At 60.3% G+C, this 53,585-nt stretch carries 61 protein-coding genes, 1 tRNA gene and 1 pseudogene (2 of these 63 running past the window's edge); 29 read left to right on the top strand and 34 right to left on the bottom strand.

The window, feature by feature from the left end; all coding sequences use genetic code 11:
- Both RGR602_RS09565 and RGR602_RS09570 read left to right on the top strand, forming a co-directional pair.
- Positions 1 to 298, top strand: the 3' end of a protein-coding gene (locus RGR602_RS09565; protein ID WP_039844899.1) for an XRE family transcriptional regulator. It extends 890 nt beyond the left edge of the window; 298 of the gene's 1,188 nt are visible here — the last part of the coding sequence; the start codon falls outside the window, past its left edge; the stop codon is at positions 296 to 298.
- On the top strand, positions 295 to 762 hold the full coding sequence (locus tag RGR602_RS09570) for a PIN domain-containing protein (protein ID WP_039844900.1): 468 nt from the start codon (positions 295 to 297) through the stop codon (positions 760 to 762). Before RGR602_RS09565 ends, RGR602_RS09570 begins: the two co-directional genes overlap by 4 nt.
- 569 nt (positions 763 to 1,331) lie before the next feature.
- On the opposite strand, the gene RGR602_RS09580 is transcribed toward RGR602_RS09570, so the two are convergent.
- A complete protein-coding gene (locus tag RGR602_RS09580) occupies positions 1,332 to 1,781 on the bottom strand; it encodes a hypothetical protein (protein ID WP_039844902.1) in 450 nt (149 codons plus the stop codon).
- 94 nt (positions 1,782 to 1,875) lie between these two features.
- The gene (locus tag RGR602_RS09585; RefSeq protein ID WP_039844903.1) at positions 1,876 to 2,139 is read right to left on the bottom strand and encodes a hypothetical protein; all 264 of its coding nucleotides are present in this window, start codon (positions 2,137 to 2,139) and stop codon (positions 1,876 to 1,878) included.
- A gap of 210 nt (positions 2,140 to 2,349) precedes the next feature.
- Here RGR602_RS09585 and RGR602_RS09590 point away from each other — a divergent pair, with 210 nt between their 5' ends.
- Entirely contained in the window at positions 2,350 to 2,562 is a 213-nt protein-coding gene (locus tag RGR602_RS09590; RefSeq protein WP_039844904.1) for a hypothetical protein, read from the top strand.
- A 100-nt stretch (positions 2,563 to 2,662) separates the two neighbouring features.
- On the opposite strand, the gene RGR602_RS37045 is transcribed toward RGR602_RS09590, so the two are convergent.
- The 7 genes from RGR602_RS37045 to RGR602_RS09620 all read right to left on the bottom strand — a co-directional run bounded on the left by RGR602_RS37045 (position 2,663) and on the right by RGR602_RS09620 (position 6,233).
- Entirely contained in the window at positions 2,663 to 2,830 is a 168-nt protein-coding gene (locus tag RGR602_RS37045) for a hypothetical protein (protein WP_170251548.1), read from the bottom strand.
- A complete protein-coding gene (locus tag RGR602_RS09595) occupies positions 2,811 to 3,170 on the bottom strand; it encodes a hypothetical protein (RefSeq protein ID WP_052451519.1) in 360 nt (119 codons plus the stop codon). Before RGR602_RS09595 ends, RGR602_RS37045 begins: the two co-directional genes overlap by 20 nt.
- Positions 3,171 to 3,184: 14 nt before the next feature.
- A complete protein-coding gene (locus RGR602_RS09600) occupies positions 3,185 to 4,210 on the bottom strand; it encodes a phage major capsid protein (RefSeq protein WP_039844906.1) in 1,026 nt (341 codons plus the stop codon).
- Between the two features lie 70 nt (positions 4,211 to 4,280).
- Complete coding sequence (locus RGR602_RS09605; RefSeq protein ID WP_039844907.1) at positions 4,281 to 4,496, bottom strand: hypothetical protein; 216 nt, start codon at positions 4,494 to 4,496, stop codon at positions 4,281 to 4,283.
- Positions 4,480 to 5,085, bottom strand: coding sequence for a hypothetical protein (locus RGR602_RS09610; protein ID WP_039844908.1), 606 nt, complete (start codon positions 5,083 to 5,085; stop codon positions 4,480 to 4,482). Before RGR602_RS09610 ends, RGR602_RS09605 begins: the two co-directional genes overlap by 17 nt.
- Positions 5,024 to 5,845 (bottom strand): helix-turn-helix domain-containing protein, encoded by an 822-nt coding sequence (locus RGR602_RS09615; protein WP_052451520.1) that lies wholly within the window; start codon positions 5,843 to 5,845, stop codon positions 5,024 to 5,026. The genes RGR602_RS09610 and RGR602_RS09615 overlap by 62 nt, the downstream gene beginning before the upstream one ends.
- A gap of 193 nt (positions 5,846 to 6,038) precedes the next feature.
- Complete coding sequence (locus RGR602_RS09620; protein WP_039844909.1) at positions 6,039 to 6,233, bottom strand: hypothetical protein; 195 nt, start codon at positions 6,231 to 6,233, stop codon at positions 6,039 to 6,041.
- A 114-nt stretch (positions 6,234 to 6,347) separates the two neighbouring features.
- On the opposite strand from RGR602_RS09620, the gene RGR602_RS09625 reads away from it, so the two are divergent.
- The 8 genes from RGR602_RS09625 to RGR602_RS09660 all read left to right on the top strand — a co-directional run bounded on the left by RGR602_RS09625 (position 6,348) and on the right by RGR602_RS09660 (position 15,263).
- The gene (locus tag RGR602_RS09625) at positions 6,348 to 6,836 is read left to right on the top strand and encodes an Arc family DNA-binding protein (protein WP_039844910.1); all 489 of its coding nucleotides are present in this window, start codon (positions 6,348 to 6,350) and stop codon (positions 6,834 to 6,836) included.
- Complete coding sequence (locus tag RGR602_RS09630; protein WP_039844911.1) at positions 6,833 to 7,987, top strand: tyrosine-type recombinase/integrase; 1,155 nt, start codon at positions 6,833 to 6,835, stop codon at positions 7,985 to 7,987. Before RGR602_RS09625 ends, RGR602_RS09630 begins: the two co-directional genes overlap by 4 nt.
- 77 nt (positions 7,988 to 8,064) lie before the next feature.
- A tRNA-Ser gene (locus RGR602_RS09635) sits at positions 8,065 to 8,154 on the top strand.
- A 633-nt stretch (positions 8,155 to 8,787) separates the two neighbouring features.
- Entirely contained in the window at positions 8,788 to 11,649 is a 2,862-nt protein-coding gene (locus tag RGR602_RS09640) for an ATP-binding protein (RefSeq protein WP_039844912.1), read from the top strand.
- Between the two features lie 161 nt (positions 11,650 to 11,810).
- Positions 11,811 to 12,791 carry a zinc-dependent alcohol dehydrogenase family protein gene (locus tag RGR602_RS09645; RefSeq protein ID WP_407692052.1) on the top strand — a complete coding sequence of 327 codons (981 nt, stop codon included), beginning with the start codon at positions 11,811 to 11,813 and terminating at the stop codon, positions 12,789 to 12,791.
- 36 nt (positions 12,792 to 12,827) lie between these two features.
- Positions 12,828 to 13,127, top strand: coding sequence for a tautomerase family protein (locus tag RGR602_RS09650; protein ID WP_039844914.1), 300 nt, complete (start codon positions 12,828 to 12,830; stop codon positions 13,125 to 13,127).
- A 262-nt stretch (positions 13,128 to 13,389) separates the two neighbouring features.
- The gene (locus RGR602_RS09655) at positions 13,390 to 14,214 is read left to right on the top strand and encodes an alpha/beta fold hydrolase (protein WP_039846761.1); all 825 of its coding nucleotides are present in this window, start codon (positions 13,390 to 13,392) and stop codon (positions 14,212 to 14,214) included.
- 83 nt (positions 14,215 to 14,297) lie between these two features.
- Positions 14,298 to 15,263 (top strand): MBL fold metallo-hydrolase, encoded by a 966-nt coding sequence (locus tag RGR602_RS09660; protein WP_039844915.1) that lies wholly within the window; start codon positions 14,298 to 14,300, stop codon positions 15,261 to 15,263.
- Between the two features lie 183 nt (positions 15,264 to 15,446).
- Here RGR602_RS09660 and RGR602_RS37050 read toward each other — a convergent pair whose 3' ends face one another.
- Both RGR602_RS37050 and RGR602_RS09670 read right to left on the bottom strand, forming a co-directional pair.
- Positions 15,447 to 15,686 carry a hypothetical protein gene (locus RGR602_RS37050; protein ID WP_170250717.1) on the bottom strand — a complete coding sequence of 80 codons (240 nt, stop codon included), beginning with the start codon at positions 15,684 to 15,686 and terminating at the stop codon, positions 15,447 to 15,449.
- Positions 15,687 to 16,427: 741 nt separating this feature from the next.
- Positions 16,428 to 16,778, bottom strand: a complete 351-nt coding sequence (locus RGR602_RS09670) for a hypothetical protein (RefSeq protein WP_052451521.1) — start codon at positions 16,776 to 16,778, stop codon at positions 16,428 to 16,430.
- A 144-nt stretch (positions 16,779 to 16,922) separates the two neighbouring features.
- Between RGR602_RS09670 and RGR602_RS09675 the strand changes: the two genes are divergently transcribed.
- Positions 16,923 to 17,393: a cupin domain-containing protein gene (locus RGR602_RS09675; protein WP_039844917.1), complete on the top strand. Its 471-nt coding sequence runs from the start codon at positions 16,923 to 16,925 to the stop codon at positions 17,391 to 17,393.
- A 103-nt stretch (positions 17,394 to 17,496) separates the two neighbouring features.
- On the opposite strand, the gene RGR602_RS09680 is transcribed toward RGR602_RS09675, so the two are convergent.
- Positions 17,497 to 17,784 carry a DUF1236 domain-containing protein gene (locus tag RGR602_RS09680; protein ID WP_039844918.1) on the bottom strand — a complete coding sequence of 96 codons (288 nt, stop codon included), beginning with the start codon at positions 17,782 to 17,784 and terminating at the stop codon, positions 17,497 to 17,499.
- Positions 17,785 to 18,165: 381 nt separating this feature from the next.
- Here RGR602_RS09680 and RGR602_RS09685 point away from each other — a divergent pair, with 381 nt between their 5' ends.
- Positions 18,166 to 18,411: a DUF982 domain-containing protein gene (locus tag RGR602_RS09685; RefSeq protein ID WP_039844919.1), complete on the top strand. Its 246-nt coding sequence runs from the start codon at positions 18,166 to 18,168 to the stop codon at positions 18,409 to 18,411.
- 69 nt (positions 18,412 to 18,480) lie between these two features.
- Here the strand turns inward: RGR602_RS09685 and RGR602_RS09690 are convergent, their stop codons facing one another.
- Positions 18,481 to 18,663, bottom strand: a complete 183-nt coding sequence (locus tag RGR602_RS09690; RefSeq protein WP_039844920.1) for a hypothetical protein — start codon at positions 18,661 to 18,663, stop codon at positions 18,481 to 18,483.
- Between the two features lie 728 nt (positions 18,664 to 19,391).
- On the opposite strand from RGR602_RS09690, the gene RGR602_RS09695 reads away from it, so the two are divergent.
- From RGR602_RS09695 to RGR602_RS09705, 3 genes are all read left to right on the top strand, one after another.
- Positions 19,392 to 19,673 carry a hypothetical protein gene (locus RGR602_RS09695; RefSeq protein ID WP_039844921.1) on the top strand — a complete coding sequence of 94 codons (282 nt, stop codon included), beginning with the start codon at positions 19,392 to 19,394 and terminating at the stop codon, positions 19,671 to 19,673.
- Positions 19,670 to 19,924, top strand: coding sequence for a hypothetical protein (locus tag RGR602_RS09700; RefSeq protein ID WP_039844922.1), 255 nt, complete (start codon positions 19,670 to 19,672; stop codon positions 19,922 to 19,924). The genes RGR602_RS09695 and RGR602_RS09700 overlap by 4 nt, the downstream gene beginning before the upstream one ends.
- Before the next feature lie 266 nt (positions 19,925 to 20,190).
- Positions 20,191 to 20,445 carry a GlsB/YeaQ/YmgE family stress response membrane protein gene (locus RGR602_RS09705; protein WP_039844923.1) on the top strand — a complete coding sequence of 85 codons (255 nt, stop codon included), beginning with the start codon at positions 20,191 to 20,193 and terminating at the stop codon, positions 20,443 to 20,445.
- A 65-nt stretch (positions 20,446 to 20,510) separates the two neighbouring features.
- Here RGR602_RS09705 and RGR602_RS09710 read toward each other — a convergent pair whose 3' ends face one another.
- Positions 20,511 to 20,792, bottom strand: coding sequence for a hypothetical protein (locus tag RGR602_RS09710; protein WP_039844924.1), 282 nt, complete (start codon positions 20,790 to 20,792; stop codon positions 20,511 to 20,513).
- A 218-nt stretch (positions 20,793 to 21,010) separates the two neighbouring features.
- Between RGR602_RS09710 and RGR602_RS09715 the strand changes: the two genes are divergently transcribed.
- The 5 genes from RGR602_RS09715 to RGR602_RS09735 are packed head-to-tail and all read left to right on the top strand — an operon-like array spanning position 21,011 to position 26,476.
- The gene (locus RGR602_RS09715) at positions 21,011 to 22,903 is read left to right on the top strand and encodes a peptidylprolyl isomerase (protein WP_039844925.1); all 1,893 of its coding nucleotides are present in this window, start codon (positions 21,011 to 21,013) and stop codon (positions 22,901 to 22,903) included.
- A 12-nt stretch (positions 22,904 to 22,915) separates the two neighbouring features.
- Positions 22,916 to 23,932: an anthranilate phosphoribosyltransferase gene (gene trpD / locus RGR602_RS09720; RefSeq protein ID WP_039844926.1), complete on the top strand. Its 1,017-nt coding sequence runs from the start codon at positions 22,916 to 22,918 to the stop codon at positions 23,930 to 23,932.
- A 9-nt stretch (positions 23,933 to 23,941) separates the two neighbouring features.
- A complete protein-coding gene (gene trpC, locus RGR602_RS09725) occupies positions 23,942 to 24,754 on the top strand; it encodes an indole-3-glycerol phosphate synthase TrpC (RefSeq protein WP_039844927.1) in 813 nt (270 codons plus the stop codon).
- Between the two features lies 1 nt (position 24,755).
- Positions 24,756 to 25,256, top strand: coding sequence for a cyclic pyranopterin monophosphate synthase MoaC (moaC, locus tag RGR602_RS09730; RefSeq protein WP_039844928.1), 501 nt, complete (start codon positions 24,756 to 24,758; stop codon positions 25,254 to 25,256).
- Entirely contained in the window at positions 25,253 to 26,476 is a 1,224-nt protein-coding gene (locus tag RGR602_RS09735) for a molybdopterin molybdotransferase MoeA (RefSeq protein ID WP_039844929.1), read from the top strand. The genes moaC and RGR602_RS09735 overlap by 4 nt, the downstream gene beginning before the upstream one ends.
- A gap of 38 nt (positions 26,477 to 26,514) precedes the next feature.
- Here RGR602_RS09735 and RGR602_RS09740 read toward each other — a convergent pair whose 3' ends face one another.
- The 6 genes from RGR602_RS09740 to RGR602_RS09765 all read right to left on the bottom strand — a co-directional run bounded on the left by RGR602_RS09740 (position 26,515) and on the right by RGR602_RS09765 (position 33,381).
- Positions 26,515 to 27,165: a class I SAM-dependent methyltransferase gene (locus RGR602_RS09740; RefSeq protein WP_039846762.1), complete on the bottom strand. Its 651-nt coding sequence runs from the start codon at positions 27,163 to 27,165 to the stop codon at positions 26,515 to 26,517.
- Between the two features lie 35 nt (positions 27,166 to 27,200).
- Positions 27,201 to 27,632: a GNAT family N-acetyltransferase gene (locus RGR602_RS09745; RefSeq protein WP_039844930.1), complete on the bottom strand. Its 432-nt coding sequence runs from the start codon at positions 27,630 to 27,632 to the stop codon at positions 27,201 to 27,203.
- Positions 27,633 to 27,687: 55 nt separating this feature from the next.
- Positions 27,688 to 29,586, bottom strand: a complete 1,899-nt coding sequence (locus RGR602_RS09750; protein ID WP_039844931.1) for a DEAD/DEAH box helicase — start codon at positions 29,584 to 29,586, stop codon at positions 27,688 to 27,690.
- A 109-nt stretch (positions 29,587 to 29,695) separates the two neighbouring features.
- The gene (locus tag RGR602_RS09755) at positions 29,696 to 31,558 is read right to left on the bottom strand and encodes a CHASE2 domain-containing protein (protein ID WP_039844932.1); all 1,863 of its coding nucleotides are present in this window, start codon (positions 31,556 to 31,558) and stop codon (positions 29,696 to 29,698) included.
- A gap of 7 nt (positions 31,559 to 31,565) precedes the next feature.
- A complete protein-coding gene (locus tag RGR602_RS09760; RefSeq protein WP_052451522.1) occupies positions 31,566 to 32,093 on the bottom strand; it encodes a FecR family protein in 528 nt (175 codons plus the stop codon).
- Positions 32,094 to 32,235: 142 nt separating this feature from the next.
- A complete protein-coding gene (locus RGR602_RS09765) occupies positions 32,236 to 33,381 on the bottom strand; it encodes a citrate synthase (protein ID WP_039844933.1) in 1,146 nt (381 codons plus the stop codon).
- 83 nt (positions 33,382 to 33,464) lie between these two features.
- On the opposite strand from RGR602_RS09765, the gene RGR602_RS09770 reads away from it, so the two are divergent.
- Positions 33,465 to 34,550, top strand: a complete 1,086-nt coding sequence (locus RGR602_RS09770) for a citrate synthase/methylcitrate synthase (protein WP_039844934.1) — start codon at positions 33,465 to 33,467, stop codon at positions 34,548 to 34,550.
- A gap of 378 nt (positions 34,551 to 34,928) precedes the next feature.
- Here RGR602_RS09770 and RGR602_RS09780 read toward each other — a convergent pair whose 3' ends face one another.
- The 4 genes from RGR602_RS09780 to RGR602_RS09795 all read right to left on the bottom strand — a co-directional run bounded on the left by RGR602_RS09780 (position 34,929) and on the right by RGR602_RS09795 (position 39,068).
- Entirely contained in the window at positions 34,929 to 36,557 is a 1,629-nt protein-coding gene (locus RGR602_RS09780) for a CTP synthase (protein ID WP_039844936.1), read from the bottom strand.
- Positions 36,558 to 36,697: 140 nt separating this feature from the next.
- Complete coding sequence (secG, locus tag RGR602_RS09785) at positions 36,698 to 37,174, bottom strand: preprotein translocase subunit SecG (RefSeq protein WP_039844937.1); 477 nt, start codon at positions 37,172 to 37,174, stop codon at positions 36,698 to 36,700.
- Between the two features lie 104 nt (positions 37,175 to 37,278).
- Complete coding sequence (gene tpiA, locus RGR602_RS09790; protein ID WP_039844938.1) at positions 37,279 to 38,049, bottom strand: triose-phosphate isomerase; 771 nt, start codon at positions 38,047 to 38,049, stop codon at positions 37,279 to 37,281.
- A gap of 134 nt (positions 38,050 to 38,183) precedes the next feature.
- Complete coding sequence (locus RGR602_RS09795; protein WP_039844939.1) at positions 38,184 to 39,068, bottom strand: dienelactone hydrolase family protein; 885 nt, start codon at positions 39,066 to 39,068, stop codon at positions 38,184 to 38,186.
- A gap of 217 nt (positions 39,069 to 39,285) precedes the next feature.
- On the opposite strand from RGR602_RS09795, the gene parE reads away from it, so the two are divergent.
- Both parE and RGR602_RS09805 read left to right on the top strand, forming a co-directional pair.
- A complete protein-coding gene (gene parE, locus RGR602_RS09800; RefSeq protein ID WP_039844940.1) occupies positions 39,286 to 41,343 on the top strand; it encodes a DNA topoisomerase IV subunit B in 2,058 nt (685 codons plus the stop codon).
- Between the two features lie 61 nt (positions 41,344 to 41,404).
- A pseudogene (locus RGR602_RS09805) lies at positions 41,405 to 41,791 on the top strand (esterase-like activity of phytase family protein); the annotation flags it as partial.
- A gap of 19 nt (positions 41,792 to 41,810) precedes the next feature.
- Here the strand turns inward: RGR602_RS09805 and RGR602_RS09810 are convergent.
- A complete protein-coding gene (locus RGR602_RS09810; RefSeq protein ID WP_039844942.1) occupies positions 41,811 to 42,266 on the bottom strand; it encodes an OsmC family protein in 456 nt (151 codons plus the stop codon).
- Positions 42,267 to 42,499: 233 nt separating this feature from the next.
- Between RGR602_RS09810 and RGR602_RS09815 the strand changes: the two genes are divergently transcribed.
- Positions 42,500 to 43,693 carry an AI-2E family transporter gene (locus tag RGR602_RS09815; RefSeq protein WP_039844943.1) on the top strand — a complete coding sequence of 398 codons (1,194 nt, stop codon included), beginning with the start codon at positions 42,500 to 42,502 and terminating at the stop codon, positions 43,691 to 43,693.
- Here RGR602_RS09815 and RGR602_RS09820 read toward each other — a convergent pair whose 3' ends face one another.
- On the bottom strand, positions 43,694 to 44,152 hold the full coding sequence (locus RGR602_RS09820) for a GNAT family N-acetyltransferase (protein ID WP_039844944.1): 459 nt from the start codon (positions 44,150 to 44,152) through the stop codon (positions 43,694 to 43,696).
- 120 nt (positions 44,153 to 44,272) lie between these two features.
- Here RGR602_RS09820 and RGR602_RS09825 point away from each other — a divergent pair, with 120 nt between their 5' ends.
- Positions 44,273 to 44,683 carry a hypothetical protein gene (locus RGR602_RS09825; protein WP_039844945.1) on the top strand — a complete coding sequence of 137 codons (411 nt, stop codon included), beginning with the start codon at positions 44,273 to 44,275 and terminating at the stop codon, positions 44,681 to 44,683.
- A 1-nt stretch (position 44,684) separates the two neighbouring features.
- Here RGR602_RS09825 and RGR602_RS09830 read toward each other — a convergent pair whose 3' ends face one another.
- The 3 genes from RGR602_RS09830 to RGR602_RS09840 form a co-directional block, all read right to left on the bottom strand.
- The gene (locus tag RGR602_RS09830) at positions 44,685 to 45,824 is read right to left on the bottom strand and encodes a DUF2336 domain-containing protein (protein WP_039844946.1); all 1,140 of its coding nucleotides are present in this window, start codon (positions 45,822 to 45,824) and stop codon (positions 44,685 to 44,687) included.
- 92 nt (positions 45,825 to 45,916) lie between these two features.
- Complete coding sequence (locus tag RGR602_RS09835) at positions 45,917 to 46,549, bottom strand: flavin reductase family protein (RefSeq protein ID WP_039844947.1); 633 nt, start codon at positions 46,547 to 46,549, stop codon at positions 45,917 to 45,919.
- Complete coding sequence (locus tag RGR602_RS09840; RefSeq protein ID WP_039844948.1) at positions 46,549 to 47,133, bottom strand: nitroreductase family protein; 585 nt, start codon at positions 47,131 to 47,133, stop codon at positions 46,549 to 46,551. The genes RGR602_RS09835 and RGR602_RS09840 overlap by 1 nt, the downstream gene beginning before the upstream one ends.
- A 114-nt stretch (positions 47,134 to 47,247) precedes the next feature.
- On the opposite strand from RGR602_RS09840, the gene RGR602_RS09845 reads away from it, so the two are divergent.
- Positions 47,248 to 48,345: a hypothetical protein gene (locus RGR602_RS09845; protein ID WP_039844949.1), complete on the top strand. Its 1,098-nt coding sequence runs from the start codon at positions 47,248 to 47,250 to the stop codon at positions 48,343 to 48,345.
- Between the two features lie 4 nt (positions 48,346 to 48,349).
- Here RGR602_RS09845 and RGR602_RS09850 read toward each other — a convergent pair whose 3' ends face one another.
- Both RGR602_RS09850 and thrS read right to left on the bottom strand, forming a co-directional pair.
- The gene (locus RGR602_RS09850; RefSeq protein ID WP_039844950.1) at positions 48,350 to 49,177 is read right to left on the bottom strand and encodes a lysophospholipid acyltransferase family protein; all 828 of its coding nucleotides are present in this window, start codon (positions 49,175 to 49,177) and stop codon (positions 48,350 to 48,352) included.
- 68 nt (positions 49,178 to 49,245) lie between these two features.
- On the bottom strand, positions 49,246 to 51,249 hold the full coding sequence (gene thrS / locus RGR602_RS09855) for a threonine--tRNA ligase (RefSeq protein ID WP_039844951.1): 2,004 nt from the start codon (positions 51,247 to 51,249) through the stop codon (positions 49,246 to 49,248).
- On the opposite strand from thrS, the gene RGR602_RS39185 reads away from it, so the two are divergent.
- The gene (locus tag RGR602_RS39185; RefSeq protein ID WP_267285094.1) at positions 51,241 to 51,372 is read left to right on the top strand and encodes a hypothetical protein; all 132 of its coding nucleotides are present in this window, start codon (positions 51,241 to 51,243) and stop codon (positions 51,370 to 51,372) included. The genes thrS and RGR602_RS39185 overlap by 9 nt on opposite strands.
- Here the strand turns inward: RGR602_RS39185 and RGR602_RS09860 are convergent, their stop codons facing one another.
- The 3 genes from RGR602_RS09860 to RGR602_RS09870 all read right to left on the bottom strand — a co-directional run bounded on the left by RGR602_RS09860 (position 51,373) and on the right by RGR602_RS09870 (position 52,930).
- A complete protein-coding gene (locus RGR602_RS09860) occupies positions 51,373 to 51,909 on the bottom strand; it encodes a DUF1697 domain-containing protein (RefSeq protein ID WP_039844952.1) in 537 nt (178 codons plus the stop codon).
- Positions 51,910 to 51,919: 10 nt separating this feature from the next.
- On the bottom strand, positions 51,920 to 52,363 hold the full coding sequence (yidD, locus tag RGR602_RS09865) for a membrane protein insertion efficiency factor YidD (RefSeq protein WP_039844953.1): 444 nt from the start codon (positions 52,361 to 52,363) through the stop codon (positions 51,920 to 51,922).
- 120 nt (positions 52,364 to 52,483) lie between these two features.
- Positions 52,484 to 52,930, bottom strand: coding sequence for an iron-sulfur cluster assembly scaffold protein (locus RGR602_RS09870; protein WP_039844954.1), 447 nt, complete (start codon positions 52,928 to 52,930; stop codon positions 52,484 to 52,486).
- Between the two features lie 307 nt (positions 52,931 to 53,237).
- Between RGR602_RS09870 and folE the strand changes: the two genes are divergently transcribed.
- Positions 53,238 to 53,585: the 5' portion of a GTP cyclohydrolase I FolE gene (gene folE / locus RGR602_RS09875; protein ID WP_039844955.1), read on the top strand. Its footprint extends 267 nt past the window's final position; only the first 348 of its 615 coding nucleotides appear in the window; its start codon is at positions 53,238 to 53,240; its stop codon lies off the right edge, out of view.

Here is a 53,585-nt window from a genome sequence, read left to right on the forward strand (position 1 = left end):
CTATCGCGTAAGCCGCGAGGTTATTCTGCGGCGGTTTCGCGATGCAGATCGCGTCAGTCAAGGCTTCTATGAGAAGCGCAAGCGCGAGTGGGACGGCCAAAAGGTCGACAAGGGAGGCACTGGCGGGGACTTCTATAACACCAAAGGTGCCTATCTGAGCGAACGGCTTATGAGCGAGGTGTTTGCTCGCTATGGCCGACGCCAGATCAGCGTAGACGAAGCCGCCGACTTTATCGGTGTGAAGCCCAAGCAGGTCGACGAGTTGGAAGGCCGGTTCCTGCGCGGCATGGCTGCATGATTTATATTGTGGACACGAGCAGCTTTCGCGAGCTTGAGCGATACTACAGTGAGGTATTTCCAACTTTCTGGAAGCTGTTCCAGGCAGAGGTGGATGGCGGTGTCGTTGTGTCCGTCCGCGAGGTATTACGCGAACTTGAGGCGTGCCCCGAGACAAATGTAATAGCGTGGGCCAAGAATAATTCGAAAATATTCAATCCTCCCACACCAGCCGAGGCGGAATTCGTCGGGCAAATTTTCGCAGTTCCTCATTTCCAACAGTTGATTTCTTCCAAAGCGCAAATGACTGGTCAGCCGGTTGCAGATCCTTTTCTAATTGCCGCCGCTAAGGCCTGCAGCGGCACCGTGGTAACCCAGGAACGTTTAAAACCAAACTCCGCAAAGATCCCAAATGTTTGCGAACATTTTGGAATTGCTTGTACGACTTTCGAGGGTTTCCTGAAAGCCAAAGGCTGGAGTTTCTGAAATTGCGCGACGGTGCGAATTTCGGCCAGCCGAACCGCACTTGGCCGTATGGTCCCGTTTTGTCCGCCTGCGGGCACCGTGAGAGCGTTTTCCGGGCTTGCCGAGGGAAGATGCCGGCAGGAGGAAATGGCAGCTGTGGCCCGTGCTCGGGGCGAGCGGGGGGCTCAACAAAATAACGCTACAGCCAGGAGTTCGGAATTGGATTGATGACTGTATATCTCTACGCGGCTTTATTTCTCGTCTGGTTCGCATTCAGCCTGTACGTAGGATGGATGAATGCTTCACACGTAGTGGCTGCGAAGAAGTATGGCATCAAGAGTGCCGGAACCTACTTCCGATGGATCGATGTAAATGACCCTGCGTGCCCGGAATGGCTCAGGCGACGTGTAAAAGAACTCAACCGTATATCAATCATCGTGCATTCGCTGTGCGCGATTTTGTTGACAATCTTAATATTGTTCGCGCCGATAAACTACGCTCTCAAGGGGATTTGAAATGTCCTCTACGCCGTCATATTACAAAGTCCAGCCGTGTTTGCCCGTCATTCAGGATCAATGAAGAACGGCGATTTATACCTTGCCCTTTTTCGCCAGCACATCGGCGGCATCGAATGCACCTTTGGCACCGGCCTCGCTGGCATGAAACATCACGACCGTGACGCCGATTTGGGCGGTTGGTGCATACATGGGAGTGCTGAACGACGAGCCGCTGTAGCTTCCATAAGCTGTGTTGCCGTAGACCGAGGCTTGCCCGAAGCCGCTCGTATTAGTGTTCATACCCACAAAACGCGAACCCTGTGCGGTTTGAGCCTGTTCAAGCCTGAAATGGGTATATCCACGCTTAAGGGTAGCCTCTGCGGCCTTCTTCATCGTGATTGCCCCTGCTGCGCTGGTGAAAATCAACCCGCTTGCGTTCGTATCGAGCCGCACCACGTTCGGAGCGAGAGGCATTTCACTCGTGGTCGCACAACTAACCAACGCCACAGACAGTAGCGCGCTTGCAATAAGATTCAGTTTCATGATTTCCCCCAGCAAAATGCGGATGCATTAAAGCGCATCGGGACTATAGATTGCAATCACGCGAACTGCACTTATCAGCAGATCATATCGCCAATCAGTGCGGCGGCGGAGGCGCGAACTTCGTCCAGCCGAATCTGCATTGCAGAGCGAAAATAATCGCCTTCAGCGCCGTTCCGTCCTTCCCGCTAGCGATGTGCAGCAGGTGACTGGCAAGTCGCGTCTCGACAATAGCGGCTCCGCGCTGCAATTCGCCGCGATAGTGCTTGCGTAGCGTAGGCGTCGTGACAGCGATCACGGCAGCGATCTCGCTTTGCGGTACGCCAGAGCGGGCCATCGCTTCGACGAAGCGCCGCGCCATTGCGGAGGGCTCATGCGCCGGTCGGCCTTTTGATCGTGTTGATTTTCTCATCACAGTGGAAAAATAATCGCTTTTCGGCCAGAGGCCCAGACTACAGGGCATTTTCCTCTCGGCCGCTTCGCCCGCTGGAAAGTTGTAATCCGATATCGCTATTCGACTTCAAGGGGGGCCGTCTTTATCATTCGGACTCTCAATGGAGGGGGGTTTGAGATGAAGGGTTCAACAAAGGCTTTGCTTCTGTCAGCTGCGAGCAGTGGCGTCGTTACGGGCGGTCTGTACGGGTTCGGCCTTAACGCCGGGTTTTCTCTGACCATCTGGGCCATTGCCACCCTGTCCATCTACCCAAAGGCATTGCAGGACATGGCAAATGAGAAAATCCTTGATCATGATTGGCCGACGAAGGACGGCGCAGATAAGCGTTAGAGCCGCTGTTTTTCCTGGGCAAAAAAATTCCGCGCGTGAGGGCCGCGCGGGTCCCCAGTGGGATCGGCATCTTCGCTTCGACCGCCCCCCCTGGTCCGTGTCACTGCAGCCGCGTCGACGGTGCGTCAGGCTCGTTGAAGAAACGCACGAGGGCCGAGACGATTATCTCTTGCTCCGTCGCACTAGGAACACGCCGGAAGGCGCGGACAAAGGCGATGACGGCACGCTCGCACGTGGCTGCGATCTCTTCACGGCTGAACGTCGTCATGCTGCCTTCCTTCCGCTTTCACGCGCTTTGTCGGCTTGCTCTTCTGCGACAACTGCCAGAATGCCGCGTTACTGCCGGGTGCGATGCCCTCCGGGGTATCCGCGAGCGCCGTCCACATTGCGCCAGCACTTGTCACCACCATGCCCTTCCGATACGGGAGAGCGCGTTGCCACGTTCCGGCATATTTGATGCCACCGCTTTCCAATGCCTCTATACGCGCCCGGAGGCTCAGGATCGTGGCGGTTAAGGCGTCGACCACATCGAACAGTTCGCCGGCCTTGACTGGTCTCTCAAGTGTCTGGCGACCAAACTTTCGCTCCATCTCTTCCTTGACAGTCATGCTGTGATCTCCAATCAAGCCCACGCGATGCCGGTCACCTGAGCGACAGCATTTTCACGCACCACCTGGGCGTCGAAATCGAGCAAGGCGCGGATCGCGACGCTGTTTGCTTGAAACATCGATACGAGGCCAGGTGCCGGCGTTCCGGTGGTAGCGTCCTGCACAAGTGCGCTGTCGAGCATTTCGATTGTGGCCTGATCCGATGCATCAACTTGGATAGTGCCGGTTTCACCAGCAATGCGGGTTGCGTCGATCAGCGCCATAGTACCGTCGATCATCTGATCGGATGGCATGGCTGGGATGCCAAGGATTTCGCCGCCCGTTGGCGTCAGGTTAGGGAATTGGAAGGCACCCGAGGCGTTGGTGATCGTCGCTCCGGCCCGCTGGACGTCTGGGGCCGTAACGAACATCAGGGACGATTCCGAGGTGGGCTGAACAGCATCGAGCAGCTGCTTGACGTCTGCGACCGCATCGGCGGCCGTCGGACCCACAGAGGGGAATGTCGGCGTGCCAGCGCCGATTGCCGTGCTCAGGAAGCGCAGATCGACAGCGGCAGCCAGAGCGCGGCGTAGAGCCAGCGTTAAGTTACGTTCGCTTTGTGTGCCGCGTAGCAGCTCTTCGGTGACGACGAGAAGTGCTGCGGCCTTCTGCGGCGTGAGGAGAAGCTGATCGAGCGTGGCGTTGGTTACAGGGATGGGCTTGCCTTCACCGACGGTCCAGCTTGTCGCGTCGGTTGCCACGAGCGAAATCCGCGACCTGAAGGGAACCCGAACCATGCTGTCGAGTAGCCGGAGGAAGACTGAACTGTTCCGCATCGTCTGGAGGAAGGCGCCGACGATCACATTCATGTCGAGCATGTCGGGCGTGTTGCCGGTCGTCATGGCGCTGACGGCCTTCCGAACGCGGCTGCTGCCTAACTGTTCGGCGAGATCGTAAGTGTCGCCACGGCCGAGAGCGGCGAGGCCCTTGATGCGGGCGATCTGGGCAATGCCCGCAGATTCGATTGGCGAGGACGTTGGAACGGCTACGGCGGTGCGCATCGGCAAAGCTCCTGTTGACCACCGCGAGTGTGGCAGATTTCGCGAACCGATGACGTGACGCGTCGCGCGCCTACGTTAGGTGGATGTCCATGGCGACGAGCGACGAGACCAACTGTTCAAGGGCGAGTCGGACCTGCTCGGGGTCGTCCGCCGCGCTGAGGCTCAGGTGACCGGATCCAACAAGCATGTCGACGACGGCGGCCTCATCGGCCTCGATGCGGAAGACGGCGCGCCCGGACGCTCGCCGCCGCCTCCACCGCCGGGATCGTTCACGGCTTGGGCTCATGGGGCCGCCTCCGTTCCGAGGCCGAAGAAAGGTTCTTTGTGACGGCCTCTTTCGCCTTCAGCGCCCGTCGCAAGGCATCGGTGATTTCAATCTGCTCTTCCGAATAATCCGGGATCTGCCTCGGCGGCTTCGGCGGCGCTTTCGCTCTTGTCGACTCCGGATGGTTCACCTCCCGCCACGCGCGATATTGGCGATGAAGTTCACGGATACGCGCCCGAGCCGCCTCATCCAGCCGTGGCGATCCCTCTATTTCGCGCGGCCATGCGTAGCGTTTTGCCTCCGCTCGCGCCCGTCGCTCGCGCTCTAAGAACGGCTCCATCACGTGGTCAATCTGGCCGCGCAATTCCGACGGCGACGGCATGAAGCCGTGGCCCAGGGCATTTTGATTGATCCGGCGTTCCGCCTCGAACAGCGCATATTGGCTAACTTTTTCCATCGCCTGCATATAGGCGGGCTTCACGAGCCGGAAATCGCTCGGCGCGCGGCACGGGTAAGTCGCGAGCAGCCGGGTGAGCACAGTTAATTTTTCACTGTCGGACGCCGGGCGGTAGATATCCGGCTGGATCGTCGGCAGGTTCGACGCCGTCATCGGAAAGTCCTCCTTGATGTTCTCTCACGAACGCTTGGCGGGCATCTTCGTAAGCTTGGTCGGCAATGTGGGGTGGGCGGCCTTGCTGGCGATCCGGCCCGTTGGGGCGGCTCGCGAAATCCGGCACGCGGCGAATCCAGTTGCGCCACGCGGCATTCCAGTCGCGCATTGGCTTTCCGTTGCCGCGGTAGTGGTCGAGAAAGAGGGCAGCCTGTCGCTGGGCCTCAGCCTGTTCCATGCCAGCGGCATGAGCGACTCGCAAATCCGGTTTGAAATCCTCAGGAAGGGGGTGGGCTCGCGGAGCGCGTTTCGTGCTCTCTCGATTCAACGTGTTCCTTCCAACGTGTTCATCTATAGAGGCGCCGGAAGCTGTCTTCCGGAAGTCCTGCGCCAAATTTCCTGTGGTCGTATCGTTCACCGGATTTGTGGTGCCGGTGGTCGCATCGATTACCGGAACTCTAGTGCCGGTGGTCGCGTCCCGAAAACGATAAAAATTCGATTTGCCCCGGCCCTTTGGGAGCGCCCGTTCTTCGATTTCGAGCCAATCGCAAGCGCGGAGATTGGCGAGCGCGTTCCGGACCGTGCGATCCGTCACATCAACATCGGCGGCGATTGTTTCTTGCCTCGGAAAGCAATTGCCGCTTTCCGCGTCCATGTAGGAAAACAGGCGATAAGCCACCCGGAAATCGGTCGCCGTCAGGCGGTGGTCAGCCGACATGCGGTCGAGCAAGTCCAGCTTCCAAGCGGCGAAGGCTTTCATGGCGACCCCCCGCCGCTGCGGGCGATCAGCGTCGCAAACGCCTCGTGGGCTGTGTGGTTTGCTTCAGCGGTCATTGTAAGCGGTTTCCCTCTGGAAGCCGCCGCGAGCTTGCACGTGAGACTAGATGGGACTATTTTTGGCACTTCCGATGCCTGCAAGTCCTGTCCGAGCCGCCGCGTTCTTCGCGGCGGTTTCATTTTTTTGGAAGCAGCAGCGTCGAGCGTAGCCATTCGGTCGGGACACGCTTCAGGCGACCGAACTGCAGGACCAAAATTTCGCCTCTTCCCGCCGCCTGGTAACTCGCGTTGCGCGACAACCCAAGTGCCTTGCCGGCGTTGGGAATTGAGGTAGTCGGGTGCCTCAGGATTTCTTCAAGCCACTCAGCCATTCCTGTCCTCCTATGCGTTACCTGTTACGCATAAAGCAAACTAGATGAGACGTGCCTTGACGTCAAGGGATCTGCGTAATATGTTACGCACCAGACAGAATGGGATGTGAAGGGATGACAAAGAAGCCAACCGAAGCGGTAAAGCGCCATCCGCTCAATGTGCGCACGACGAAGGAAATGCGGGAGCGGATCGAGGCGGCAGCCGCCGCAAGCGGGCGATCGATGGTGCAGGAAGTAGAGTTCCGTCTAGAGCGCTCGTTTGACCTGGAAAAGGTAATCGAGGACGCCATGGGCGGCCCGCAGATGCGCCAGAAGGTCACTCTGATGATCGCGGCCTTTGGTCACAACGGCGGCATGATGGCGCACGCGCTCGGCCATCCCGAATGGACTGCCACCGAGTGGATGCGGGAACCGCAATGCTATCGCGCGGCTGTCTTCGGCGTCTTTGAAGCGCTCCTCGTCGCGCAGCCAAAAGCGGGATGGGAAAAGGATGAGGTGTATCTCGCAATCGAATCCCTGAAAGGCCGCGTGGCCAGCCATCTTGCGAACGCTGGCCTACTCAAGTTTGAAAACGAGGACGAAGAGAAGGAACCGACCACATGAAAGGTCATATCCGCGAAAGGTCGCCTGGAAAGTGGGCCATCGTAATCGATCTCCCTGATCCTGAGACAGGGAAGCGGCGGCGAAAATGGCACAGCGTTCACGGGACGAAGCGCCAAGCCGAGACCGAATGCGCACGCCTGATAGCCGAACTGGACGGCGGAAACTATATCGAACCCGCCAAGACAACTGTGCGAGAGTATTTTGTCGAATGGCTTAAGCTTGAGAAAGCGAACGTTTCGCCTAAGACACATCAGCGCTACGAAGAACTGCTTTTGAAGAACGTGGCGCCCGTCCTCGGCTCGATCACGCTGAACAAGCTCACCGCGGCGAAGATTGATGCCGCCTGGGGCCAATTGCTTGAGAGCGGCAGACGTGACGGAAAGGGAGGCTTGTCACCTCGCACCGTCCATCACTGCCGGCGGGTAATGCTCACGGCGATGGACCAAGCGATGAAGTGGGATCTGCTGAAGAAGAACCCTGTCGCATTGACGAGGCCGCCGAAGGTCGAACGCCAGAAGATGGAGGCCTACACAGCGCCGCAGACGGCCGTCATGCTCGATGACCTGCGCAAAAGCCGAGTATTTGTGCCGGCGCTCCTGGCGGCGCTCTGTGGGCTCAGGAGAGGTGAAATCCTTGCGCTGCGCTGGCGAGATGTCGATTTGGCGAATGCCGTCCTTGCGGTCAGGGAGAGCGCTGAGCAGGTTGGAACGGAAGTCAGGTACAAAGAGACCAAATCAGGCAAGGCGCGCACTGTTGCGCTGTCGTCGACCGTTTTGGAGGAATTGAAGCGTCACCGGCTCGCCCAGGCGGAAGAGCAGCTAAAGCTCGGTATGCGACCGAGGGATGATTCGTTCGTGGTGGCACAGGTCGACGGCAAGCCCCTGAAGCCCGTTTCGCTGACCCACGAATGGACGAGGCTGCTTGCGAAAACCTCCCTGCCCCGCATTCGCTTTCATGATCTCCGGCACTCGCATGCGACGCAGCTTCTTGCGGCCGGCGTTCATCCGAAGATCGCCAGTGAAAGGCTGGGCCATTCGACGGTTGGCATCACCCTTGATCTTTATTCGCATGTCATGCCGGGAATGCAGGCAAATGCTGCAGAGCAAGTTGACGCCGCAATCAAAGCTGCTAAAAAGCCAGCCGTCGAGTGATTGGGTAGCAAACCGGTAGCAACGGCCGGTTTCGGGAATTCAACAGAATGTAGAATTCTAAACCTTTTCAAATAGATGGAAGAGTGTCCGAGTGGTTTAAGGAACCGGTCTTGAAAACCGGCGTGCGGGAAACCGTACCGTGGGTTCGAATCCCACCTCTTCCGCCATATCTCCAGTAACTCATTGGTTTTTCAGGTTAATTGGACTAAATTATTATTGTTATAGCAGATTTTATAATTCATCCCGAAAGTTCGAAATATGCGGCCCCGCGTTGATAGAGCGAACCGTCGGTATTCCAGCCACGTCGAAAGAGATCAATCTGCTTTCACAAATCTATGCGTTCAAGTTCATGTTTGTAGCAGGCCTGGATGTCGCTTTAATGGGGTATCCCTATGGATATAGCACCATGGGCGATGAAACTCCGCCCGGTCTTTCTTAAACGCTCGATTGCTTCAAATCGAAGTCCGAAAACTACGCTCTTGGATCGGGGGTTCGGGGTGCGTCCCTATGCGGTCGACCAGGAAAGGGCCGAATGCCTGTGGCGCGCGAGCGCGACGCTGACTGGTTTAGACATCGCAAGAATTTGAGACACGATGCTTGCCCCTTTGACATGTTCGAGCCAAAGAACGTAAGATTGCTGCAAAAATATATGGACGCCTTCCTGCGTCAGGATCATCAATTACTTCAGGGATCGAGTAATTATTCGGTCGTCAGCAAGTTGACACTGGAAAACTCGCCCTTGCTTCGCAGCATTACCTCATATTCTGGACCGACAATTCTCCGTTATCAGGGAAGGATAGATGCAAGGGCAAGCTTCAGCACAGGCAACGGCTGCGGCCGATGTAGTGACCACGTTCGGTGCATTCTTCCTCTACCCAGGGCGACATCTTCTGCTCAAAGGCGATGAGCCTGTCACAATCGGCTCCCGAGCGCTCGACCTCCTCATCGCGTTGACGGAGCGAGCGGGCGAACTTGTGACGAAGGATGAATTGATCGCGCGGGCCTGGCCAAACGCCATAGTCGAGGAGTCGAACCTCCGAGCGCAAATCGCCTTGCTTCGAAGGGTGCTCGGCGACGACCAGGCCGCTGCGCGCTTCATCGCCGCCGTCCCATCGAGAGGCTATCGGTTCATCGCTCCACTCTCTCATTCCCAAGTCGAGAAAAGGGCCGACGCGACAGCCGCGCCGAACAATCTCCCAAGGCAGCTTACACGCCCGATCGGACGTGACGAAGCCATCAAGGTCGTGGAAGGCCGATTTCAACGATTTCGTCTGGTCACCATCGTTGGACCGGGCGGCATCGGAAAGACGACCGTTGCCATCAGTGTGGCAGAACAAATGTTGTCATCGTACGAGCATGGCCTATGCTTTTTGGACCTAGCGCCGCTTACGAATTCTCAGCTCCTGCCTTCAATCCTGGCTTCGGAGCTTCGGCTTCCGGAGACATCGGGTGATCCGACCGCGAGCCTTATCCCATACCTCCGTGAAAAGCGTCTTCTGCTCGTGCTTGACAGCTGCGAACTCGTCCTTGACGCAACGGCCCGCCTCGCGGAGACCCTGCTCCGGGAAGCGCCCCAGATCAATATACTCGCCACCAGCCGCGAAGCGCTGCGGGTGGAAGGCGAAAGCGTGTATAGGCTCCCGCCTCTCGAAATGCCGCCGCTGGCAGCGGGTCTGACGGCCGCAGACGCATTGGAGTTTCCCGCGATCCGCTTGTTCGTCGAACGGGCGACCTCGTCCGGGAGCGAATACAGGTTTGACGACGACGAAGCGCCCCTCGTCACGCACATATGCCGACAGCTCGATGGGATCGCCCTCGCGATCGAGCTCGCCGCCGGACGGGTAGAAGCATTCGGCACGCGTGGGATCGCGGAACTTCTGAATGATCATCTGCGGTTGCTGACTGGCGGACGCCGCACAGCTCTTCCTCGCCACCAAACGTTGGCTGCGATGATCGACTGGAGCTACGAAGCACTTCCGGAAGGGGAGCAGACGGTTTTGCGTCGACTCGCCATATTCGCGGGTGACTTTGGGCGGGAAGCGGCAGATGCCCTTGCAGAGGACATCGAGTGCGATGTTTCCACCCAGCTGGCACACCTGGTCGCCAAATCCCTCGTGGCGGCCGACGCTCGCGGCAAGGTCGCACGATACCGCGTACTCGATACGACTCGGTCGTACGTCTTGCACAAATTACGGCAGAAAGGTGAGTTCGATGGCGTTATGCGACGCCTTGCGAACTATCTGTGCGATGCTCTCAAGCGTTCGCATGAGGAAGTCGAAGCCCTCTCGAGCGACGAATGGTTGTTAAGGTATGGCCCTCACATCAACAACGTTCGCTTCGTTCTGGAATGGGCCTACGCAGATGGTGACGACGTTGAGATCGGGTCAGCAGTAACGGTTGCCGCCATCCCCGTCTGGTATCAGCTCTCTCTGGTCGACGAGTGTCTAACGAGCGTCCGACGCGCGCTGCTCGGCATCGCCCCGGGAGAGCGAAGAGACGAGCAGGCTCGTCAAATCATGCAGCTCTACAGAGCGCTCGGGCTCTCGCAGGCTTTCAAGGTCGGCTTCGCGCCACAGGCTCCGGCCGCGTTCGCCAAGGCGTTGGAGATATCGGAACAACTGGGCGACGTAGACGCCCAGGCGGAGGCTCTTTGGGGCTTGTGGTTCGCACAGGTGGGCATGGGTGAATATAGAGCATCGCTTGGAAATGCAGAACGGTTCTTGGCACTCGCTCAAACCGGCCTTGATCGATTCATCGGCGACCGCATGCTCAGCATGACGCTTTTCTGCATGGGGGATTTCCGAAGTGCCCGTCGTCACGCCGATCTTATGCTGGCCCATGATGTCTCAGCTGAAACCGCCTCCGCGACTTCGGTGCGCTTCAGGTTCGGTCAATCGGTGTCGGCGCGAATCCAACCCGCCCAGCTCCTGTGGTTGCAAGGCTTCCCGAACCAGGCAATCTGGGCGGTCGAGGCCGCCGTCGAGGCCGCGCGTGTCTCCGGCCACGCGATCTCATTGTGTGAAGCGTTGGCGCGGTGGTCATGTCCGGTTCTTGTCCATATCGGCGAACTGGCGGCAGCGGATTCGGCGATCACCGAGCTTCTCGACTTGGCGAAAGTAAACGCCCTCGGCCCATGGGAGGTTTTTGGTCGCTGCTGGAAGGCGGCGCTGCTGATCCAGCGAGGCCTTTCCGAGAGCGGCGTTCCTCTTCTCCGCAATGGGTTGGCGGAACTGCGCCAGGTCAAGCTCTTCACTCTCTACAATGTAAGATTTCTCGGTTTCCTTGCCGACGGCTTGTCTTCTCTTGGACAACACGCTGAGGCGCTGGCGCTGGTGGAGGAGGCGATCAGGGCAAGCGTAGAGAAGGAGGAACTCTGGTGCATCGCGGAACTCTACCGTTTGAATGGAGAGATTCTGCGGCGCGGTGGCGGCGGCATGGAGAGGGCCGAGCAATGCTTTCTCCAATCCATCGACCTGGCGCGCCGGCAGGACGCGTTGTCATGGGAGCTCAGGGCGATCATAAGTCTAGTGCATCTGACGCGTGATCGGGGCGACCCAGCCCACGCGCGTCTGCTACTGGCCGCAGTCTATGACCGGTTCACCGAAGGTTTCGACACGGCCGACATGAGGGCAGCCGAGGCCTTGTTGGCCGGGACCTCCTGACCTTCGCCTGCCGCCCCTGCGCGGTCAATCAGGTCGTCCATCACAAGATTTCACGACGATTCACTGGCTTGTGGCCACCCCGTTCTGCCATCCTTTGCCTGTCGCCGGATAATCGTTGACGCCGCAAAAAGGGTAGGCAGATGGAGACCACCGCAACCGAAATGGACGCGCTCGTCCTGACCGAAACAAACTCGGACTTTGTCCGCACGAGCATGGTCCGTCCGACACCTGCGGCGGGCGAGGTTCTTGTCCGCGTCAAGGCGAGCAGCGTCAATCCTCTCGATCTCAAGATCAAAAGTGGCCAAGCACCACATGCCCGGCACCCCCTGCCGGCTATTTTAGGGATCGACGTGGCGGGAGTCGTCGAGGCCGTCGGACCCGGCGTGACGGCCTTCAGGCCGCAGGACGAGGTTTTCGGCATGACGGGTGGTGTGGGCGGCCTGCAGGGTTCACTTGCGACCTTCGTTGCCGTTGACGCGGATTTGCTGGCTCTCAAGCCCACCAACCTGACAATGCGGGAAGCTGCCGCTTTACCGCTGGTCTTCATCACCGCTTGGGAAGGCCTCGTGGATCGCGCCCAGGTACAGGCGCGGCAGAAGGTGCTCGTCCTCGGTGCAGGCGGCGTCGGCCATGTGGCGATCCAGATCGCGCGAGCTTTCGGAGCCGAGGTGTTCGCCGTCGACAAGGCCGCCAAGCATAGTCAGATCGAGGAGCTCTGCGCCACCGCGATCGACCGTCATCAGACGACCGTCGAGGAGTACGTGAAAGACCACACGTGCGGACGCGGCTTCGACGTCGTCTACGACACCGTGGGCGGGGCCGGGATCGACGCCGCGTTCAACGCAGTGAGCCGCTTCGGCCACGTCGTCAGTTGCCTCGGTTGGGGCACTCACTCGCTCGGTCCCTTGTCCTTCCGGGCCGCAAGCTACTCGGGCGTCTTCACGCTCCTGCCGATCTTGACCGGGGAAGGCCGCGCCCATCATGGAACGATCCTGCGCGAAGCCAAACGCCTTGCCGAAGCCGGGAAGATCACCCCTCTCCTCGATCCGCGCCGCTTCAGTTTCGAGACAATCGCAAAAGCCTATGCCGAAATCGACAACCGCACTGCCAACGGAAAGATTGTCATCGACGTCGGCGACTAGAGCGTATGTCCAATCCCTAGCTAAAGGAAACGCATCATGCCATTCGTCAATGTCAAACTGGTCGACGGCGTATTCACGCCGGAAGAGAAACACGCGATGGCCAAGGCCCTGACCGACGTCATCGTCAAGTTCGAAGGCTCTGAGGCCTTTCGCGAGGTGGTCTGGGTCCTTATCGAGGAACTTCATACGGACGGCTGGCACATCGGCGGCAGGCCGTTCGAGGGGCCAAAGTCATTGATGACGACGCTTTCGAAATCCAAGGACATCGTCGAAGTGATCGACGGCGCGCCCACCACCCGGAAAGAGTGGGCCGCGGCAGCGCCAGTTTTGGGCTGACCACTTCGCAATTTCGCACACGGCGACCAAAGAGCGCCTCCGGAACCCAACCTCCGGAGGTTGGTCGTTGAGCCGTGTCCGCCCGACAGAGTGAAGAGACATGAATACGAGCACAGCCATGCCAATACCCACGGCGACGAGACGGGAAGTCCTGATTGGCACCGCATCCGCGGCCCTCGCCACGGCGTTGCCTATGGAGGCTTGGGCCGCCGATGCATCGTCGAACTCAACTGATGCAACCATTGAAGATGGGAGTGAGATCATGAACAGCATCAAAACCAAAGACGGCGCGCAGATTTTCTACAAGGACTGGGGAACCGGGCAGCCGATCGTGTTCCACCACGGGTGGCCGCTGAGCAGCGACGACTGGGACAACCAGATGCTGTTCTTCCTCGGCAAGGGTTTCCGGGTCATCGCCCACGACCGAAGGGGCCACGGCCGCTCCAGCCAAACTTCGGGCGGCAACGACATGAACACCTACGCGGCCGACGTCGCCGCGCTCGTCGAGGCGCTCGACCTCCGGGATGCGATCCATATCGGCCATTCGACGGGCGGCGGCGAGGTGACCAGATACGTCGCCCGGCACGGCAAAGGCCGGGTCGCCAAAGCGGTGCTCATCTCAGCCATTCCGCCCTTGATGGTCAAGTCGGCGAAGAACCCCGGCGGACTTCCCATCGAAGTCTTTGACGGTTACCGCGCGGCTCTGGCGGCCAACCGGGCGCAGCTCTATCTCGATATCGCGAGCGGCCCGTTCTACGGCTTCAACCGCCCCGGCGCGGCCATCTCCGAAGGCACGATCCGCAATTGGTGGCGTCAGGGGATGATGGGCGGGGCGAACGCGCACTACGAGTGCATCAAAGTCTTTTCGGAGACGGATTTCACCGAAGACCTCCAGGTCATCGACGTTCCGGTCCTGGTGATGCATGGCAGCGACGACCAGGTGGTGCCGATCGCGGACTCCGCCGAACTCTCCATCAAGCTACTCAAGAACGGGAAACTCAAGGTCTACGGCGGCTACCCGCATGGAATGTTCACGACCCACGCCGACGTGATCAATGCGGATCTGCTGGCTTTCATCAAAGCGTGACCTCCCGGGCAGGTCGAAGGGCCTGCCTTCATTCTTCTCAAGTCAAATTCGACAGCCAGAGACCGGCTGCGGAAAGGTATGTCATGAAGTCCGAACACATGCTCTCCCGCCGCGGATTTTGCCTTTGCTGCATGGGCGTGGCGAGTTTCGCCGCCACAGCGGGCTGGATGAGCCCCCGCGAGGCCTACGCTGAGGCGCGCGGCCTGGTGAGCCTCATCAAGGACAGCGCCGCCAAGTCCGTGATCGCCACCCACAAGCTAAGAAACGACATCACCATCCTCGAAGGCTCCGGCGGCAACGTCGCGGTCTTGGGCGGCAAGGACGGTCTCGTCATGGTCGATGCTGGGATCAGCGTGGCGCGTCTCCAGATGACGGAGGCGCTCTCCGCACTCTCCCCTGAACCCGTGACCCATCTCATCAACACCCATTGGCATTTCGATCACGCGGACGGAAACGCCTGGCTCGGCGCGGTTGGAGCTAAAATCATCGCGCACGAGAACACCCGCAAATACCTGTCGCAGGTGCAACGGGTCGAAGACTGGGATTACAACTTCGTTCCGCTGGAACGGAGCGGAGTGCCCAAACACGTCTTCTCCAAGGAGAATTCCCTCAAGCTGAACGGCCAGTCGCTCGCCATGAAATATTATGGTCCGGCGCATACCGACGGCGACATCTCGGTGATGTTCGGCGAGGCAAACGTCATCCATGTCGGCGATACCTACTGGAATGGAATATATCCGTTTATCGACTACTCAACGGGCGGAAGCATCGACGGAATGATCGGAGCGTCGGATGCGAACCTGGCCGCGTCGACCGACAAGACGATCATCATTCCGGGCCATGGGAATCCGGTGAGCAACCGCGCTGAGCTACAGGAATTCCGCGACATGCTGGTGGCCATCCGCGAGAACGTAGCGGCGCTCAAGCGACAAGGACGCTCGCGGGACGAGGCCGTCGCTGCCAAGCCGACGGCCGCCTTCGACGCCAAGTGGGGCAATTTCGTCATCGATCCCGACTTTTTTACGCGGCTGGTTTACGCGGGCGTCTAGCACGGCCTGATCGTCCACCAGAACTCCGGAGAAGACCATGTTCGACGCCCAAGACAGCGGACGCGGACGCAAGCACTTCGATAAATCGCACGGTTTCGGAGATCGCATATTCGAGGCGCGGCTTGTTCTGAGATACGCCCGGCGGCGTCGATAAAATCAACGCGGGCGATGAAGCTGAGGGCGTTATTGCCGGGTTGCCGTTTCAGGCAGCACTTGGCAAGGCTGAGGCCAACCGCACCAACGCGTCGGCAAATCACGGCACGCTTTGGTGTCATAGACCGGAAGGATTTCAAAAATATCGGCACGTCTAAATTGATGCTTTACCCCGGCAGCATCAATGAACACATGCTCGCCTTGGAATGTCAGACCGGTCGCAAGGAAGTTACGCTCATCCTCACCCTCAAATAACGACACAACAAACATTTAATTTACCCTATGTATTAGCTAAGCGATATATACATTGATGCGCGAAACTTAAATTTGTCCTTCCGTTTTGAGCAAGTGCTAGAAATTGTAGAACAGTGCTAGTCGGACAACGAGCGGCGTCCAGCGGTTGAGCCGCTGAAGGCAAACCGGGGCCGCTAATTGCAGCATCAACAGCGCTTGCCGACGGCCTCGGCGCCGCTCGCGAAGGACGTGTTCTCGGAACAAAAAACAAGTTCTCTCATTTCTCTTCCATCACAGATGGAGAAAACTGCCATGACTCACGACCCGGAATTCCCTGATCGCAGATCAGACCCACGCACTACTCCGGTCCGCAGTCGCTCTTCGTGGGGCGCATGGGTGGCCATTATCGCGGTGGTTCTGGTAGCTGGCGTTGTATGGTTCGAGTGGGGCGGCTCGCCCGACACCGATCCGATCTCGACATCTTCGACGACGCCCTCCACGCAGCCTGCTCCAGCACCGGCAACGCCGACTGCGCCGACTAATAACAATGTAACCCCGGCGCCCGCTTCTCCTCCTGCGGCTCCGGCGCAGCAGTAGAGCCTGGCTCTAGGCTACGCCTGCAAGACCGTTGCTATTGTGATGGATCGAGAAAGGTCGTTGCGAGTTTCGCCCGGCCTTTTTCGCCCTCTCGATCGGTGACCATTCCTTGAGCATATCGCGCCGCGAAGAAGTTCGAGCTGACGCGGATCGCGCCCATCTCATAAAGGAGATCGAAGGCTATGGAGCCGAGCGATTGCTGCAGCAGTCTGAAATCGGACCGCCCTGCTCGTCGAGCACGACTGCCTCGCCATCGAGAACCCACGCCACGCCGAGCTGCTTGGCGGCCTGCTCGATCGCCCGAAAGCAATGCGTCCAATCATGCCCGCCCCAGTTGATTTCGTAAACCGCTGCTCGCACCTCGGCGGCTTGATGCTTGAAAAGCGTCCGGCATAGGTCGATGTGGTTCGGCATGGGATCGAGGGAACGGTTCGGCTGGGTCGGATCGCGCGGTTTTGTGGCTCTGGTACGGACACTTGCGACGTCTTTGGCAAGGAGAGACTTTTTCGGCTTCTGAGGAGCTCTTGTCATCCCCTCTGTTCATCAGGCAATTCTTAAAAAGTCCTTTGGAGGAGAGCTTGCTTAGACGTGGTCCGTGGACGTACTATCTACGTTCCGCGAGCCTGCCCCTGCGCTCAGCCGAGGTAAAGGCCCGGCGAAACAGGGAGGTTTGTCATGAGAGTTGCATCGATATTCGCAGCCGGCTTGATCGGATTATGCGGGATGGCCTCCTTTGCTGCGGCAGAGGGTGGGCACACAATGGTCACTCCCGATGAAGTCAAGTGGGGGCCGGCCCCCAAGGTGCTTCCCGCTGGAGCAGAGGCGGCGGTTCTGTTCGGCGATCCCACCAAGGAAGGTTTGTTTGCCCTCCGGCTCAAAGTGCCGTCGGGCTATGCGATCGCGCCGCACACGCATCCCGTGCATGAAGTGGTCACAGTCGTATCAGGGGCTATCAATCTCGGGATGGGCGAAACCGCCGATCCAGGCGCTGCGAAGGCACTGCCTGCAGGCAGTTTCATCGCGTTGCCGCCGGGCATGGCGCATTTCGCTCGCTTCGACGAACCGACGGTGATCCAAATTACGACTACTGGCCCATGGGCCATCAAGTATGTCAACCCGGCGGACGATCCTCAGAAGTCGCAATAGCCAGCCGCTGCATTGATGTCTCAACAGCGGACTAGTCTTTGACGTGGACAGTGGATTGATGTGAAGGAATAGCGGGCCCGGGGGGGCCCGCAGTGCTTTCAAATTATTCGACGACCTCGATCACCGCGCGGGTCTTCGGATTGACCAGCACGCGCTTTTCGTTGACGATCACATAACCGTAATCGGGCTGATCAGGGATCGTGTGGATCTCGACCGTGTCAGGAAGCGCCGTACCGATCGCAACATCACCATCAAACGTAACCGATGGCGATTGCTGCTCAAGAACATAGGTTCTGACCTCGCCGGGAACGGTGACCGTCGCTGTCTGCGCGACCGCCGCGCCCCCGAGCAACAGAAACAGCGATACGGCAGAGATGACCACTTTCTTCATGTTATCCTCCAGGATTTTCAGTGTGCCGGTAGAACGCTGACGGCTAAGATATAGTTCCCCTGCTGCATGGAGTGGAGCTACCATGGTTTGAGGAGAACAGTGCGGTCACGCTCTGGTATTGTCGGAAGCATTAGCCGGCGGCACCATCCGCTGAACGTGCGAGACGGTGAAGGCATGGGCTATTTCCACGTTACTCCGCCCAAGGAGCATGGCTGCCCTTCGTCGCGGTCATCACCGTTGGTAGGCGGGTATTCCCCGTTTTAGCTATCTCACTGAGATCATGCCGCGTCCCCGTTGCCGTCATAAGCGCCCTGTACACTTTTTCTCGGAACAGACTTCATGGCTATTCGTTGAAATGATCGCCAACGGAGATTGCATTACATGAGCTCGGACATCTGGGAACGCAGCATCGAGTTGATCGACTGCGACGATCATTTCCGCACCGTAAAAAATACGAGAGAGGCTGTTGAGTTTCTGTTGACGTCCTGGTCCGGTCAAAAAGGCCCCGCATATGCGGCAGCTCGGAAGGCCTGTCTGCGAGCCCTCGAGGGCAAAAAGCCGGACATAGATCCTCAGGCAGCTTTCATCGCAGCAGCAGCGGAATCTGGTATTCTGAGGGCCAACTAAATTATTAGCCGCCTGCTCTCACAGGCTCCGGCGTGCGGTTCCGCGTATCGCTGGTGGATCCATTTAGTTTCAGGGGATGGCGCCCAATTGGACGAACAGCTGCAGAGGCGCGCCAATCGCCTCCGGGGCGACATTTCCGCCGCCCGCCATAGGCGACGATATCAGCGCCGCTACGGTTCGCGGCTCCAGCATGACCGAACAGCGCGGCTGCCCGCCACGCCAGTCGCCGCGAATATCCACCGGATAGGTCATTCACTGGACCCGATCTCCGACAGAAAGGGCCGGCTTCAGGAGGTTGCGTATGAAGGCGTCAGCGGTCGCGACGATGGCTTGCTTCTCCGCCAGGCCCACCTGCTACGGACACCACGAACGTCGCCATGTCGTCAAACGTTTCCGAACCATTGCTGAACCTCTTTCGCAATACCGATCTCCGCGACATCCGGAGCCAGAGGGCTTTCGGCGCACACATAGTACTCATCTTGACCATCGGTATTGTCCAACCAAAAGGCACGCCCCTGGCGGGCAGTCCCTGCTCTGGGTTTGACCAGACAGCAGAACGTCGATCTGCTTTGCCGCGCCGCCCGCATCCCTATATCTTACGATATCCGGACTCATTGACGCCCTATAAGGGTTGTATGTCCTAGAGCGCCTGGCGGGCGCTCGGATTTGGAGCGGGTCGTAGCGTCGGCGGGGGCGCAAGCTTCGACCCGCTCTTTCTTTCCAGCAACGGAGCGCGCCTATGTTTTGGGATTTCATCACGATCGCAGCGATCTTCGGCGCTTTCTTTATTGTGCGAGAGGCACAAACCGTGCTCGCGAAAGCCCGCCTGTCGAACTGGCGCAGCTTCACCTTCCGGTAAACGGACAAGGAAGCGACAACTTTCCTGAAACAGGATTTCTTGAGGGCCTGATTGCTTTTCCGCCCATGCCGCGTGCAATCTGCTTGTATTTTCCAAGCTTCAGCTGCCTTCCGGATATCTCGTGCTCAACCGGCTTGCCGCTCTGCCGGTGATTTTCCTCGTTTCACTGCCTGCGGCCGCCGGCAACTACCGGCCGGACAATGGCCGCACACTGGATTATCCGCAATCTGTGCTGAAGAATGGCAGCTTCAAGCGCGACAAGAAGGTCGGAGAGCATAGCGCTCACCCCGAATATCGATGTGAGAGTCGAAAGCGGCGGCTGCGAGTATTCGACGAGGACTTACCGCTTCTCTGTCGTCCTGACAGCCGGATGAAAATCAGGCGTCAGGCATTGAATATGTGAAAGACGTCGAGCTCTTTGCCTTGCTGGAGCGTCGCAAGGAACTGGCGCTGGATTTTTCCGGCGCCCGTAAAGCCCTCCAATCCTATATAGCCCTGGTTGTAGAGCCGAAGCTGGGAGAACAGATATATAATCGCAACGACACCGAGAATCAGTGTTCAGAGAAAATCTGGATCGAAGCCGATCGCGGCGCGCAGCCCACGCTTATCGCGGTGACGTTGTCCAGTGGTCCGTATCAGAGGCAGCCTTTCTAATTCAAACTTGGCAGTTAACCGCCTGTTAATATTTAGCTTGCCCCACAAAGCGAATGATCTATCCTCCAGAATCACAGGGCTGCGTAGCGCAACCAGAGTTCTAGAATGCCGCCGGGTTTTACTGTTCCTGCCCTCCCCGGCCTGTTTGTTTTGTTGATAGCTTGTCCATATCACATGCCGGTAACACTGCTGCTACCCAGATCCGGCAAGGAAAGTTTCTGCAGGTTTTGCGTTCATTTTGTTGCTTCTCTAGGAGGGAGATCACCATGGAAGGCGAAGGCGTAGGTTGGATTGCGGCGATCATCATCGGCGGTATCGCCGGCTGGCTCGCGGAAAAATTCATGCACAGCAATATGGGGCTGCTCATGAATATTGTTCTCGGCATTGTCGGCGCGATCGTTGCAAATTTCATTCTCGGCGTCCTGAACATCCAACCGCTCGTCGGCTGGCTCGGATACCTGATCACCGGTTTCGTCGGCGCCTGCATTCTTATTGCGCTCGGACGCCTTGTGAGACGCTGATTTCAATCGCGCAAAAGCCGGGACTATAGCTCCCGGCTTTTGTGTACTTTAGCTGCCGCGTCGCTTCAGCGGCGGCTCATCAGGCCGAAGACGTAGGCAATGCCGGCGGTTACGGCGAGTGCGAAGATCGGCTCCTCACGTACTTTCTCGCGCACACGCTCGGTCATGACAGAAGCCTCGTCGGCAACGGCGGTCTTTGCGCCCTGCCCCAAGGCAACGACGCTCTCGGAAAGCCGTGCCAAATCTTCGCGCAATGCGGTGACTTGAGCCGAAAGATCGTCTGCTGCGATTTCCGCCTTCACGCGTGCGCCCGTCGTTTGTCCGGAGGCGGTCTTGAGTTCGGCCATTGTCTGCTCCTCTTTTTGCGGATGCGGCTTCAACGACGTGAGGGCCGAAAGGTTCCCTGAACCGCTTCATTTCTTGAACGTGGTCGCCTTCCGGGACCTTCGCCGGCACCTGCTATGTTTTCGCGCGCGGACGCTTCATTTCCTTACGCGTTTGTTCTAAGGAACGTCGAAAGCTTTGCCCGTGAAAGGGCGGAATATAATGCGAGGTTTGCGTTTCGATGTTCCATTTCCTGAGAAGAGCCGCCCGGACCTGGGTCGCCAAGCTCCTGATGCTTCTACTGGTCGCTTCATTCGGTATTTGGGGCATCTCCAGTTCGCTGCTCACCGGCAGCAGCAGCACGGCCGTCGTCACCGTCGGTGACCAGCAGGTAGACGCCACCGAATTCCGCCTTGCCTACCAGCGACAGGTCGCAAGCCTCAGCCAGCAGTTCGGCATGCGTCTGACGCCCGAGCAGGCCAAGGCCTTCGGCGTCGAGCAGCAGGTGATCGCCCAGCTCGTCGCCGGCGCCTCGCTCGACCAGCTTGCCGCCGACATGAATCTCGGCCTTTCCGAAGATCGTCTAGCCCAGCTGATCGCTGACGATCCAGCTTTCAAGGCAGTCAACGGCCAGTTTGATCGCACGCTCTTCACTTCGCGCTTGCGCAACGCCGGCATCCGTGAGGCGGACTATATCAGCGAGCGCAGCAAGGTCGCTGTACGCAGCCAGATCGTCGATGCGGTGTCGAACGGCTTCACCGCTCCAAAGACGCTCGTCGACGCGCTGAAGCTCTACCGTCAGGAAAGCCGCGACATCGACTACCTGCTGCTGACGAACGCGAACATCGAGCCCATCAAGGCTCCGGCCGAGGATCTGCTTTCGAAGTGGTTCGACGGCGTCAAGAGCCGCTATCGCGCGCCGCAATATCGCAAGATCGCCTATCTGAAGCTCGAACCTGCCGACATTGCGGATGCCTCGACCGTCACGGACGATCAGATCCGCGAGGATTTCGACAAGCGTAAGGACAGCTATCGCACGCCGGAAACGCGCACGATCGAGCAGCTGACCTTTGGCAGCAAGGATCTGGCGGCGGCTGCCGAAACGGCGCTCAAGAGCGGCACCAGCTTCGACCAGCTCGTGACCGACCAGGGCAAGACGGCAAGCGACGTGCTGCTCGGCGATTTCACCAAGGACAAGGTTCCGGACCAGGCCATCGCCGACGTCGCTTTCGCAGTCGCCAGGGACGGCGGCACGACGCCGGTCGTCGACGGTTCCTTCGGCCCAGTCATCCTCCGCGTCTCCAACATCAAGCCGGAAAGCGTCAAGAACTTCGACGAGGTGAAGGAAGACATCCGCAAGCAGTTGGCGCTCGTCAACGCGTCGCAGGAGGTAATCAACGTGCACGATCGCATCGAGGATCTGCGCGGCTCCGGCCAGACGCTTGAGCAGATTGCCGAACAGCTGAAGCTGAAGGCCGTCGTGATCGACGCCGTCGATCCGAGCGGGTTGGACAAGGACGGCAACGAGGTCAAGGACATCCCCGCGAAGCCGCAGTTGATCGGTGAAGCCTTCAAGACCGAAACAGGTATTCAGGCGCCTGCGCTGTCACTCGGCAATGACGGTTATGTCTGGTTCGACGTGCGCGAAATCACGCCGGAGCGCGACCGCCCGCTGGCCGAAGTGCGCGAAAAGGCCGTGCAGGATTGGACCGCCGAACAGCAGAAGCTCGAACTTGCCAAGAAGGCCGGAGAGCTGAAGCAGGAAGCGCAGAAGGGCAAGACGCTTGCCGACATCGCAGCTCCGCTCGGAATTGCCGTCGAAAGCAAGAGCGGAATCACGCGCGGCACCGAGGATGCCGTTCTCGGCCGCGCCGGCGTGGCCGCTGCCTTCACAGGCCCGGCCGATACCGTTGCAAATGCCGTTGGCGGCGATCCCGGCACGCAGATCCTGCTGAAGGTCACCAGCGTCAACACGGAGCCGACGGGTGATGTGCTGAACAATCAGGATGCGCAGATCACTGCCATGGCGAACGCTGCTGGCGACGACATTCTTGACCAGATGGTGAACCTGCTGCAAACGCACTACGGTGCGTCGATCAACCAGACGCTCGCCGATCAGGCAGCCGTTCGCTAGGAGCTGTAGCGCATGACCGATCTGAAGCCGCTTCTGGCCAAGGCTGCGAGCCGCCAACCGCTGACCCGCGACGAAGCCCGCGAGGCCTTCGAAATCCTGATGTCCGGTCAGGCGACACCCTCGCAGATCGGCGGTTTCCTGATGGCGCTGCGCGTCCGCGGCGAGACGGTCGATGAAATCGTTGGTGCTGCGACGACCATGCGCTCGAAGATGCTGCGGGTGGAAGCGCCTGCCGATGCGATCGATATCGTCGGCACCGGCGGTGACGGCAGCGGCACCTACAATATCTCGACGCTGGCGGCGCTGATCGTTGCCGGCGCCGGTGTTCCGGTCGCCAAGCACGGTAACCGGGCATTGAGTTCGAAATCTGGAGCTTCCGATAGCCTGGCAGCTCTGGGCGTCAAGCTTGAGATTGCGCCTGAAGTGATCACGCGCTGCATCAATGAGGCCGGCGTCGGCTTCATGTTTGCTCAGCAACACCATTCCGCGATGCGCCATGTCGGGCCGTCCCGGGTCGAGCTCGGCACCCGCACGATCTTCAACCTGCTCGGGCCGCTGACGAACCCGGCCGGAGTGCGCCGCCAGCTGCTCGGCGTCTTTGCGCCGCAATGGGTCGTGCCGATCGCTGAGGTCATGCGAGACCTCGGTTCGGAGAGCGTCTGGGTCGTGCATGGCGAGGGCCTCGATGAGATCACTACCACCGGCAAGACCAGTGTAGCAGCGCTTGAAAACGGCAAAATCCGCACCTTCGAGCTTTCGCCGGCGGATTTCGGCGTTTCGCCCTGTGCACTCGCGGCGATCAAGGGCGGCGATGGCGTCGCCAATGCTGCTGCACTTCGCGAAGTGCTGAGCGGCGCGAAGAACGCCTATCGCGATATCGCCCTTGCCAACGCGGCAGCCTCGCTCGTCATTGCGGGCAAGGTGGAGACGATCGCCAGCGGCATGAAGCTCGCCACCGAATCGCTTGATAGCGGCGCGACCGCCGTAGCCCTCGATAAACTGATCGCCGTTTCGAACGATATCGATTAGGATTGGCCGATGACCGATATCCTCAGAAAGATCGAGGCCTACAAGCGCGAGGAAATCGCCGCCGCCAAGGCGAAGGTTTCGCTTGCCGACCTGAAGGCGATGCAGGCAGGGCGAACCGCGCCGCGCGGTTTCCACAAGGCTCTCGTTGCCAAGCGCGATGCTGGACACTACGGCCTGATCGCCGAGATCAAGAAGGCAAGCCCATCCAAGGGCCTCATCCGCCCGAATTTCGACCCGCCTGCGCTCGCCAAAGCCTATGAAGCCGGCGGTGCCGCGTGCCTATCCGTCTTGACCGACACGCCAAGCTTTCAAGGCGCGCCGGAGTTCCTGACAGCTGCACGCGAAGCCTGCGCCCTTCCAGCGCTGCGCAAGGATTTCATGTTCGAGACCTACCAGGTGCACGAGGCACGCGCCTGGGGCGCAGATTGCATTCTGCTGATCATGGCCTCGCTTTCCGATGACGAGGCTGAACGACTGCAGGATGAAGCCTTTGCGCTCGACATGGGCGTGCTGGTGGAGGTGCATGACGCCGCAGAAATGGAGCGGGCGCTCAAGCTCTCCTCACCGCTCGTCGGCATCAACAACCGCAACCTGCGTACCTTCGAGGTCAGCGTGAGCGTCAGCGAAGAGCTTGCGGCGATGGTGCCGGACGATCGGCTGCTGGTCAGCGAGAGCGGCATCTTTACCCATGCAGACTGCAAGCGGCTGCGGGCGGCCGGCATCAACACCTTCCTCGTCGGAGAAAGCCTGATGCGCCAGGATGACGTGGCGGCTGCGACCCGCGCTCTGCTCTTCGGCGAAGCGGCAATCGCGGCGGAATAACATGAGCGGCGAGAAGCCAGGACTTACCCATATAGCCGCCTCCGGTGAGGCCCACATGGTCGATGTCGGCGGCAAGGCCGATACGGTTCGCATTGCAACTGCGGAAGGCCATGTAAAGATGACGGCGCAAACGCTGCGACTGATCCGTGAAGGAAACGCGAAGAAGGGCGACGTCATCGGCACGGCGCGGCTGGCCGGCATCATGGCGGCAAAGCAGACGTCCAGCCTTATCCCGCTCTGTCATCCCCTAATGCTCACGAAGGTGAGCGCCGAGATCGAGGAGGATGTCGCCCTGCCCGGCCTGCGCATCATCGCGACCGCCAAGCTCACCGGCAAGACAGGCGTCGAGATGGAAGCGCTAACCGCCGTGTCCGTCGCCTGCCTGACGATCTACGACATGGCGAAGGCCGCCGACAAGGCGATGGAGATCGGCGGCATCCGGCTGCTCGAAAAGTCGGGCGGCAAATCCGGCGACTTCCGCCATCCGGAGGCTGGCCGATGAGCCTCCTTCCGGTCGCCGAGGCGCAAGGCAGGTTGCTTGGGCACGCCAAGCCGATTTCCGATGTCGAGACCGTTTCGCTTGCGGACGGGGATCGGCGTGTGCTCGCGGCCGACTTGACGGCGCGGCTGACGCAGCCGCCCTTCAATGCGTCTGCGATGGACGGCTACGCGCTGCGTCGCGAGGATGCACCGGAACCCGGCGCTAAACTCAAGCTCATCGGCACATCTGCGGCAGGACACGCTTTCGATGGCACCGTGGGCAAGGGCGAAACAGTCCGCATCTTCACGGGCGCGCCGGTTCCCACCGGCGCCGACAGCGTCCTGCTGCAGGAGGACGCTGAGAAAATCGATGGAGGCATCCGAACGAAATATCCCATCCGCCAGGGCCAGCATATCCGTCTCCGCGGGCAGGATTTCGATGAAAACGAGGCGGTGCTCGCCGCCGGCACCGTCATGGATTTCACGCGACTGACAGTGGCCGCCGCCATGAACCATGCCTTGATCGACGTGCTGCGCAAGCCGCTTGTGGCGGTCCTTGCAACCGGCGACGAACTGCTGACGCCGGGAAGCGACCTGGGGCCCTCGCAGATCGTCGCGTCGAATACGTTCGGTATCACGGCGTTGGTGCACAAGGCCGGCGGCAACGTGCTCGATCTCGGTATCGTGCCCGACGACAAGGTTGCTATCACGACAGCGGTCCGCAGGGCACAGGCCGCCGGTGCCGATGTCATCATAACGCTCGGCGGCGCCTCCGTCGGCGACCACGACCTCGTGCAGGCCACACTGGTTACGGCGGGCATGACGCTCGATTTCTGGAAAATCGCCATGCGCCCAGGCAAGCCGCTGATGGTCGGCAACCTCGGAAGCACGCACGTGCTCGGTCTGCCGGGCAATCCGGTATCAAGCCTCGTCTGCGCCTTGCTGTTCCTCGAACCGCTGGTCCGCAAGCTCGCCTCACTGCCGCCGGTCAAGCGCGACACCATGGTGGAGGCGGCCGTCACCCTTGCCTCCAATGATCAGCGCCAGGACTATGTGCGCGCGAAGCTCGCCAAATCCTCCTCCGGCAAGTGGCTGGCGGAGCCGTTCGACAAGCAGGATTCGTCGATGATGAAGGTCTTCGCCCATGCCGACTGCCTGATCATCCGCCCGCCCCATGCGCCGCAGCTTCCGGCGGGATCCCCCTGCCCGGTGATGCTGCTCCGACCGGACCTTCTCAGCTGACTTATGGCACAAGTGCGATCCGTCGCGACTCCGCTGATCTAAAGCGAATACACCCCGCTCACATTCTCCATCTCCGTCCCGAAGTCCGCGACCGCGTATGTCGTCACCAGTCGAAGCCGCTCGCGGGGCAAAGGCGCCCTGCCCGGGTCGCCGATCAGGACGTCGATGCCACCGGCGCGGCAGCGGGCTAGGAACGGCAGGACGCGGCTTGCAAGCCTTGCATCGTAGAACACGTCGCCCGCCAGGATGACATCGCAAGCAGGAGGCGAAGCGTCGAGGATATCGGCTTGCAGCGTTTCGATCTTGGTACCATTCGTAGCAGCGTTGAGGTCTATCGCGGCAATCGCATGAATATCGATGTCAATCGCGGTGACATGGGCAGCACCTGCATTCGCAGCAGCAATAGCAACCAGGCCCGAGCCTGAACCGAGATCGAGGACATGGCGATCGCTAACGGTCTGGGGCTGGAAGAGGATATGGCGGGCGAGCACCGCTCCGCCAGCCCAATGATAAGCCCAGTAGGGCGCGGTGGAACCCGAGCGTCCAAGCCTTGCCAGTCGCCCCAGCCCGCTTCCCGAATGTGCTGTATAGAGCCTTATCTCGGGAACTGACGGCACAGGCCGAAGGCAGAGGTTCTTGCGAATGAAATCTGCCGCTGCAAGATATTGCGGGCTGTCTTTGCCTGTCATTGGCGGCGCCCCCATGTCCACCGGCACGCGCTGAATCAGTAGTTCTTCATGGCGAGGTGCGGCATGCCCCCGTCGAGAAATTCATCGCCGAACGCAGTGAACCCGAATTTTTCATAGAGCGCGATCTTGTCGCTTTGAGCCGTCAGGTAAAAGCGATTGTCGCGTGCCGTGTGATGGGCCTTCATCCCAAAGCGGATCATCGCGCTTGCGATGCCATGGCCGCGCCATTGCGCTCCGACGGCCACGCGCCCGATCTTCACGTGATCGTCGAGATAGACGAGCCGAAGCGTGCCCGCGACTTCGCCGGCCTGGATGGCGACGATATGGTGGGCGCTTAAGTCGGCCTCATCGAATTCTTCATCGGCAGGCACATTCTGCTCACCGATGAAGACGGAGCGCCGCAACTTGAAAGCTTCGTTGCACAAGGTGCTGAAGAGCGGAACGGATAAAATCACGATCTCTGTCATGGCTGCCTCCTCGGAGAGTATTAACGGAAGGCGCCAATTGTCGGTCCGTCTCTCCTCAACCCTGCTTCTTCTTAGCGAACTTGCCCTTCTGCGCGAAGCCTCCCTTGTCTTCGAATTTAGGTTTCCCCGCTGCCTTGCCCCAAGGCTTGGGGTCGCGTTTCTCGCTGTGATCGCCGGTTACGGGAGCTGTCTTACCCTTGAAATCCTTTTTGAAATTGCCTTTAGGGCGATCGTCATAGGATGTCTCGTCACGCCGCTCGCCGAACGTCTTCTTGCCGGCATAAGGCTTTGCAGTAACCGGACGGCTGAAATCCGGGGTACCGTTCAGACGCGTCACGCGGATGCCGCGCTCCATCGTCTTGTTCGGCCCGACCGCTTGCTGAAAAGCTTCGGCGCTATCGGCAGAAATTTCCACATAGGTCTCTTCCGGCTGCATCTTGATCGCACCGATCTCCCGTTTCGTCAGATTGCCGTTGCGGCAGAGCATCGGGATCAGCCAGCGCGGTTCGGCATTCTGCTTGCGGCCGACGGAAACCGAGAACCAGACGCTCGGACCAAAGTCGTCACGCGGGCCCTTTTGGCTCGGCTCCCGCGGCTCAAAGGCATTATCGCGGCGTTGACGCTTGCGGTCGCCCTCGATCGAGACTTCGATCAGATCTTCCGGCGCCGATTGATTGGAGCGATAGAGGCGCACGAAGGCCGCGGCAAGCTTCTCTGCGCCGTGATTTGCAATGAGCTGGCCGACCAGTGCTTGATCTTCGTCGCGCCCCGGCTCGCTGAGGATCGGGTCGGCAAGCAGGCGCTCGTCGTCGCGGCGCATCACATCTTCGGCCGACGGCGGAAGAGCCCAGGTGGCGGCAATCCCGGCGGCATCGAGAATGCGCTCGGCCTTGCGGCGGGCATTGAGAGGCACGATCAGTGCGCTGACACCCTTGCGCCCTGCTCGGCCGGTGCGGCCGCTGCGATGCAGCAGCGTTTCCGGATTCGTCGGCAGGTCGGCATGGATGACGAGGTCGAGGCCTGGAAGGTCGATCCCGCGGGCGGCAACATCCGTTGCGATGCAGACGCGGGCGCGGCCGTCGCGCATAGCCTGCAGAGCGTGCGTCCGCTCGTTCTGCGTCAGTTCGCCGGAGAGTGCTACGACCGCGAAATTGCGGTTGTTGAAGCGGGCCGTCAGATGATTGACCGCGGCGCGCGTCGAACAGAAGACAATGGCGTTAGTCGCCTCATAGTAGCGCAGGACATTGATGATCGCATTTTCGCGGTCAGCCGGCGCAGCGGCAAGCGCGCGGTATTCGATATCGACATGCTGCTTCTCTTCGGTCTGCGTCGAAATACGCACGGCGTCGCGCTGGTAGCTCTTGGCGAGCTTGGCGATGGCGGAGGAAACAGTTGCCGAGAACATCAGCGTCCGGCGGTCGTCGGGTGCCGCTTCAAGGATGAACTCCAGATCTTCACGGAAGCCGAGGTCGAGCATCTCGTCCGCCTCGTCGAGCACGACGGCCTTTAATGCGGACATATCGAGAGCTTTGCGGCGGATATGGTCGCAAAGACGTCCGGGGGTGCCGACGACGATATGAGCGCCGCGTTCCAGTGCACGGCGCTCGCTGCGGATATCCATACCGCCGACGCAGCTGACAATCAGCGCACCGGTCATCTCGTATAGCCACTCGAGCTCGCGCTTCACCTGTAAGGCAAGTTCGCGGGTCGGCGCGATCACAAGCGCCAGCGGTTCGGCGGCGGGTGCAAAGCGCTCCTCGCCTTCGAGCAGCGTCGGCGCGAGCGCAAGGCCGAAGGCGACGGTCTTGCCCGAGCCGGTTTGCGCCGAAACCAGCGCATCCGAAGCGACAAGTGCCGGATCGAGCATGGCTTTCTGAACGGGGGTCAGCGCTGCATAGCCGCGCTTTGCCAACGCCTTGGCGATCGCCGGGACGACGCTGTTGAGATCTGTCATCTGTCTGTCTTTCGGAATATCGGGCGCAGAAGCGCCGTGGCCGGAACCTGCCGGCAGAACGGTTGGCGCGTTCCTACCCGCTAAGACGGCAAATGTCAAAGCGGCAATGTCAGCCGGCGCAGCGCCACAGCCAGACGTCGATGCTGCCGGAGCGGCCGCGGATTTTCGTCTCCAGCGGACCTTCGAGTGGACCGGCCGGCAAGGGAGGGCCGGTGCCGGCGGATGCTGCGCGGACAAGTGCCGCGCTGAAGGCTACCTCAGCGCCGCGACTGGCTGCAACTTCCATCAGGCGGCTGGCGACATTGACGGTGTCGCCGGTCGCGGTGATCTGCTGGCGATCGCCGGTGCCGAGGCGCGAGGCGACGACCGCCCCGCAATGGGCGCCGATCTTGAAGCCGATCTTCCGTCCCCCTTGGAGAGCTGTGTGCGAATCGAGCCAGGAGCGCATGCGATCTGCGAGCGCCAGTGCGCAGGCGGCGGCGCGCGAAGCGTCGTCTTCGGCCGGGTGCGGCAGCCCGAACAGGATCATCGCACCATCGCCCATGAAGCTCGTGATCGCCCCGCCATGTGCCCGCGCCTCCTGGTCGGCTATCTCGAAAAAGCCGCTCAAGACCTCCCGCACGGTTACCGCTCCGACCGCTTCACTAAGCCCGGTAAAGCCCGAGAGATCGATGAAGACCACGGCAGCATCCTGCCGGACTGGCTCGGCAAGGAAGGATGGATCGCGTGCGAGCCATTCTCCAAGGCCGGGTGCTTCGATGCGTTGCAGGAGCTCGCTTTGGGCAGCGAAATGGCGCACCTGGCGGCGTCCGAGAAGGAGTTGGGCTGCGCCGAAGATGAGAACCGGAGGCAACGCGGCGGCGACCGGCAACGCTGCGCTCAGCCAATAGCCTGCCTTGAACATGGCAAGATTGATGGTCGCCCAGACCACAAAAACGAGAGCGATCAAGACGAAACCGATCAGGCTGCGCCGCCAGGCTATCAGGCCGACGAGCGCAAGCGGCAGAAGCACCGCGACCGTGGCGTCGAGCCGACGAATATTGTGATCGCGGACGATGCTATCTCCGGCGATCAGATGCGCGATCGCGGTAGAAATGACCTCGACCCCGGGAAGAACCGGATCGAAAGGCGTCGGAAAAACGTCGCCACCGGCGGTGACGGTTGCGCCGATAACGACGACGCGATTCTCGATCGCGTCTGCAGGCACCTTGCCATCGAGCGCATCCATCAGGCTGAAAGTTGGGATTGTCCGGCGCGGGCCGTAGAAGGTAAGCGGCAGGCGCTGACCAGTATCGGTCGGAATATGCCTGTCGGCAAAGGAAATGCTGCCCGGCTGGAAGGCCGGATCGCGATCGAGCGCCAGCGACGCCGCGCGTAGCGGAAACGACGGATCCACACGCCCGGCGCTGCGCGAGATCAGCGGAATGAAGCGGGGGACGCCCGTCTCATCCGTTGCGACATTAACGACGCCGGTAGCGGCGATATCGGAAAAACGCTTGAGAGGAAGGAGCAGGCTGTCGGCGACCGGAATGCCTGAAAGCGGATCGTTCGGATCGCTTGTCACCATCTGCTTGCTTTCCGGAAAGACGGCGGCAGCCGCGATGACAGAGGGCACCAGGCTGAGGGCCGATGCAAGTGCGACATCGCCTTCCTCGGTGCCGGGGTCGAGCAAGAGCAGATCAAGTGCGATCGTCTTCGGCTTCGACGCGGCAACGGCGGTGATTGCGCGGGCAAGCGTTGCGCGATCGATCGGAAAACCGTGCGAAGCTGCGGTCCGGTCGTCGATCGCAATGATCGCGACGGCAGGCGGCGGCGACTTGCCGCCGATCAGCACGCTTCGAATATCGGTCAGCGAAGCTTCCATCCGGTCGAGGAACCCGGCGCTGCCAGTCAGATGCAGGGAGCCCAGAAAGCCTCCCCAGAGTGCGGACAGAAGAAGGGCTGTAGTGATCAGAAATCGCTGGAGCGGCATGAGGGTTCTACTGGCCGAGGCGGGCAAGCAGGGCGGCGGCGCGGGCGGCCGGCCAGCGGCGCACCTCAAGCGCACCGGTGCCGCTCACAACATCGACGCCCTCACCGGGGCCGAGCACCACGGGATCGCCCGCAGGACGGCGCACGGCAACGGAGCCTTGGACCACAAGTACGGAGGTCCGGCCGCCCGCAACGTCGACGGCCCATTGCGTGCCGCGCACGGCAGCGATTGCCTGCGGCGTCACCACCTGAAAGCCACCTGTGTGGCGAGCGTCGTCGACATCGACCAGGATTGCCTTGCCACGCAGCGACACAACATCGGGGCTGCCATCGCGGTTGCGGTCATTCAACCTGAAGGCGGCACCCGCCTCGGCCGTCACCGTGACCCCGTTCGGGCAGCGGAGAACCTCACGCCCGCCCGCTGCATTCTCGACAGTGCAGCCGCCGGTTTGGGCAAGTGCCGCGCCCGCCGGCAGCAGAAATGCCGCAAGGGCGGATGCGGTAGAACCGCACAGGAATGCTGAGATTACGCTCATGATACGTCCCCACCTCGCGCGCAAGTACCCACACCGGCATGGTGTTCGCCATGCGGCCAAGTGCTTGTCCCGGCACCGTCACCATAAAACAAAACAAGAGTTTCGTATGCAGAAAAGCGCAGACTGGCAAGGCCGGCCGGCCTTATGCGCCAGAGGTTTCGATAGCGGGACCGGTGTAACGGGCTCTTGGACGGATGAGATGCCCACTCTCGACCTGTTCCATCGCATGCGCCATCCATCCGCAGCTGCGGGCGAGCGCGAAGATCACGAGCGGCGCATCCCGTGGAAGCTCGAAGTGTTCCGCCATTGCCGTCAGCGCGAAGTCGATGTTGACGCGCTCGCCGATCATCGCTTCGCCGGCCTCTTGGATCTCGAAGAAAACTTCCGCTGGCGTGACATGCGCAAGCAGAGCTTCGGCGCGGATATCGCCGTCTGGATAGAGCGGATGACCGAAGGCCGGAAGCCGGCTGCCCTGCGCCAGGATGCGGCGGATGGCTTCCTTGGCGCCGATACGCCTAGCCGTCTCGGAAAGCGTTGCCACGGCCTCCCAAGCGCCGCCGTGCAGCGGACCTGTCAGCGTTGCAAGACCGGAAAGCACCGATGCGGAAAGGGTCGCGCCCGCGGACGCCGTGACGCGTGCGGCGAAGGTCGATGCATTGAGTTCGTGATCGGCAAGCAGTACTAAGGCGCGGCGCACCGCATCGCTGGCTTCTGGCCGGCGCCAGCTTTTTGCAAGGCGCCGATGGAGAGGCTGGTCCGGTGCGCCTGGCGCGAGCGCGGAAGCGATCGTCGTCATGATATCTTGCGCTTCGGCTCGCAACGCCGGGAGCGAACGGCCGAGGCTCGGCAGGTCTTGAGGCACGCGGGCGGCGAGCGCCGAGAAAGCGGCAGCCACGGACGGAACGGATGACACGCTCCCGCCGGCGGCGAGGTTGATAGGCGTACCTTTGGTCCAAAGCAGTGCCGCCGTTTCTTCAAGCGTTGCATTCTCGGAAAGTCTGGCGGCATCAACTCCGCGATAGTAGAGATGCCCATTGACGACGGTCGAAACCGCTGACGGAAGCACGGGATCGCCCCACTGTATCGCCTCCGCTGCGACAGTCTCGACCTTCCGCCGGCCTGCGTGGCGCTCGGCAAGCCGGGTGACGTCAGCGGTGTAATAGAGGCTGCGACGCGGGTCGGATGGATCGGGCTTGGCGCGAATGCGTCCCCGACTGACATTGGCATAAAGCGTCTGCGGCTTAGTACCGAGACGGTTCAGCGCTTCCTCCGCAGTCAACCAGGACATTGAGCCTCATATTGATCAAATCCATCAAGATTGACGTCAATCAATCTAGGACCGATCTTCTGTTCCGTAAAGGAGAAATGCCTATGAAAAACGGTTTGGAAGATGTGATTGCCGCGGAGACCCGGCTTTCGGATGTCGACGGTCCGGCCGGGCGGCTGATCATCCGTGGCGTGTCGCTCGACGACCTCGTTGCGGACGGCACCTATGAAAGCGTCGCGGCGCTGCTGCTTGACGGATTGTTGGAAGCGCACGTCAATGCCGAGGGTTTGAAAGAGCGGCTCGGAGCGGCACGCGCAGAAATCTACGCGTATGTCGTGGCCGACGCCACCCTCCTCGCCCTGCCACCGGTCGATGCGATGAGGGCACTGATTGCGCGACTGCCGGACGGCGAGGATTTTGAAACGGCGTTCAGGCTCCTTGCGGCCCCCGCCGTGTTCCTGCCGGCGGTTCTGCGGATACAGCGCGGAGAAGCGCCTGTTCCGCCGACTGCCTCAATATCGCAAGCCGCAGACATCCTACGCATGATGACGGGCAGGCTGCCGAGTGTCGAACAAACGGCTGCGCTCGACGCCTATCTGGTGACGATCTCCGATCACGGGTTGAACGCCTCCACCTTCGCATCGCGGGTAATCGCCTCGACGCATGCCGGCCTCACGTCATCAGTGCTCGCGGCGATCAGCGCGCTGAAAGGTCCGCTGCATGGCGGCGCGCCGGGACCGGTTCTCGACATGCTTGATGCGATCGGTGCTGAAAGCCATGCAAAGACCTGGCTCGCGGCTGCCCTCGACCGCGGCGAGAGGCTGATGGGCTTCGGCCATCGCATCTATCGCGTCCGTGACCCGCGTGCCGACGCCTTGAAAAATGCACTGAAGCCGCTTGTCGCAACCGGCCAGGTCGATCGGTCGCGGATCACTCTGGCCGAGGCGATCGAAAAGGCGGCGCTCGCAATGCTTAAGGAACGCAAGCCGGATCGTCCCTTGGACGTGAATGTCGAATTCTACACGGCGTTGCTTCTGGAATCGCTTGGGTTCCCGCGCGAGGCCTTCACCGGCGTCTTTGCGATCGGCCGCACCGTCGGCTGGATTGCGCATGCGCGCGAGCAGTTGCTCGAAGGCCGGTTGATCAGACCGAAGTCTGTCTATGTCGGGCCTTTTCCGATCGCGGCTTGAACAGAGTTCCGGCGGCAGGTTCACGCCTGTCGCCGGATCTGCAAGCTTTTCGCTCGGCATTGTCGATAGCGAGGAAACCGCCCGACTGCCGGCCCCAGAGGCCGCCCCCGCGCATGGCGCAGGCTGCCTAGCTGCATCGGGGCGGGCTATCGCGATCCTCGTCCCGCTGGCGGGAGAACAGCTTGATCGCACCCATGTTGGAGAAAGTATCGACCAGCATGCCGGAGATTGCGGATTCGGTTTCCTGGTGCTGCGGTTTGGGTGCAATCCCGCGGCCAGCAGGGGGCGCGCCGCTTTGGCACACGTTCATTGACGTTGGCAGGCATGGTCGCCTCTTGCTCCAAGGGACATGGAGGCGACGTGTTTTCAGGGGCGAAATCACACCAGCCGGCTCTGCTCGGTTGCCGCTTCGATGAAGCTTGCGAAGAGCGGATGCGGGTCAAGCGGGCGGGACTTGAGTTCCGGGTGATACTGGACGCCGATGAACCAGGGGTGATCCGGATACTCGATCGTTTCCGGCAAGACACCGTCCGGTGACATGCCGGAGAAGACGAGGCCGCAGTTTTCCAGGCGGTCCTTGTAGTCGACGTTGACTTCGTAGCGGTGGCGATGGCGCTCGGAAATGTCTGTCGAGCCATAGATTTCGGAAATCTTCGTGCCCTTCTTAAGCGACGCCTTGTAGGCGCCGAGGCGCATCGTGCCGCCCAGATCACCGGAAGCCGTGCGCTTCTCCAGCGCATTGCCCTTGATCCACTCGGTCATCAGACCAACGACCGGGTCCTTGGTGGGGCCGAACTCGGTGGAGGAGGCATTCTCGACGTCAGCAAGATTGCGTGCTGCCTCGATAACTGCCATCTGCATGCCGAAGCAGATGCCGAAATACGGCACCTTTCGCTCGCGGGCGAAGCGGGCCGCATGGATTTTGCCTTCCGAGCCGCGCTCGCCAAAGCCGCCGGGAACGAGAATGCCGTGGACCTTTTCGAGGTACGGCGCCGGATCTTCCTTTTCGAATATCTCCGATTCGATCCATTCGAGATTGACCTTAACGCGATTGGCGATGCCGCCGTGATGCAGCGCCTCGATCAGCGACTTATAGGCATCTTTGAGGCCAGTATACTTGCCGACGATCGCGATCGTGACTTCGCCTTCCGGCGTGCGGATGCGGTTGCAGACGTCTTCCCACGACTCAAGACGCGGCTTTGGCGCCGGCTCGATGCCGAAGGCGGCGAGCACTTCGCTATCAAGGCCTTCCTTGTGATAGGCCATCGGCACGTCGTAAATGTTGGCGACGTCGAGCGCCTGGATGACGGCGGACGGACGTACGTTGCAAAAGAGCGAGAGCTTGCGGCGCTCGGCTTCCGGAATTTCGCGGTCGGCGCGCACCAGCAGGATATCCGGGTGAATGCCGAGCGCCTGCAGTTCCTTCACGGAATGCTGCGTCGGCTTGGTCTTCAACTCGCCGGCAGCCGGAATGTAAGGCATCAGCGTCAGGTGGACGTAGATCGCAGTGCCGCGCGGCAGGTCGTTGCCGAGCTGGCGGATCGCCTCCATGAAGGGCATCGCTTCGATATCGCCGACCGTGCCGCCAATCTCGCAGATGACGAAGTCGTAGTCGTCATTTCCCTCGACCACGAAATCCTTGATCTCGTTGGTGACGTGCGGAATGACCTGGACGGTCGCGCCGAGATAGTCGCCGCGGCGTTCCTTGTCGATGATGTTCTTGTAGATGCGGCCGGTGGTGATGTTGTCGGTCTTGGTCGCCGAACGCCCGGTGAAGCGCTCGTAGTGGCCGAGATCGAGGTCGGTTTCCGCGCCGTCGTCGGTGACGAAGACTTCGCCGTGCTGGGTCGGGCTCATGGTGCCCGGATCCACGTTCAGATAGGGGTCGAGTTTGCGAAGCCGCACCCGATAACCACGGGCCTGTAACAACGCTCCGAGAGCCGCAGCCGCAATTCCCTTGCCGAGAGAGGAAACCACGCCGCCAGTGATGAATACGTATCGCGCCATGGGAGTCACCGGATACCTTTTCAAAAACGATTCCACCAGCCCAAAAATTCTTTTCCAGAACTTTTGGTGCCAGCTTGGAACTGAACAAAAGAAAACCGGCAGACCCAGGGGCCTGCCGGCGGTTTATTTGGTTGACCGGGTTATTGTCCCGTTGGGACGCCGGTTCCGTTTTGTGCCGGGGCTGCCGGAGTCGCAGGCGTTGCCGGGGCCGGCTGCGTCGCAGGTGCGGTCGCCGTCGGCGCCTGAGCGCCTGGAGCGGCAGCGCCGCCGTTCGGAACGCCGTTGCCGGCAGGCTGGTTCGCGGGCTGCTGCGGAGTGCCGCCGCCGAGCGAATCGAGAATGCCGTTGCCCTGCCCGCTCGTTGCCGGGATGCGGTCGAGAATATCGGTCGGGCTGCCCTGATAGCGCGTCAGGATGCCGAGGCCGAGCGAGGTGATGAAGAACAGCGCTGCAAGGATCGCAGTCGTACGCGTCAGCGCATTGGCCGTTCCGCGCGCGGACATGAAGCCGGAACCGCCGCCGATGCCAAGGCCGCCGCCTTCCGAGCGCTGGATGAGTACGACGCCGACAAGCGCCAGCACGATCATGAGGTGGATGACAATCAATACTGTCTGCATGGGTCCAGTCCTGCCCGCATGCGGCGGGCATCGAATAAAATCTGGCGCTGTTTACATGAGGTGATCCGCTATTCCAAGCCCTTCGGCCCAGAATATATATGGCATCACGCGAGCAGCGCTTCGTATGCGCCGTAGATGGCGAGGAAATCGGATGCTTTCAAGCTAGCGCCGCCAATCAACGCACCGTCGACGTTGGCGACGCCCATCAGTTCCTTGGCATTGCCGGGCTTGACGGAGCCGCCATAGAGAATACGGACTTTCTCGCCATTGGCGCCGAAACGGGCGACGAGTTCCGAACGCATGAAGGAATGCGCCTTCTCGACGTCCTGCACCGTCGGCGTGAGGCCGGTGCCGATCGCCCAGACGGGTTCGTAGGCGATCACCGTGTTCTCCGGCGTCGCGGTATCCGGAACGGAGGCGGAAAGCTGTCGCTTGAGAATGTCAAGGGTCTGCCCGGCCTTGCGCTGGTCCGCCGTCTCGCCGATGCAGATAATGGCGGTGAGATCGGCAGCGAAGGCAGCCTCGGCCTTGGCGCGGACGAGATGGTCGGTCTCAGCATGGTCCGTCCGGCGCTCCGAATGGCCGACGATCACGTAGGTTCCGAAGCAATCGGCGATCATCTCGGCTGAGATATCGCCGGTATGCGCGCCCGACGGGCTCTGATGGCAATCCTGCGCACCGATCGCAAGCGGGCTGTCGGTGCAGAGCGCGGTCGCGACATAAAGCAGCGTCGCGGGCGGGCAGATGAGCGACTCGACCTTCTTGGCAAGGGGCGAATTCACGCCTTCCGCAATCGCCTTGACCTGATCGAGGGAGGCGCGCGTGCCGTTCATTTTCCAGTTTCCCGCCACGAGCGGGCGCACGTCAGGTGTCATGCCAGCCTTCCCAATTTTTCCGTATTGAGCGGCCTTAGCAAAAGCATTCGGCATTGAAAAGCTTTTGAACCTTCACGCAACCGAAATAAGGCCGATTTGCCGCGCAAATGCTTAAAATTTGGCGGCGCAAGTGTCTAGGAAGCGAGAATCCGGTTCAAAACCCTCCGCCAATCGATCATGCGGATCGGCGTGCCGTGGTTACCGTTTTGAAAAAGCGTGAAATGGACCGGGTATTTCGCCTCATGAAGTTTTTCGAAGAAAGCCTGCTGTCGGGCAGCGGCGTAGACCGGATCGCGGCTGCCATGGACGAACCAAAGTGGCAGCTTCGCCTTGTAGAACGCGCTCTTTACGAAGTCCGGATCCGTGACGCCGCTCATGACGACCATGCCCTTCAGCCGTTTGACACTGCCCGCATCGCGCGCAATGCCCCAGCAGACCTGGCTGCCCATGGAAGCACAGGAAAGGATGACCGGGCGGCGGCCGGATTTCTCGCTCGCATAGCGGATCAGCCCGGCGATGTCTGCGACGCCCTCGCCGTCGAACGTACGCACTGTCGGGGAATAATAGACGCCGCCATTGGCCACGGCCAGGTTCTTGAGCCGATTAAAATTGCCGCCGAAGCTGTAGTCGTTGACGCCGAGCCGCCGGTCGCCGTCGCGCCCGTGGATAAAGATCACGGTGAATTGCGCATTGTCTGTCGGTCCCACCCTGGTGAGATCCACCCGGCGGCCATTGAGCGACAGTGTTTCGTCCTGCTGTTGCTTGCGGACAGCGAGCGACACATATTTCTGCTGCGCGCGCTTTTGCGGGATCTGGTCGCGACCGTTGATGTCGCGCATCTCGTCATATTCGACGGCTTCGAAGGCGCCGCCATCGGCGGTTTGCAACACGTTCTGTCTGGAGAAAAGTTCGTCCTTGTAAGGCGGCAGCGTGTCGGCTGCGGCGCTGCCGATTCCGGCGGACAGGAAAAAGGTCGCAATTGCGGCGATAATCATGCAATGACTTGTGGACATTCTCATGCGGGCGGTTTCCTAACACATCATGCCGCTTGCCATTCTAGGCCCGGCAACGCAAACCAATTCCATAGAATTCCGCCAAATCGGGCGGCGTCGCGTAACGAGACGCTTTCTGGCAGAATCTGCCTGATTCGCTAACGTGACATCAAATGCGGTGATTTTGGGTCTTGCCCTAAGCGTACGTGCGGCCCAAAACAGGATTGAAGATCTGAACGACTCCATGGATGACAGCAACGACCTCTTTTCCGGAATGCCCCTGATGCCGAAGCAGGAGGCGGCTGCAAAGCCTGCCGAAAGGCCTGCTGCGGCGGCCCCTGCATTGCGCCCTGCCCCGGCAGCTTCGGGCCCGGACGACTACGGCGCATCCTCCATCCGGGTTCTCGAAGGTTTGGAACCGGTGCGCATGCGCCCCGGCATGTATATCGGCGGCACGGACGAAAAGGCGCTGCACCACCTCTTTGCCGAAGTCATCGACAACTCGATGGACGAAGCGGTTGCCGGTCATGCAAATTTCATCGAGGTGCATCTCGATATCCAGGGCTATCTGACGGTCAGTGATAATGGCCGCGGCATCCCCGTCGAGAACCATCCCCAGGTTCCGGGAAAATCGACGCTCGAAGTCATCATGACCAAGCTCCATGCCGGCGGCAAGTTCGACGGCAAGGCCTACGAGACTTCGGGCGGTCTGCACGGCGTCGGCGTTTCGGTCGTCAACGCGCTGTCGGATTATCTCGAGGTTGAAGTGGCGCGAAACCGCAAGCTCTATCGCCAGCGTTTTTCGCGCGGCATGCCGCAGGGCGGTCTCGAGGAGCTAGGCGATGTGCATAACCGCCGCGGCACCCGCGTGCGCTTCCATCCCGATCCGCAGATTTTCGGCGACCATGCGAAATTCGATGCCGGGCGCGTCTTTCGCATGGCACGCTCGAAAGCCTATCTTTTCGGCGGCGTCGAAATCCGCTGGAGTTGCGATGAAGGCGTGCTCCCGGAAGGCTCGGAAATCCCGGATAGGGCAGTCTTCCACTTCCCCGGCGGCCTGAAAGACTACCTGCAGGCGACGATGGGCAAGGAGTTCACCGTCACCCGCGAAATCTTCGCCGGCAAGACAGAGAAAGCAAGCGGCCACGGCTCGCTCGAATGGGCGATCACCTGGTACGGCGGCGACCAGCAGATCCACTCCTACTGCAACACCATTCCGACGCCAGAGGGCGGCACGCATGAGGCGGGCCTGCGCATCGCGCTGACTAAGGGGCTGAAGGCCTATGCCGACCTGACGCAGAACAAGCGCGCAGCGCAGATCACCACCGACGATGTGATGATTTCGGCCGTCGGCATGCTGTCGGTTTTCATCCGCGAGCCGGAATTCGTCGGCCAGACCAAGGACAGGCTTGCGACCGTCGAGGCGCAGCGGATCGTCGAGAACGCGCTTCGCGATCCCTTCGATCATTACCTGGCGGACAATCCCAACGAGGCCGAAAAGCTGCTCGACTGGGTAATCGAGCGCGCCGAAGAGCGTCTGCGCCGCCGCAAGGAAAAGGAAGTCAACCGCAAGACGGCCGTGCGCAAATTGCGCCTTCCGGGCAAATTAGCCGATTGCGCGCAGAACACTGCTCAGGGCGCCGAACTCTTCATCGTCGAAGGCGACTCGGCAGGCGGTTCCGCCAAGCAGGCGCGCAACCGCGCCAACCAGGCGATCCTGCCTTTGCGCGGCAAGATCCTGAACGTTGCGAGCGCCGGCCGCGAAAAGCTCGGCGCTAACCAGCAGCTTGCGGATCTCGTTCAGGCTCTCGGCTGTGGTACGCGCTCCAAATATCGCGAGGAAGACCTGCGCTACGAGCGCATCGTCGTGATGACCGATGCCGATGTCGACGGCGCCCACATCGCGTCATTGCTGATCACTTTCTTCTATCAGGAGATGCCCGAGCTTGTGCGCGGCGGCCACCTGTTCCTTGCCGTGCCTCCGCTCTACAAGATCACCCAGGGTGCCAAGTCCGCCTATGCGCGCGACGACGCTCACCGGCAGGAGCTGATGGAAACGGAATTCAAGGGCAAGGCGAAGATCGAGATCAGCCGCTTCAAGGGTCTCGGCGAAATGCTGCCGGCGCAACTCAAGGAAACGACCATGGATCCGAGCAAGCGCACGCTGCTGCGCGTGGTGATCGATGAGGTCGATTTCGAAGGAACCCGCACGGCGGTCGACGACCTGATGGGGACGAAGCCGGATGCGCGCTTCCGCTTCATTCAGGAGCGTGCTGCCTTTGCCGAAAATCTCGATATTTGAGCTTCCGCTATTTCACGGAACTGAGGAAGAACCGTAACAACTCCGTCAGATAACCGGTGCACAGGCGGCCAGGAAAGCTGACGGCGGCGACGACAATGGCATGTCGGAGATCATCGCACTCGACGGTCACCGGTTGCTCGCCATCGAGCGCAGCCATGCCCAAGGCGTCGGCAACAACGTGAAGATCTTCATGATCGATCTCGACGGCGCTACAGACATCTCGGCGATCGCCTCGCTTGCGAACACCGATCAGCGTGTGATTCCCGTCCGCAAGAGCCAAGTTCTCGATCTGCGTGCAGCCGGCCTGGTGCCGCACAATATCGAGTCCATGGCGATCGGCAAGGCGAAGGACGGGTGCGACGCGCTGATCCTCGGCTCTGACAACAACTTCTCGACCAGCCAGAAGACGCAGTTCTACGTCTTCGAAATACTGCGCCGTCCGCAATAGCAACCGAGGGATCGTGCAGCTAGTCGAGGCGGACTTCGATCTTGGTCTTTACCGAGTTGGCGAGGAAACAGAGCTCATGGGCCTCGTGATGGAGCTTTTCCTCCATTTCGCGGCTCGGCGCTTCTTCCGCATAGACTACGGCCGGCTTCAGCTCGACGCGGCTGACGAGCATTTTTCCGTCGATCTTCTCCATGATCCCGGTCGCCGTATCGAGATAGCTGTCGACGACAATCCCCTTCTTCGAGGCAAGCCACAGGTAGAACAGCATATGGCAACTGGAGAGCGCCGCGACATAGGCCTCCTCGGGATCGACGTTCTCGGCGATCGAGTACGGAAGCGGCACGTTGTGCGGCGATGCCGAAGCAGGCACCGAAAGGCCGCCATCGAAATTCCACATATGGCCGCGGCCGTACTTGCCGTCCGTGAAACTGCCCCCGCCGCGCTGCCATGATACTTCCGCTGAAAATTTCGTCATCGTCCGAACGGTCCCTATGAATCCTGATGCCCAACGTGCGGCCATTTTCACCGGCTAGCAAGGTTGGGAAGAAAATTCCGTCACATTCCGTACAGAGGTTTAAGATATCCCCTTGCCTTGACGGATTGGCGCACCTCCGATTGGAAGAGGCCGGCCCTTAGACGATCGATATGCTTGCGTCCGGGCTCCCAATGGCGCATATCCGTGATTGAGAAGAAGGAATAAAAAGCGACGTGAGCCTCTCGAACAACAAGAAACTGCCAGGCGAGCCGCGGTGGCTTGGGCCTTCCGCGCCCACACGCACGCCGCTCATTCCATCGATTTCGGCGGCCCGCTGGCTTTTGATCCTCATCGTTGCGGCGGGTGTCTATTTCTTTTACGGCTTCGTCGTTCCGGTTCTGGCCGCACTCGTCATCGGTTTTGCGAGCTGGCCCCTCTATCGCAGACTTCTTGCGCGCGTCGGCGGCAATACGACGATCGCAGCCACGATCGCGATCATCCTCATTGTGACCTTCCTCGTTATCCCGATCGGACTTGCGATCACCTATACGACGGGCGAGGTGCGCGAATGGGTCGCCTGGATCATTCACGCCAACCGGCAGGGCGCGCCCACACCACAGTGGATCCTCGCTTTGCCTTTTGCAGGTCCGTATCTCGACGATCTCTGGACGAAATATATCGGCAGTCCCGGCTCTTTGGGTGAAGTCATCCAGGCTGTCAGCGGCGCCAATATCGGCAATATCTACCGCGCGGTTCTCGCAGCCGGCGGCGCGTCGTTCCACCTGCTCCTGACGCTGCTTTTCATGCTGATCGCACTGTTCTTCGTCTATCGCGACGGCGCGTCCTTCTCGCGTCAGATCGACATGCTTGGCGAACGCATCCTGCCCAATCGCTGGGAGCGAATTTCGCGCGTCGTTCCGGCAACGATCAGTTCCACCGTTATGGGTATGACGCTGATCGCGATCGGTGAAGGCATCGTGCTCGGCGTCGCCTATTGGATCGCCGGCGTCCCCTCGCCTGTGACACTCGGCGTCCTGACGGGCATCATGGCATTGATACCCGGCGGCGCGCCGCTCTCGTTCACCTTGGTTTCGATCTATCTCGTCGCCAGCGGATCGCATGTCGCCGGGGTCGCGCTCTTCATCTGGGGCACGGTCGAACTCTTCATCGTCGACAAGACGCTGCGTCCGAAGCTTGTCGGCGGCCCGATCAAGCTTCCTTTCCTTCCGACTTTCTTCGGCCTCGTCGGCGGCGTGAAGACCATGGGCTTCCTCGGTCTCTTCATCGGCCCAGTCTTGATGGCACTGCTCGTCGCGATCTGGCGCGAATGGATGCACGAAGTGAAGACGAACGATCAGACCGCGCTCGGCCCGGAAGTCATGATCGACGAGCAGGCGCCGCCGGTGCAGCGCGCCGCCGACGGCTGATCATTTCAGCCGCTTCTCCATGAAGAGGCTGAGCGGGTCCGGCAGGTACGAGCCGAAGGGTCCGACGTCGGCATAGCCGTATTTGCGATAAAGACGGACCGCCTCCGGCTGATAGATGCCGGTCTCGAGCCGGATCGCATCGAGACCCCGCGCCCGGGCATGCTCCTCCAGCCGCTCCATCAGGCGGCTTGCGACCTTCAGTCCTCTTGCCTCCGGATCGACGAACATGCGCTTGATCTCAGCCGTACCGTCTCCCGCCTCCAGGAGTGCCGCACAGCCGACGATTTCTCCTGCATTCCGGGCCACGAAGAAGCTTGCAATGGACTTTTCCAGGGTCGAGAGATCGACCAGGTGATTGCTTTCGGCAGGATAAAGCGACTGCGTATATGCATCCGAAAGGTCGAGCAAGCGGATGATTTCCGGCTGGCGCGGCGATTCAAGAGCGACGGTGACGGACATGGCATTCCCCGGTTTTGCGGGGCTGGCGCGGCGCATGACGAAAGGTTAATGCAGCCGCCATCTTTCGGTTGGAATTGCCCCGTCTATGACAGTGGATTTCAATAACCAACAGGTTCGATTATGCAAGCCATCCTCGTCGCCATGACCATTTTCGGGTGCAATGATTCGGTGACGCAATGCAATTATGTCGCAACGGTCGATAACTGGGACACGGTGGCCATGTGCGATGCCGAGTCGGAAAAGCGGCTCAAGTCCTTCGCCGATGCCAACTACCCGACCGTGATCGCCGTTTGCGAAGCACCGAAGCCTGCGATCGCAACGGAACAGCCCAAGGTCGCCGAAGCTCGGCCCGCTCCGGTGCCGCCCGTCCGGGAGACTGGAAAGACAGGTATTCGCGCTTTCGCTCTACGCGTTGCCGATCAGGTTCACACGCACCTGCCAACCGGCGAAGGCGTCAAGCATACGCTGGAGAAGCCGATGCATTTCGTTTCGGATGGCTATTCCTGGGCGGTTCAGCGCTTCAAGAATTAAACTAGGCTGCCGCGAACGCGGTCAGCGATGCGTAGCTGCGGGCCGATTGGCGTTGCTCAGCGATGTGAAGCTTCTCGACCAGATCGAGCAACTCGCTGACGGCGCCATGGATGCCGTCGAGGTGACGGAAGCGTTCGAGCAGCCTGCCGCAAACGTTGGCAAGCATTGTGCCTGCGGTCTTTTTGGAGGCTTCGCGCCAGAGAAGCGTCGCCTCGACGAACACTGTGCTGATCTCGCGGGTGAGCCCGGCCGCCTCGTAGAGGGCGCGTACCGCATGCATGCGGCCGGTGGCGAGGATCGAGCGAACGCGCTTTTCGGTGCAGCCGGTGAGATTGACGATGGCACCGGCGAAGAAATCCACCTTGCCGGCGCAGAGGGCGTGCATGAGAAAGGACGGCGTCAAATGGCCATTAAGACGCAGATGCTCGACGAGATCGGCGATCTCGCGCGGCTGGATATCGCCAACAAGCGACACGACGGCCGCCTGGGTCGCCTCGCGGCTGATGCGCTCCAGACGATTGAGGCCGATTGCGGCCTGCGCCAAGGGCAAGGCGACCAATGCATTGCTGACATGCTGCGTCAGCAGCTGACGGGCATCCACCGGCAGATCGGCGCGATCAAGCAGAAGGTTGCGGATATCGCAACAGTCGCCTAGCCGCGCCGCGATGCGCTTGAGGGATACTGGAGCAATCGCGGCTCCCTCGTTTTCGAGAAGGCAGAGAATATCCTCTTCGTCGCCGACCTCCGCAAGAGCGGCTGAAACAGCACGCGAGATCGATGGGCGTGCGGAAATCAAGATACGGGTGACGCTGCCGCCGCGGACTGCAAGATCGACGAGATCGGCGTCCGAAAGAAGCGGGGAACACGTCACCGCATGGCAGGCGATCTCCGGCTGGTCTTCGGCGAGGGCAAGAATGAGGGCGCGCGGCGCTTCGTCAGACCAAGCGATCGCTTCGACCAGTGCCAGTCGCACGCGCGGCGATGGATCGTCGAGTAGGACGGTCATCGCCATTTCGGCGGCCCTGCGTTCCTCGGGAAGCATTTCGGATTGTAGATAGGCACGGCCGAGCGCGCTTGCGGCGCGAGCCCTGTCTGCGACCTTGGCAGTTTCAACCCAGCGAAGAAAAGCCTCTACGATCACACTACGCCCCAACCTGCGAACGCGATTCCTTCGCGCTCTATCCTTAGAATGAGGCTACTGAGAAATGGTTTACGATTGGTTCATCATATTCTTTAACCCTTGCCGACCGCGATCAGATCGTTCGGCACTTGCGGGCGCAGCAGCTCGAAGACGTCGCTGCCTTCGCTGTAATCCATGTATCCCATGCGTGCGACAGGCCGCGCGATCGACATATCCAGACGCCCCTCGCGGATGATCTGCTCGTCGATATGGATGCCGACGACCTCGCCGAGAACCATGACACTCTCCGAAGGCTCGCCCGAGAGGGTCTTGGGTTCGATCAGTTCGGTCACCTTGCATTCGAGCACCGCGAAAGCCTCACCGACATAGGGCGCATCGACAAGCTCACCCCGCTTCGCCGTCAGGCCCGCCAGCTCGAACTCGTTGATGCCGTAAGGCAGCGCCGCCGATGACAGGTTCATCCGTTCGACAAGGTTGCGGCTGACGAAATTGCAGGTGAAGACCCCGGTTTCCGCCGCATTGCGCTGGCTGTGCTTGCGCCCGCTGGAGGAAAACATCACCAGCTTCGGCCGGTCGGAAACGGCGTTGAAGAAAGAATAGGGGCCGAGGTTCAACGAACCGTCCCTGCCCTTCGTGCCGATCCAGCCGATCGGACGCGGCGCGACGATCGCCTTGAACGGATCGTGCGATAGGCCATGCCTGTTCGTTTCGGTCAGGTAGAACATCAAGCGTCCCCACCAACCCAAGTGACCGTTTCCGATATTTCCGGACGCGGTCGTTCAACTGCCGGAAAATTTGTCGAGCCGATATGGACGAAGCCGGCAACCCGTTCGCCCGGCTGGACGCCAAGCAGCCAATAGGCACGCTCGTCATAGGCGAACCACTCGGTCAGCCAGTTGGCCACCCAGCCATGGGCATTGGCCGCGAAGATAATATTGAGGCAAACGGCGCCTGCCGACATGATCTGTTCCCATTCCGGAATCTTGAAATGCGGCCCGGCTTTGCTGACGACGGCGATGACGACCGGCGCGCGGGTGAAGCGCGCACGCTCGACCTCGATCATGTCCTCGGAAAGATCGGGCTTGGCTTCGAGCGCCAGCTTCAGAAGCTCCTTTCCGATATGGACGCGCTCTTCGCCGCGATAGACGATGAAGCGCCAGGGCGCGAGCTTGCCGTGGTCGGGAACGCGAGATGCCAGACGGAGGATTTCCTCGATCTCCGCCTTTTCCGGTCCCGGTTCGCTCATCTGGAATGCGGGAATGGAGCGGCGCACGGCGAGGTAATCGATCAGCTTGATATCGGATTTCATGCGGGAGAAACTTTCATTTTCATGACAGCGGGATAGATGGGTCTTGAATTTGCCATCGCGTTGGTCTTGAAGTGGCCTCTGTGATTTCAGAAGTCAATCTTGTTCAGGAAACACATGCCCGGCATTTTGCCTTTTGCGCGTATGGCTCTTGCGCTTGTTCTGGCGGCTTGGCTGCCTTTCGGCGCAAGCGCGCAGGACGCGTTCAAGGAATTCAAGCAGCTCGATACGACGGCGAAAATGCCGAAGCTCAATGCTTTCATCGCCCCCGGCAGCGCACCGCAAGGGGCCGCGTTGCACGAAGTCGAGATCGAGGCGAAGCTGACGGCCGACGGCCAGCCGGTGGAAGACGGCCTTTCCTGGTATGTATTCAGCCCGATCGCCGGCGCTGACGGCAAGCTGCCGCTGGTGGCGAGCGCCCGTGGCGGGTCGGCGGCTTTCCAACTGGCGCCGGGCGACTATCTGGTAAACGTGTCCTTCGGCCGCGCAGGTGTTACCCGGAAAGTGAGTGTTCCCGACAGCGGCAAGCTCGACAAGCAGGTGATGGTGCTCGATGCGGGCGGCTTGCTGCTCAACGCTGTGTCCGGCTCCGACGTTCGCATCCGCCCGGATCAGCTGCGCTTCTCCATCTACTCGTCGGAAGTACGCGACGACGGCGAGCGTGGATTGGTCACGGCAGACGTCTCCCCGAACACCGTAGTCAGGCTGAATGCCGGCACCTACCACATCGTTTCTGAATATGGTGACGTCAACGCCGTCATCCGTGCCGATATCCAGGTCGAAGCGGGAGGGCTCACGGAAGCGACCATTCAGCACCGTGCAGCACAGATCACCTTCAAGCTGGTTTCCGAAGCCGGCGGCGAAGCGATCGCTGATACGGCGTGGTCGATCCTGACGGCTGCGGGCGATAGCGTCGGCGAAAGCGTCAGCGCTTTTCCGACGATGGTGCTAGCCGAAGGCGAATATTCCGCCGTCGCGCGCAACAAGGACAAGATCTATCAGCGCGACTTCAAGGTCCAGGCCGGTAAGAATAGCGATGTCGAAGTGCTGATGAAGAACGAGCAGCCGCAGGAACCTGCAAGCGCGGCGACGACGCTGCAGCAGGAACCGCAGCCATCGGCCGCCGGCGAGCCGCAGAGTTCCGCGCAGGCGCCGTTGCCTTCCTATGAACAACTGCTGCCGGGCAGCAGCACGACGGGCGCCGATACCGATTGAATTTTCAGATGCGCTTTCGTTTGATGTCGGAACCCAACGAAAAGACCGCATCGTAAAGTGCTGCCAGCAGGGCCTTGCGGTCGTTCCTCCTCAGCTTTTCGTAAGGCAAGACCGGACCTGCATGCGCTATGATCGTCTTGCCTGACAGCCGGCGGAATTCGCGGATCAACAATGAGAGGCGAAGGGTCAGCGAGAAGCGACTGACGATATGAAAGAGCCGCCCGTTCTGGCCCTCGAAATAGATGGGCAGAACGCTTGCACCGGCCGCCTGGACGAGCTTGGCAGGAAAAATCTTCCAGGGCAAATCTTCGGCGCGGCCGAAACCGTTCTTCGCGGTGGCGACGCCTCCGGCCGGGAAGATGATGACGACAACGCCATCCTTCAGAAGCCGGACCGCCTCCCGCCGCGTCTCCATGTTGAGGCCGACGGCCTCTTTCGTCTCATCGAACGATACCGGAAGCGAATAGGCCGCCATTTCCGGGACCTTGAGCAATTCGTTATGGACGAGAACGCGGAATGACCGTCCAAGCTGTTCGGCAAGCGCCAATACGGCAATGCCGTCTCCGATACCGAACGGATGGTTGGCGACGATGACAAGCGGTCGATCCGCGGTTAGTTGCGGTGGCCAGGCACCATTGATGACGAAGCGGACATCTAGGAGATCAAGGAGTTTGCCGAATACGCCTTCGCGCGTCGGAACGATATCGCGGCGCCAGATATCGTAGAGCTGCACGTGACGATCGCGGCCGGAAAGCCCCTCGATCGAGCGGATCAGCCAGCGCTTGAGACGCGGATCGCTTTCGCTCGCATAAGATAGCTGTTTGAAACGCAAAGCCGTCCGGCCTCAAGTGGAAGACCGGACGGCTATATTTCAAAGCGATGACAGTTGTCTGACAGAAATCAGGCAGCCTTCGCCTTCTTGGCTTCGATCTTGCGGCGGATATCCGGCGGCGTCGCTTCCCAGGCAAGGTTCTCGATTGCCGCCTCGAGCGGCATCGAGGTCTGCTCCGGGCTGCCTAGGCGGCGGATATTAACAGTCCGTTCCTCGGCTTCCTTCCGCCCGCAGACGATGATGACGGGAACTTTCGTAACGGAATGCTCGCGGATCTTGTAGTTGATCTTCTCATTTCGGAAGTCAGTCTCGACGTTGAGTCCCGCCTCGCGCAGCGCTTCGGCAACTTCTGCGCCATAACCGTCCGCTTCCGAGGTGATCGTCGCGACTACGACCTGCAGCGGCGAGACCCAGAGCGGCAAATGACCGGCGAAGTTTTCGATCAGGATGCCGAGGAAGCGTTCCATCGAGCCGCAGATGGCGCGGTGGATCATCACCGGCTGCGTCTTCTCCGAATTACTGTCGATATAGAAGGCCCCGAAGCGCTCCGGCAGGTTGAAGTCCACCTGCGTAGTGCCACACTGCCATTCACGGCCGATCGCGTCCTTCAGCGTATATTCGAACTTCGGGCCGTAGAACGCGCCCTCGCCCGGCAGGATGCCGGTCTTGATGTCGTTCGACTGCTGCTGGATCGTGGTGAGCACGTCCATCATGACGCTCTCGGCGCGATCCCAGAGCTCATCCGAACCGACGCGCTTGTCCGGGCGCGTGGAGAGCTTGATGGTAATCTCGTCGAAGCCGAAGTCCTTGTAGACCGAGAGGATCAGGTCGTTGATCTTCAGGCACTCGGCGGCCATCTGCTCGTCCGTGCAGAAGATGTGCGCGTCGTCCTGCGTGAAGCCGCGCACCCGCATCAGGCCGTGGAGGGCGCCTGACGGCTCGTAACGATGGACCGTACCGAATTCTGCTAGGCGGATCGGCAGTTCGCGATAGGATTTCAGCCCGTGCTTGAAGATCTGCACGTGACCCGGGCAGTTCATCGGCTTCAGTGCGAAGACGCGGTTGTCGGCTTCCTTGTCATCCGGATGCGTCAGCGCATGCGCCGATTTCACCGCGAACATGTTCTCCTGGTACCAGCCCCAATGCCCCGAGGTTTCCCAAAGGGAAGTATCAAGAACCTGCGGCGCGTTGACCTCCTGATAGTCGGCAGCGAGGCGCCGCCGCATATAGGCGACAAGCGCCTGGAAGATACGCCAGCCCTTGCCGTGCCAAAAGACGACGCCCGGGCCTTCTTCCTGGAAGTGAAACAGGTCCATCTCGCGGCCGAGACGGCGATGGTCGCGCTTCTCGGCTTCGGCGAGCATGTGGAGATAGTTGTCGAGTTCGGACTGCTCTGCAAAGGCCGTGCCGTAGATACGGGACAGCATTGGATTGTTGCTATCGCCGCGCCAATAGGCGCCTGCCACCTTCAACAGCTTGAAAGCCGAGCCGATCTGACCGGTCGATGCCATGTGCGGGCCGCGGCAAAGGTCGAACCAGTCGCCCTGATAGTAAATCTTCAGATCCTGGCCTTCCGGGATGGCATCGACGAGTTCGACCTTGTACTGCTCGCCCTTGGCGGCAAACACTTCCTTCGCCTTCTGACGCGACCACACCTGCTTGGTGAAAGGTGCGTTGCGGGCGATGATCTCCTTCATCTTCTTTTCGATCTTCGGCAGATCGTCCAGCGTGAAGGGTTCGTTCTTGGCGAAGTCGTAATAGAAGCCGTTCTCGATGACCGGGCCGATCGTCACCTGTGTACCGGGCCAGAGCTCCTGCACGGCTTCCGCCATGACATGCGCTGCATCATGCCGGATGAGTTCCAGGGCGCGCTCGTCGCTGCGAGTGATGATCTCGATTTTGCCCGCCGTCACGGGATCGGAAAGGTCGCGCACTGTGCCGTCGATCGCAATGGCGACAGCCTTCTTGGCAAGCGACTTGGAGATGGATTCGGCGACGTCGAGGCCGGTCGTGCCGGGCTCGAAATTGCGTTGATTGCCATCGGGGAATGTCAGGGAAACGGATTGGGACATATCGAAATTCTCCTTGTCCAGTCCCGCCAACGAATGCGGGTGGTTGCAATGAAGCGCTTCGTCGGCACGAAGGCGCTGCCGCCTGATATCGAGATTTGGGGTGTGAGTAAAGGCAAGGCCTGATCAGTCGATCATTTCGGCAAGGCCTCGCACCGTGTTCCAATTGCGCAGCGTGCCAACGCCCATACGCTTGGTCGTGAGCGCCGAGAGCAGCTTCCATTCACTGGGTTTGCTGGCGAAATCGATCCAGAGATCGCCATTGGTAATCGCCAAGCGCTGGTTGGCTTCGAGGTACTTCTGAAGCGCGGCTAAGGCGGACTGATCGAGCGGCTCGCGCATCACTCGCACGATCACTTGGCTACCATCGCCATCCGGAAACGGATTTGAATTCGCCAGTCTCAGCCAATCCGCGCCCTTGCGGACGATGATATCGACGGGTTTGCCGAATTTCGTTTTGAAGGCAGCTTCAATCTTCGCTTCGATGTCACTGAGCGGCGCGCTGTCTGCTTCAAAGACGATATTGCCGGTCGAGACCAGCGTGCGCGGGTTGCCGTATCCGAGTGCCGCGGCCATATCGCGAAGATCGGACATCACGACCCTTCGACCAGGCGCGAGCACTATGCTGTGAAGGAGCGCGACGTAGACGGTTTTACGTGGCATGGGTTTGCCGTCAGCCCGCTTTCCGTCCGAGCGCAAAATAGCGCCACGGCGTCCACCAATGGAAGCGCTGCTCCAGCCCTTCAGGCACGGGATCGAGACCACTCGTTCCGCCCGGCCCGCAGCGCCCGACACGAAAGAGCGTCATCCACACGCCGGCCCACAGGCCGTGGCGTGCGATCGCCTCGTAGCCATATTCGGAGCACGTCGGAATATGCCTGCATGAGTTGCCGATAAACCCGGATAAGGTCAGTTGATAAAGCCGGATCAATCCCATGCCGAACAGCCGGTCCGGGGTCTTGCGGAAAGGGCCTGTATAGTTTCGGGAATATCTGGCCACCGGCCCGGAATACCCCCCTCTGTCACTTCGCGATATTTCCGGCGAGATCATCCGGGACACCCTGCGTTTCGGCAGATCTTCGTCGTCGTCCTGCTGAAGTGGGCAAAACTCGCACATGACCTAACCTCCGCGTCTTGAGGAGGCGCCGGCAGTGCCGCACGATCCCGATCTTCCCCTTTCTGGGGAAGATGTCACAAAATGACAGAGGGGGGTGTCACATAGCTGAGCGCTCAATGTTCACGCCTCGGCCATTTCCGCGCGCTTTGCCTCGATCTGCCCAACCGCATCGACGACAGCGTCGAAAGTCAGCATGGTGGACGCGTGGCGAGCCTTGTAATCCTTGACCGGGCGCAGATAACGCATGTCCTCGAAGCGGCCATGCGGACCATCTCCGTCCGCTTTCAGCATGGCGAGCATGTCCTCGCGGGCCTTGCGGAGTTCGCCGGCCGTTGCGCCGATCACGTGCCGGGCCATGATCGAGGAGGATGCCTGGCCGAGCGCGCAGGCTTTGACGTCATGGGCAAACGCGGTGACGGTATCGCCGTCCATCTTCAGCCAGATCCGCACTTTGGAACCGCACAGTTTCGAATGCGCCTGTGCACTTGCATCGGCATCGGCCAGGCTGCCTGTCAACGGAATATTGCCTGCATATTCGAGGATTTTGCTGTTATAGATGTCGTCCATGATGAATTCCGCTCCAGATTGCCGCGGATCGGCTTATTTCGGCGGTCATTGTATCATAAACAAAAAACACACCGTGTCGTGCTAGCATACTTACATGAAGACGCCGTCTTCCTATATGTATGTCGTTCGAAGACCATGAAAATGCAATGGTCCTCGGGTAAGTTTGATTGGGAAACCGTGCCGGACGGGCTATAAGCTGCCCCGAAAGCCCCGGAGCCTGCCAAAGGTGCAACATTCCTGACAAGGGATACCAGTGGCGAGTCCGAAAGACGGTCCAAAAGTTCGTGGACCAGGAGACTTGAGCAGTATGGACGCCATCGTAAAGAATTTTCCGCAGACCAGCCGTGACGCCGAACGCCCCAGCCAGAAGGAGGCCGAAGACGCAATTCGCGTTCTGCTTCGTTGGGCTGGTGACGATCCGTCGCGCGAAGGGCTGATCGATACCCCTACCCGTGTCGCCAAAGCCTATCGCGAACTTTTCGCCGGCTACGAAATGGACCCGGAAGACGTCCTGGGCCGCACCTTCGAGGAGGTCGCCGGCTACGATGATATGGTTCTCGTGAAGGATATTCCCTTCTATTCGCACTGCGAACATCACATGGTGCCGATTATCGGCAAGGCACATGTCGCCTATATGCCTGACGGCAAGGTACTT

It is taken from the genome of Rhizobium gallicum bv. gallicum R602sp, assembly GCF_000816845.1.
GTDB lineage: Bacteria > Pseudomonadota > Alphaproteobacteria > Rhizobiales > Rhizobiaceae > Rhizobium > Rhizobium gallicum.

What these genes read in the sequence shown, in the direction of transcription:
- RGR602_RS09710 (WP_039844924.1), bottom strand. Translation starts at nt 20,792, where the DNA reads ATGGCCGAACTCAAGACCGCCTCCGGACAAACGACGGGCGCACGCGTG.
- thrS (WP_039844951.1), bottom strand. Translation starts at nt 51,249, where the DNA reads ATGTCCCAATCCGTTTCCCTGACATTCCCCGATGGCAATCAACGCAAT.
- RGR602_RS09825 (WP_039844945.1), top strand. Translation starts at nt 44,273, where the DNA reads ATGCAAGCCATCCTCGTCGCCATGACCATTTTCGGGTGCAATGATTCG.
- tpiA (WP_039844938.1), bottom strand. Translation starts at nt 38,049, where the DNA reads ATGACACCTGACGTGCGCCCGCTCGTGGCGGGAAACTGGAAAATGAAC.
- trpC (WP_039844927.1), top strand. Translation starts at nt 23,942, where the DNA reads ATGACCGATATCCTCAGAAAGATCGAGGCCTACAAGCGCGAGGAAATC.
- RGR602_RS09770 (WP_039844934.1), top strand. Translation starts at nt 33,465, where the DNA reads ATGAAAAACGGTTTGGAAGATGTGATTGCCGCGGAGACCCGGCTTTCG.
- RGR602_RS09690 (WP_039844920.1), bottom strand. Translation starts at nt 18,663, where the DNA reads ATGACCTATCCGGTGGATATTCGCGGCGACTGGCGTGGCGGGCAGCCG.
- RGR602_RS09750 (WP_039844931.1), bottom strand. Translation starts at nt 29,586, where the DNA reads ATGACAGATCTCAACAGCGTCGTCCCGGCGATCGCCAAGGCGTTGGCA.
- RGR602_RS09610 (WP_039844908.1), bottom strand. Translation starts at nt 5,085, where the DNA reads ATGACGGCGTCGAACCTGCCGACGATCCAGCCGGATATCTACCGCCCG.
- RGR602_RS09685 (WP_039844919.1), top strand. Translation starts at nt 18,166, where the DNA reads ATGAGCTCGGACATCTGGGAACGCAGCATCGAGTTGATCGACTGCGAC.
- RGR602_RS09705 (WP_039844923.1), top strand. Translation starts at nt 20,191, where the DNA reads ATGGAAGGCGAAGGCGTAGGTTGGATTGCGGCGATCATCATCGGCGGT.
- yidD (WP_039844953.1), bottom strand. Translation starts at nt 52,363, where the DNA reads ATGTGCGAGTTTTGCCCACTTCAGCAGGACGACGACGAAGATCTGCCG.
- RGR602_RS09755 (WP_039844932.1), bottom strand. Translation starts at nt 31,558, where the DNA reads ATGCCGCTCCAGCGATTTCTGATCACTACAGCCCTTCTTCTGTCCGCA.
- RGR602_RS09585 (WP_039844903.1), bottom strand. Translation starts at nt 2,139, where the DNA reads ATGGCGCGGCGCTTCGTCGAAGCGATGGCCCGCTCTGGCGTACCGCAA.
- RGR602_RS09760 (WP_052451522.1), bottom strand. Translation starts at nt 32,093, where the DNA reads ATGAGCGTAATCTCAGCATTCCTGTGCGGTTCTACCGCATCCGCCCTT.
- RGR602_RS09670 (WP_052451521.1), bottom strand. Translation starts at nt 16,778, where the DNA reads ATGACAAGAGCTCCTCAGAAGCCGAAAAAGTCTCTCCTTGCCAAAGAC.
- secG (WP_039844937.1), bottom strand. Translation starts at nt 37,174, where the DNA reads ATGCAGACAGTATTGATTGTCATCCACCTCATGATCGTGCTGGCGCTT.
- RGR602_RS09600 (WP_039844906.1), bottom strand. Translation starts at nt 4,210, where the DNA reads ATGCGCACCGCCGTAGCCGTTCCAACGTCCTCGCCAATCGAATCTGCG.
- RGR602_RS09675 (WP_039844917.1), top strand. Translation starts at nt 16,923, where the DNA reads ATGAGAGTTGCATCGATATTCGCAGCCGGCTTGATCGGATTATGCGGG.
- RGR602_RS37045 (WP_170251548.1), bottom strand. Translation starts at nt 2,830, where the DNA reads ATGACGACGTTCAGCCGTGAAGAGATCGCAGCCACGTGCGAGCGTGCC.
- RGR602_RS09645 (WP_407692052.1), top strand. Translation starts at nt 11,811, where the DNA reads ATGGACGCGCTCGTCCTGACCGAAACAAACTCGGACTTTGTCCGCACG.
- RGR602_RS09660 (WP_039844915.1), top strand. Translation starts at nt 14,298, where the DNA reads ATGAAGTCCGAACACATGCTCTCCCGCCGCGGATTTTGCCTTTGCTGC.
- RGR602_RS09630 (WP_039844911.1), top strand. Translation starts at nt 6,833, where the DNA reads ATGAAAGGTCATATCCGCGAAAGGTCGCCTGGAAAGTGGGCCATCGTA.
- RGR602_RS09795 (WP_039844939.1), bottom strand. Translation starts at nt 39,068, where the DNA reads ATGAGAATGTCCACAAGTCATTGCATGATTATCGCCGCAATTGCGACC.
- RGR602_RS37050 (WP_170250717.1), bottom strand. Translation starts at nt 15,686, where the DNA reads ATGTTTGTTGTGTCGTTATTTGAGGGTGAGGATGAGCGTAACTTCCTT.
- RGR602_RS09740 (WP_039846762.1), bottom strand. Translation starts at nt 27,165, where the DNA reads ATGACAGGCAAAGACAGCCCGCAATATCTTGCAGCGGCAGATTTCATT.
- RGR602_RS09870 (WP_039844954.1), bottom strand. Translation starts at nt 52,930, where the DNA reads ATGGACGACATCTATAACAGCAAAATCCTCGAATATGCAGGCAATATT.
- moaC (WP_039844928.1), top strand. Translation starts at nt 24,756, where the DNA reads ATGAGCGGCGAGAAGCCAGGACTTACCCATATAGCCGCCTCCGGTGAG.
- RGR602_RS09650 (WP_039844914.1), top strand. Translation starts at nt 12,828, where the DNA reads ATGCCATTCGTCAATGTCAAACTGGTCGACGGCGTATTCACGCCGGAA.
- RGR602_RS09860 (WP_039844952.1), bottom strand. Translation starts at nt 51,909, where the DNA reads ATGCCACGTAAAACCGTCTACGTCGCGCTCCTTCACAGCATAGTGCTC.
- RGR602_RS09735 (WP_039844929.1), top strand. Translation starts at nt 25,253, where the DNA reads ATGAGCCTCCTTCCGGTCGCCGAGGCGCAAGGCAGGTTGCTTGGGCAC.
- RGR602_RS09715 (WP_039844925.1), top strand. Translation starts at nt 21,011, where the DNA reads ATGTTCCATTTCCTGAGAAGAGCCGCCCGGACCTGGGTCGCCAAGCTC.
- trpD (WP_039844926.1), top strand. Translation starts at nt 22,916, where the DNA reads ATGACCGATCTGAAGCCGCTTCTGGCCAAGGCTGCGAGCCGCCAACCG.
- RGR602_RS09820 (WP_039844944.1), bottom strand. Translation starts at nt 44,152, where the DNA reads ATGTCCGTCACCGTCGCTCTTGAATCGCCGCGCCAGCCGGAAATCATC.
- RGR602_RS09595 (WP_052451519.1), bottom strand. Translation starts at nt 3,170, where the DNA reads ATGACTGTCAAGGAAGAGATGGAGCGAAAGTTTGGTCGCCAGACACTT.
- RGR602_RS09590 (WP_039844904.1), top strand. Translation starts at nt 2,350, where the DNA reads ATGAAGGGTTCAACAAAGGCTTTGCTTCTGTCAGCTGCGAGCAGTGGC.
- RGR602_RS09605 (WP_039844907.1), bottom strand. Translation starts at nt 4,496, where the DNA reads ATGAGCCCAAGCCGTGAACGATCCCGGCGGTGGAGGCGGCGGCGAGCG.
- RGR602_RS09625 (WP_039844910.1), top strand. Translation starts at nt 6,348, where the DNA reads ATGACAAAGAAGCCAACCGAAGCGGTAAAGCGCCATCCGCTCAATGTG.
- RGR602_RS09745 (WP_039844930.1), bottom strand. Translation starts at nt 27,632, where the DNA reads ATGACAGAGATCGTGATTTTATCCGTTCCGCTCTTCAGCACCTTGTGC.
- RGR602_RS09620 (WP_039844909.1), bottom strand. Translation starts at nt 6,233, where the DNA reads ATGGCTGAGTGGCTTGAAGAAATCCTGAGGCACCCGACTACCTCAATT.
- RGR602_RS09655 (WP_039846761.1), top strand. Translation starts at nt 13,390, where the DNA reads ATGAACAGCATCAAAACCAAAGACGGCGCGCAGATTTTCTACAAGGAC.
- RGR602_RS09570 (WP_039844900.1), top strand. Translation starts at nt 295, where the DNA reads ATGATTTATATTGTGGACACGAGCAGCTTTCGCGAGCTTGAGCGATAC.
- RGR602_RS09615 (WP_052451520.1), bottom strand. Translation starts at nt 5,845, where the DNA reads ATGAAAGCCTTCGCCGCTTGGAAGCTGGACTTGCTCGACCGCATGTCG.
- RGR602_RS09680 (WP_039844918.1), bottom strand. Translation starts at nt 17,784, where the DNA reads ATGAAGAAAGTGGTCATCTCTGCCGTATCGCTGTTTCTGTTGCTCGGG.
- RGR602_RS09845 (WP_039844949.1), top strand. Translation starts at nt 47,248, where the DNA reads ATGCCCGGCATTTTGCCTTTTGCGCGTATGGCTCTTGCGCTTGTTCTG.
- RGR602_RS09765 (WP_039844933.1), bottom strand. Translation starts at nt 33,381, where the DNA reads ATGTCCTGGTTGACTGCGGAGGAAGCGCTGAACCGTCTCGGTACTAAG.
- RGR602_RS09840 (WP_039844948.1), bottom strand. Translation starts at nt 47,133, where the DNA reads ATGAAATCCGATATCAAGCTGATCGATTACCTCGCCGTGCGCCGCTCC.
- RGR602_RS09835 (WP_039844947.1), bottom strand. Translation starts at nt 46,549, where the DNA reads ATGTTCTACCTGACCGAAACGAACAGGCATGGCCTATCGCACGATCCG.
- RGR602_RS09580 (WP_039844902.1), bottom strand. Translation starts at nt 1,781, where the DNA reads ATGAAACTGAATCTTATTGCAAGCGCGCTACTGTCTGTGGCGTTGGTT.
- RGR602_RS09780 (WP_039844936.1), bottom strand. Translation starts at nt 36,557, where the DNA reads ATGGCGCGATACGTATTCATCACTGGCGGCGTGGTTTCCTCTCTCGGC.
- RGR602_RS09640 (WP_039844912.1), top strand. Translation starts at nt 8,788, where the DNA reads ATGCAAGGGCAAGCTTCAGCACAGGCAACGGCTGCGGCCGATGTAGTG.
- RGR602_RS09810 (WP_039844942.1), bottom strand. Translation starts at nt 42,266, where the DNA reads ATGACGAAATTTTCAGCGGAAGTATCATGGCAGCGCGGCGGGGGCAGT.
- parE (WP_039844940.1), top strand. Translation starts at nt 39,286, where the DNA reads ATGGATGACAGCAACGACCTCTTTTCCGGAATGCCCCTGATGCCGAAG.